We start from the raw sequence: 53,546 nt of genomic DNA, 5'->3' as shown, positions 1-53,546 counted from the left end.
CTGTGAGATTTGGATTGTATGATTGTAACATTTAATGCCCGGATTGCAAATCCTGCTTTATAATCAAAAGAGCCAGATGGTTTATCATTGAAATAGTTATAGATACTTAAAAGATGTAAATTGCACGGATGAATATCCGCGCCAATTGGTGAGTTTTGCAGTCTGTGTGAGCATCTAATTTTACAGAAGTTTTCAAACGTAGATAATATAAACAGTTATTGATATAATTGTGGGGGAAATGATCAGCATATTTCACTTGAAAGGCTAAATTCAATACCAGGAAGCATTATTCTGCTTCCTGAATTTTCTCTTTTAGATTGTTTGTTTTATTGATGTATTTTCTTTTCATCTTCACCCGTTTTATTTTACTATTTATATGATTAATAGCTTTTTCGTTGTAGGCCTCTAATCTTGCCTCTTTAAATAATAAAAGCGCATTTTCGTAATCGTGTTTTGATTCATAAATCAAGGCCTGAAAGCTAAGTGTTTTAGATAAGTCTACGCCTTTTAGTTTTTCTGCATAAGCTATTAATTTCTGAGCTTTTATGTATTCCTTAGTAATAATCAATAATAAAATGTATGCCATGCAAACATTCAAATCGTCAGGTTTACCCGCAAGTGCTTTTGAATAATAGTCTTCTGCCTTTTGATAATCATGCATATATTCCTGATGCAATTTACCCATGAGATAATTTGCTCCACAGTGTTCATTATTTTGACTTAATGCATAGCCCAAATTTTCAATTGCTTCCTCCAGGCTGTATGGATATTGATCAAGCGCCTTAATATAATATTGATCTGCTAGTGTACTCATAATTGTTATTTTATTCTTGGAGCTCCTTTCTAAGATTGTTTTTTAAGGAGTTTCTCTTTTGTTTATAATTTGTTTTTTCATTACGGACTTTGAAATCGCTGCCGTAAAAAGTTCTGATTGGATTGCCTCTTTGAATTTCAGAATGATTCTTCCACTCTGTTTGCATATTGCATTTTTGTTGGTCAATTTGCTCAAGTTTTATCAGTTCAAGGAGCCTTTGTTTTGCCAGTTTTTTATTTTGAAATTGCGATCTACTTTCCGATACCAAAACATGTAATCCTGTTGGGATGTGTTTTGCTCTGATAGCTGTACTTACCTTATTTACATGTTGACCTCCGGGACCACCAGAACGTATGGCCTGAAAGCTGATATCTTTATCACAGATTTCAAATTTGTCGTTTGAAAAAGTAATGCTGTTGATGCTAACAAACCAGTTTTTGCGTTTGTGAAATTTCCTAAACTCACTTTGTCCAATCCAAAGAATAGTTCCAATCCATTGTTTGGAAAAGGCCTCAACATTTTTGCCTTCGAATTTAATGCTCGCAGAAAAAAGAGTGCCATTTTCAACTCCCTTTTCCCGGTGCATTATATTGTAGCTTATATTGGCATTTTTAGCTTCTTTAATGATATATTTAAGAAGCTGGGCTACAACCCAGCAACATTCGGCAGGTCCTCGACCTGATGTTATTTGTAATATTATTGTATCCATTTAGTTTATTGTTTATCCATTCTTACTATTTGAGGGTAAAACTTTCCCTCAATATTGATAACATCTTTTTGTGCACCCATAACCTCTTCTAAATTTTTGTAAGCCATTGGAGCTTCTTCTGTTCCTCCTCCAATAAGTGTAATTTTATTCTGGTTGAGTAGCTTTTTAAGTTCACTGCCAGTATAACTGTCTTTAGCTTTTTTTCTGCTTAATCGCCTGCCAGCACCATGTGATGCAGAGTTAAGCGAAGCACCATCTCCTTTTCCTGATACGATGTAGCCGGGATCTATCATGTTTGCCGGTATAATTCCAAATTGACCTTTAGCTGCAGGAGTTGCACCTTTTCGGTGCACAATTAATTCCTGGCCATCAATTTGCTCTTTCCATGCAAAATTATGATGGTTTTCAATGTGCAAAACAGGTTTAAGTCCCAATGTCTTAGACAGGCGATAATGAATTGTATCATGACAGGCTTTGGCATAGTCTCCTGCCAAATTCATAGCCAGCCAATACTCCTGACCAGCTTCACTATCAAGATCAAGCCATGCCAAATGCTGAGCTCCATTAGGTAATAAGCACACTCTTTTTGCCACTTTTGTGTAGTAGTCAGCAATTGAAGCTCCCAGTCCTCTTGAACCCGAATGGGCCAGTATACCAACATACTTACCTTCTTTTAAATCGAATGCATTTTCAGGCCCTAGCTCAACAGTACCAAATTCAACAAAATGATTACCAGATCCAGAACTGCCCAATTGGTTTTGTGCTTTGCCTTTTAATTGTCTTAGTATTTCTATCTCATTGAACTCATTCCTTTCCAGAATTTCATGATCTAAATTGTGTTTTTCAATTTTGCCAATACCAAAGTGGGTTTGTTCTTTTAAGGCAGTTTTTATCTGATAGCTGTTTCGTTTAATAAATTCAGAAGGAACATCGTAAATACTTAAAGACATCCTGCAACCAATATCTAGTCCAACTCCATAGGGAAGCACTGCATTACGGGCTGCCAGTACACCACCAATTGGCAACCCATAACCAACATGTGCATCGGGCATCAAAGCACCATATTCTGAAATAGGTAATTGTATAGCTGTTGCCATTTGTCTTACTGTATCATGTGTAATATGCTTGTTACCATAGATAGCAAATGGCTTTTCTATGTTGTCTAAATGATATATTGTACCATGATTGGTTTTAATTTTACCGATTAGTTCTTCTGCTAATTTTACTAAAGAAACATGTTTTATATAATCTTTGGGATTGATAAGAACATCTTCAAGTAACGCTAATTTATCTTGTTTTGATAGATGCTTAAAGTCGCTGTTAATGATATTTATAGCCAGACTTTTAGCTCTATCTGATTTATAGTTTATCTTTTTAAGGTCTTTGCCTTTTATTTTCGACTTGCTCATATGTCAGAGTAAAAACCTGACTGAGTGGTAACCTGTTAGTACGGTGTACTTACCGGGCAGATCTTGATTAAGAATCAGGCACAGCCATATAAAACCATCTTAAACAGGTTCTTCAGTCAGATATAATATATTAAATGTAATTTGTTGAATAAGAAATCATCTTACTCAAACGATCAGAAAATAAGAAGTGTGATTAGTTCTAAACTAACCATTCTGATCTACTTGCGGATATGTGAATTAAGCTCTAACATAACAAATTCCCCTTCTTTAATAGTTATACATAGGGTGAAATGTGTTGCAAATATAAAATAGAATTTGTTAATATTCCAAATATGTTTCAATAATTATTGAAAACAGTTACGTTCGGAATGTCTTTGTGGTGATGTATTTAGTCTGTATTGGTGGTGTATAGTTTGTATGCTTTCTCAACGATTTTACCCATTTTTTTTCGAAGCAATGGGGGAGATAAAACTTCCAGAGATGAGCCAAAACCTAAGAGCAGTCTCTCTAGTTCAAAATTCGGAATTACTTTTATAGAGATAATAATGCCTTTGTCGGTTTTCTCAATAATTTTTTGTGACCAGTGTAGTGGTTTAGTAATTACGTATGGGGCATTGCTTCTATCAATAAATAACTTAACTACTCTTGGAAGCAGACCTTCATTAAGCGTTACTCCTATAATATTTTCATAATAATTATCAGGGTGAAAACTTTCAGTATCTATAAATTTAATATTTTTTTCCTGCTCAAATGATATAATGCGATCGAGTGCAAATGTAACAATATGGCTTCCTTTGTTTTTTCTACCAATTAAAAACCATCTGTTATTAAACTCTTTTAAAAGATAAGGATGAAAGTAAATTCTTTGAGAATTTCGTGCTTTAAATGATTGATAATCTATTTTTAAAACTTTTTTCTTTTGTATGGCATCATATAATCCATTCAAATGTTCTAAGCCTTTTAAATCTTCGTTTTTATCCATGTGGATAATGGGGCGATCCTGAGTCTGTTCAATATGTATTTTGTTTTCCAGCTTTTGAATAAGCCCTGTCATCTCTTTAAAGTGGCTAAAACTTTTGAACTGTTTTAGAATCTCTACTGCGTCACCTAATTTTTCCAGATCCTGTTCCGATAATGGTAGTTGGGTAATGGAGTACTCAGGATCTTCATAAGCATAGTACTTTTTGTCTGTAACAATAATTGGTGCATTATAACCCAATTTTTCACTACGCATATTCTGAATATCCATTTGGATTGTTCGTTTACTTACTCCTTTATCAATTCCTTCAAATTCATAAAGAGCGTTAGAACAAGCCTCAATCAGATCGTCTAATGTCCACTTGCGATACTTGTTTCGCAGGCATTTATCAATGGTAGTATATCGGATCAGGGCATTTCTGTTAACAGGCATATTGGATTTTTTTGATGAAAAGTAGAAAAAATATTTTACTACGCAAAAAGACTGCGCACTGGCTATTCATCTTTGTATCGTCAAGTATGACAAAACGTTCTTTGAATAAAAAATTCACATTTATGTGATACAAAATATTTCTTCTTTGAGTAAGAAGATAAAAGCATGATTAAAACAAACTGGCAAGGCTTGATGTAAGTTTCTGTATAGCTTTATAGTGTTGGCTTGGTAAAGTTCAATATACTACTTGTTTTTTTGTTTTTTCATACAACGATGTGTGTTGGAGGTTCGAGTCCTCCTTCTGGTAAAAGCCAGAATAGCTACAATAGGTAGAGCAACATCTCTATATGGTAAAGTCGTATGACTACAGGTTCGAATCCTGATTTGAGTTAACTACTCACCTTTAACAGTTACATAAAAGTAGAATGGCAAATGACCGGTTTTATCTTTCGGGATAAAACAATTCATAGTTAATCAGCGAGATGAAACAACCATTATCGATGATGATTAATTCATCTGAATATTGCAAATTAAAGAATAGCTTAATTCAATTTTTAGATAAACTAATTTATTGAAATTCTGGTCTTTCAGCTTCCATTGCTATGAATGGTTCTGCCAATCTATTTTTATTGATAATAAAAATTAAAAACATAAATATATCGCAATATGGAGCGAGCTAACTCTTATTATATAATGAGAAAACTGGCAGGTTCCATGAGGCAAAAGAAAACAAATTTTAGACATATGAAACGAGTAAGAATAAATAAAGGTAAAGTTGGTTTGGTATTTAGAAATGGCGATTATATTAAAGTATTAAAAGCCGGTAGCCATTGGGTATGGTTTTCTGATAAAGTAGGTATTTGTAATATGTCACAGCCATTTACATTTTCCATGGAATTAAACATCTTGTTGCAAGATGACGAATTGGCAAGTATGCTCGACGTTATAGAGGTGCAAGATCATGAGATGGTATTAAAATATGAAAACGGAGTATACCAGGAAGCACTTACCTCTGGTCGTTATGCTTACTGGAAGGGGGTAACTAATTTTACTTTTAAAAAAGTGGATTTAAGTAAGGTTGAGATTACAGAAGACATACCGGTAAATATTTTATATAAGCCAGATATATACCCTCAGGTTAGAATATATCGTGTTGAATCTTACGAAAGAGGGTTGTTATTTGTAGAAGATAAGTTTATTAAAGAGTTAAATCAAGGAGTATATTATTATTGGAAAAATAATACACCAGTACTTGTTATGAAGGCAGATTTGCGTCAAACACAGTTGGAAATTTCGGGACAGGAATTATTAACAAAGGATAAAGCAGCTATTCGAATCAGTTTTTTTGCAAGTTATATTGTAGTGGATGCTAAAAAAGCGTTGACCGAGAATCAGGATTATAAAAAGCAATTGCATGTAACACTTCAGTTGGCATTAAGAGAATATGTTGGTACATTAACTCTTGATGAGATTCTTGAGAGGAAAGAAGAAGTGGCTGAATTTGTAATGAGTTCAGCACGTAAAAAAGCTATGGAGTATGGTGTTGAATTGTCAGATGGTGGTATTAGAGATATTATTTTGCCTGGTGAGGTGAAAGAAATAATGAATCAGGTGTTGGTAGCCCAAAAGAAAGCTCAGGCCAATATAATCACTAGAAGAGAAGAAACCGCATCTACGCGAAGTTTGCTTAATACAGCTAAGTTGATGGAGGATAATCAAATGCTGTTTAAATTAAAAGAAATGGAGAATGTAGAAAAGATTGCTGATAAAATTAATACCATAACCTTATCCGGAGGAGGTAAGGTTGTAGATCAATTGAAAGAAATATTTTCTACAGACAGATAGTAGATGATATTTTGACCTTTATAAATAAATTTAATCTGGTAAAAAAGCCATGAGAATCATACTGCCAACAAAGTCAAAACACTATTTCATACGGTATTTAATGTGTTTTAGATGACTTCTATTTGGCAATTCAAAGAATTATTAAACATGAAACAAGTTATATCAACAGAGAAGCATCCCATAAAATTATGGGTAGATCAAATCGAAGATAGTGCTATAAATCAAGCTAAAAACTTAGCAAACCTGCCTTTTGTATATAAACATGTAGCCTTAATGCCCGATGCTCATACGGGATATGGAATGCCCATTGGAGGAGTTTTAGCAACTAAAGGTGTCATAATTCCTAATGCTGTAGGAGTAGATATTGGTTGCGGTATGTGTGCCATAAAAACAAATATTGAAGACATGGATACCACGGAACTGAAGCAATTAATGAGTCATATCAGAAAAACGATTCCTTTGGGTAAAAATAGTCATAAAGAAAAACAGGATGAATCATTAATGCCACAAAGAGGCGATGTTTCTAATGTTATGGAGCAATTGTATTCAAAAGCGTTATGTCAGTTGGGAACTTTAGGAGGAGGAAATCACTTTATTGAGATTCAAAGAGGTTCTGATGGTTATATTTGGGTAATGATCCATTCCGGGAGCAGAAATATTGGAAAACAGATTGCTGACTTTTATAATAAAAAGGCCAGACAATTGAACGAAAGATGGTATACTCAGGTGCCCATAAATGCAGATTTGGCCTTTTTGCCTATTGAAACAGAAGAAGCACATGCTTATATGAATGATATGCAATATTGTATTGATTTTGCATTTGCCAATAGAAAACAAATGATGGAAAAGGTTAAAGCTGGATTACTTGAAATAAATCAGGGAAATGTGGTTTTTGATGATATCATAAATATTGCGCACAATTATGCTGCCTGGGAAAATCATTACAACGAAAATGTTTTGGTTCATAGAAAAGGAGCCACGCGTGCTTATAAAGGTGAGATAGGTATAATACCAGGATCTCAGGGTACTAAATCATATATTGTTGAAGGCCTAGGTAATCCTGAAAGTTTTATGTCATGCTCTCATGGTGCAGGTAGGGTAATGGGACGTAAGCAAGCTCAACGTGAATTGGATTTAGAAACAGAAATCAGTCGCTTGAACGAAAAAGGCATTATCCATGCCATCCGAAATACAAAAGATTTGGATGAAGCTGCTGGTGCATATAAAGATATTGATGTGGTGATGGCAAATCAAAAAGACCTGGTAAAAATAAAAGTTGAGTTGAAGCCATTGGCAGTTGTCAAAGGGTAACATTAATTAAATATTATCAATGTAATTAGTTTATTTTTTAGAGAAACAGAAAATAGTGCTCATGCAACAATTTGTTGAAAGAGGTTTCAGAATCTAATGTGATAAAAGCAGTAAAGTGTTAGATATAGTGTACGAAAGTGTTTAACCATAAAACGCCAATGTTAAGGGTAAAAGTACCAACGTTGAGGTGTAAAGTGACAAAGTTTATTGAACAGACCCAAATGTTGGAGTAAAAAGTATCAAGCTTGTCAGTAAAACTGACAAGCTCCAATGAATTTTATTGAACGTTGTATGAAAATGTAGGAACGTTGCAGTAAAAAGTTAGAAAGTCAGGGAAAGAAACATGATATGTTGATACCAGCAATAGGAACGTTCAATGAAAAAGTGAGAATGCTGATTAAAAAAGCGAGAACTGCCGTGTTTTTTTTGAGAATCGCCGAGTAAATTTTTGAAAGCTTGTCAGTTTTTGTATCAACATTGATATAAAAACTGACAAGCTTTATACTTTAAACATCAACGTTGAGGGTAAAAGTATCAACGTTGATGTTTTTGCATTGATTTAATAATGCAGTAATGAATTTTATAAGATACAAAAGGATAACCTGTTAATCCTGTTAATCCTGTTAATCCTGTCAAAAAAAATTACAGTTATTGTGGCGGATTTAGAAGCGAAGCGCAATCCTTGCCATGAAAGTGCTGTAAATAATTACTGTGAGATTCGGATTGTATGATTGCAACATTTAGTGCCCGGATTGCAAATCCTGCTTTATTATCAAAAGAGCCAGATGGTTTATCATCGAAATAATTATTGATACTTACAAGAGTAAATTGCACGGATTAATATCCGTGCTAACTAGGGTAATTGAGAGTAGTTATCAGACAATCAAAAAACGAGTTATAGCCTATAAATCAATCCTGTTAAATCTGTAAATCTTGTCCAAAAATAAAAAGACAGGATTCACAGGATTTTCGGGATTAAATGTTTCATACTGAAACAGTATCTACACAATAAGAAATCGATCTTTTCAATTCTGTAATTCTTGTCAAAAAAGATACGGTTGTAGCTGTAGATTTAGAAGTGAAGCGTAATCCTTGCCATGAAAGAGCTGTAGATAATTACTGTGAGATTCGGATTGTATGATTGCAACATTTAAGAAAAAAGATAAGGAATTGTATTCCGGTTAAAAAGATTATTGATGCAAATTATCTATAAATGCCCGGATTGCAAATCCTGGCAACTAATCAAAAGAGCCAGATAGTTTATAATTATAATAGTTATAGATACTTACAAGATGTAAATTGCACGGATGAATATCCGCGCCAACTTGGTTTTTATTGAGAGTAGTTATCAGACAATCTATAAACGAATTATAGCATATAAATCAATGCTGTTAATCCTGATATTTAAATAAGAAACCTAATCATTATCGTTTTTATCCTTCAATTATTAGTTAAAAATTTACTATAGATATATTTCTTTAATAAAAAATTTATAAAAGTATGGTAGGATTGGTGATAAATTATATATTTGATTCGTTTGAAAAATACATCCTTAAATGTATGGTTCGGCATATTTCTAAAAAAGAACATATTATAAATTAAAATTCTTAATAAATGACGCCATTTCGTAGTTTTCTTATTTTGTTGATTCTGAGCTATAACTTCTGTGTTGCTCAAACAAATCAATCAAAAACATTTTATAAGCCATTGATCTTTCCCGAACCAGCATCACTACAATTAACTCAGGGGGAGTTTTTAATTACTCCATCTGTTACTATTGTAAAATCAACTGATCTTAATTCAGAAATTGAACAACTGGTAACAACTGCTTTAAAAAAATCAGGAGTGATTGCTATAAATACAGTAAAAAAGTTACCCAAGCATATCGACCATACATTTATTGTATTGGGCTTAATGGATGTTCAGATCGTTCAATCTGCCTTATTAAAAAGTAATGCTGAATTAGATTCTGATACATCATTCTGTGAGCATTCAAAAAAAGAATCATATACACTTTCCGGAGTTTCTATTGGTGATGGAGAGCTAATTACACTGGCCGGATATGATGAGAACGGTTTGTTTTATGCTGCGCAAACATTTTTGCAATTGTTAAGACAGGAATCGGTTTCGAATCTTATTATTCATGATTATCCAACAATGGCTATCAGAGGAACCATTGAAGGTTTTTATGGTAAACCCTGGTCAATGGAAAGTAGAAAATCGCATTTACAGTTTTTAGGAAGTGTAAAAGCAAATACCTATGTCTACAGTCCTAAAGACGATCCTTATGCAAGAGACCAATGGCGAGAAGATTATCCTGAAGAAACGATTGCAGAATTAGGTGAACTGGTTCAAATTGCGCAAAAGAACCATGTAAATTTTGTGTATGCTATTTCACCTGGTCCAACCATTTGCTTTTCAGATCCGGCAGATCTGGAGACATTAAAACGTAAATTCGAGAAATTATATGCCATTGGAGTGAAGGATTTTTATGTGGCCTTAGATGATATTGAATATACAAAATGGAATTGTGATGCAGATAAGGCTTATTATGGCGAATCCGGAACAAAATCTGCTGGAATTGCCCAATCAGAGCTATTAAATAAATTACAGGTTATTTTGGATGAACTGGATCCAAAAATGAATCCATTGATCATGGTGCCTACAGAATATTATGATGCAAAAGAGAGTGTATATAAAAATGCGTTGATTGAAAATTTAGATCCTCGAATTGTTATTCAATGGACGGGAACAGATGTTGTTCCTCCGCGAATTTCAATAAATGATGCAAAACAAGCTACAAAGGCTTTTGGAAGAAAAACACTTTTGTGGGATAACTATCCTGTAAATGATTATGGTCAAACAGCAGGACGTTTGTTACTTGCGCCTTATAAGTTTCGTGAGGCGGGATTATCTCAGGAGCTTTCCGGTATTTTATCAAACCCTATGAATCAGGAAATGCCAAGTAGAGTCGCAGTTACTGGTGTAGCTTCTTTTGGTTGGAATGATAAAGCTTATGATTCTGATTTGAACTGGTTTATTGCAGCTTATAATTTGGCTAATGGTGATAAAACAGCTACTGAAGCATTATTGAAATTGTTTGACACGCAACATTTAGCGCCTACTTTTGGTAGTCAGGCCTGGCAAGAACAAGCCCCAAATTTAAAAGCATTACTTGATAAAGTAAGAAAAGAAATGGCTTTTGGTGATGCTGATTCCAGAAAAATAGTAATCGCTGAGCTTAAAAAATATGCTAATGAACTTAGAAATGCACCTGGAATTATACGCGCGGTAGTGGATCCGGTTTTTATTGAAGAAACTGAACCCTGGTTGCAGGCTATGGAATTATGGGGCGCATCACTTGTGATAACTGCAGATGGTTTGTTGGCTGCAATAAATGGAGAAAGTACTGCTAATGCTTATTTTAAAAGGGCAGAGGAGTTAGCTAATAGTGCTTCTGAAATTGAAAGTATACCAGGAGCAACAAGAATAGGTGGAAAAATAAAAATTGCAGATGGTGTTCTTGATGTTTTTATTAAAGATGCTGCTGAAATCATTACAATGTAATAGTGGTTTTGGAATGATTGAATGTGTGATAATCAATATGATACATTTTATATTGTTCCCATAATTACTAAATACATATCTACTGTCTTTGCTCTGGAATAAATAAGAGTTTTGACTTTACAAAATAACTTGAAAAAGGAGAATAAATATTCTCCTTTTTTTATTTTTAGGTGTCTCAAAAATCGAAATTTATTAAGTAATAAATTAGATCATCATATTTCACTGTGAAATAATCTTATTAACCTTATTTATTACACGGAACCAATTTATCAGTAATCTCTACAATGTCTTTTTCATATTCTTTAGAAATGGGTAGAGGGGATTTTATTCCTGATACCGGTTCGTTAAATATGGTTTTATAAATTGAATAAGCAGCAATAACAGATCCTATTTCTAATGGGTGACTATGGTCGGAGCGCCATAATGATACATCGGGATGCATTTTGTGGAATGCTTTCCAGGCTAAACCTGCAGGAGCTACTTTTGCATTAATCTCTTTCCCTATTTTGTTATAGCTTGCAGCAAGTGAATCCTGAGCTGTATCAAAGGAATCAAATACATCATAATAGAATTTTCCGGGTAGCATTTTCGTCCCAATGCTATCGGCATATTCTCTGGCCCAGGTCATATACAAAACAGTTTGTCCTCCATTTTTTCGAATTTCTTTATCAAGCTTACGAATTGCAGGGTAAGTTTTTTCTTCAGCTGCGAAAAGGGGAGAAGTACTTTGTTCCTGCAGCACTACATAATTGAATTTGTACTTATTAATAGTTTCCAAAATAAAATCAGTGTTGGCATAAGTATCTAATAAACTACCACCTCTGGTTATTTGAGTTACCACAATTTTTTTGCCTTTTTGCAGGCCCATGTCTGAAACTATACTTGGAACGCCATTGTAATAGGTGTAACTATTTCCAAGAAATAATATATTAATTGTTTCGTTTGTTTGACCAATTACTGTTGTAGTATAAACAACGAGCATCATCAAAACTCCTATCAACTTCTTCATCTATTTGTTTTTATTTTTTATGGTTAGATGGAATCTGCTAAAAATAAGCATATTTGTATGCGAGCAACTAATTTTTTAGCCCATTTCATCATAAAAATTTATTCTGTTTATGATTTACTTATTGGCTATTAGAAGTTAGAAGAACGAAGTGATTTTTACAACCAGCTTCATTCTTCCATCTTCAACAAGATATTAATAACCGTCGTTTTGTTTCATCACTGCACCAGTATTGGCATCAATTACCTTTTGGGGAATTGGAAAATACTTTGGTGCCTGAGCTATTGTTGGGCCAGCAAAATCGTTATATTTTTGCACCCGTTCAACTAATTTATCTGTTCTGATTAGTGTATGTCGCCTGTTCTCTTCAGTTACTAATTCCCTTGATCGTTCATCCAAAATAAAGTCAATATCAATATCAGATCCTGAAATTGGCGTTGCATTGGAGCGTTCACGGACTTTGTTAATCCATATGGCAGCCTCATCATTTTTATTTTCTTTATATAAAGCTTCTGCCAATATTAAATAGGTTTCAGCTAAACGAATATACATCTGGCAATTAAATTGATCAGAGCTGGATGCGTTTGAAGTGTTGGGGTGAACATACTCCCATTTTCTGGTTGAAGGCCATTGGAAGTGATCCAAATCATATTTACCATCTGTAATGGTATGATTGGTGTTTGTTTCTAAAACAACTTCCATTTCGCCCTGATCATTTGGCATTACTAGCTTCCATTTTATGGCAAAATCAGATATACGATCATCCTGTTCTTCGTATAAATCAAAAGTTGGTGCTGTAATAGATGAACGACCAGCGCCTTTGCCACCATTGTTTGAATAAAAAACTTCAAGATCTAACTTTTTAATCGTATTATCCTTACTGTAATAAGTTTGCCACATGTTTTTCATGTAGTTATTATCTTCATTTCCATACGAAACAGCTTCAGGTTCGGTATTAAGTAAAGCCCATAAAACCTCTTTGTTACCTTGTGATGGTAAAGGGTTTGCAAATAAATCCATATAAGGTACTCCGGATACATTGGCATTGCTTCCAAAACGTTCTGTCATTAAGTGATACTCTGAGTCTTCACATAATTCTCTGGCAGTTGTTTCAGCCTCAGCGTTTCTTCCCATGGCTAAATACAATTCGGCCAAGTAATGAATGGCTACAGCTCCATTTACATTTCCGGGATTATCGTCGCGTAATGGTAAGTTTTCTTTGGCAAATACCAAATCTTTCTCCATTTGTATCTGAATGTCAGCCACCGGAGTTCTGGTCCAGTTGTTTTGGTAATTGGATCCATCAATTTCATCAAGACTCAATGGAACATCTCCCCAGCAGTAGGTTAAATGACGATAGGCCCAGGCCCTTATTAATCTTGCCTGCGCAATAATGTAGTTCTTTTTGTTCAGGTTTTCCTCATCATTGCTTCCCATCCAGTTAACATCTGATTTTTGAGCTCTGTTTATAATCATGTTGGTTGAATTGATGATGCGATATAACCAATCAAACATGTTTTCAAAAATAAACTGGTCGGTATAAATATGAGTAGGCCAGTTCAAAAATGTCATTCCCGAATGTCCGTTGTTCATAAAAGCATTGTCAACTCCAGTGTCCCAGCAAGTACATCTGGTAAGTGGAATATTATCAGCACGACTTCGTTCTTCACGTACCCAAGAATATACCGCATTCATGGAGTTTACAAAACCATCATAATCCTGAAACAGATTATTGGCATAAATATTATCTTCCGGCATTTCTTCCAGAAAACTGTCTTCATTACAGCTTATAAAAGCAAGTAATAACAAGACTGATAATGTATATATTATATTTTTCATTTTCATTTTTTATCTTTTAATGGTTACTTTTTCTCCGTTAGAGTTATACATTCTATTCTTAGTGAGAATATTCACCCATCAATGTGTAAGCTATTAAGGAGTAATTTATTAATACAATAGTTCGGTAATTTTTTATAACTACAAGAATTACATATGTTTAAGACTTGTAGTGTAAAATGTATAAATAAATGAATTTAGGCATCTTGTAAATCAGTCTATAATCTATTATCTAAAATCTAACAAACTATTGTAATGGTAACCTTGTCTTTTTATCATTAAAGATTTACTCTTACTCCAATTAGTACACTTTTAACCTGAGGTGTTGCATATTGATTGTTCCAGTCAGAGAACTCAGGATCCAAACCTTCCCACTTTGTCCAGGTTGCCATGTTTTTGAGGTTTAGATACAACTCAGCATTTTTAATGGTTAGTTTATCGCAAACTTTTTGAGGTAGCGCATAACTAAAAGTAACATCCTGTAAGCGAAGAAAACTGGCATCCTGATAAAAATTCATACTCATAGGGTTTACTTCTCTGTCAACGTTAGCAGGATATTCATTGGTTGGATTATCTACAGACCAGAAGTTTTTATTAAAGCTGTTTTGACGATAAGAGTTAACGCTGGTTTCATAAAGTCTGTTGGGCATCGTAACACCATAAACACTATTCAGGAAGAAACTAAATTTAAAGTTTTTATAGGCGAAGCTATTGGTGATGCCGGCAACAAAATCAGGAATCCTTGATCCGATGATTTTTTTATCATCAGGATTGATTTCACCATCGTCATTAACATCCTTGTACTTGATATCTCCAGGTTGTGCATCAGGTTGAGCACTGTTGGCTATGTCGTCATTTTCTTGCCAAATTCCATCAAATACATAGTCGTAGTTTACAGAAATAGGTTGATTAATAAACCATTGATTGGCTACATCATCAATATATTTGCCATCATCATCTGTTAATCCAACATTTACAATTGAAGTTTTATAAGATGCAATATTAAAATCCGTTGACCATGTAAAATCATTCTTAGCAATATTTACCGAAGAAAACTGGAATTCAATTCCCCGGTTTTTTGTTTGTCCAATATTTGATCTGATATTATCTACACCATTAATTGAAGAAATGGTTTTATCGAGTAACAAATCACTGGTTTTAGACCAATACAAATCCAATAACCCTCTTAAACGATTGCCAAATAACGTAAAGTCCAATCCTGTATTAAAAGATTCTGTGCTTTCCCATCCTAAAGAAGGATTTCCCAATTTGTTAGGATAAAATCCAAATGCAGAAGTAAGATCAGCTGTAAGATAATTTTTAGAAGCAAGACTAGGAAGGGTAGAATAAGCAGAAATGGCTTCATTACCATTTTTACCATAAGACAGCCTTAGTTTTAATATATCTACATTTTTAAATGATGAAGATTGCTTAAAGAATGCCTCATTCATCACATTCCATCCTAATGCAATAGAAGGAAATACTCCAAATTTTTTGTTGCTACCAAAGGCAGAATAACCATCTCTCCTTATTGTTGCTGTAAATAGATAACGTGAATCGTAGCTATAGTTTGCACGAAACATCTGCGAAATATGGTTTGTTTGGGTTAAACCTGCATATGCTTCAATAGAAGAGGCTTTATTCGGTTGATAATAGGTCATTACATCATTAGGGAAATTGGTGGCATAAATATTATTGTATTTATCTTGTTCCTGTTGTGCACTGTAAAGTCCTGTTAAAAAGATATTGTGTTTACCTAAGGATTTGTTATAACTGATGATGTTTTCAATAATCCAGTTTTCTTCATGGTTATTATCAGTATGTAAAACACCATTAGATAAATAACCGGTATAAGTATCTCTGCCATCATAACGTTGCGACAATTGATTACGAAATTCATAGCCGGTATTAATTTTATAGGATAAACCCTTTAAAAAAGGAAAGTCGAACTGAACATAGTTGCTTGTATTTACTCTTCGTGTTATTTCTTCACTTTTGGCATTAAGCGGATTAAGCGGGTTTTCAGCAAAGAAAGCATCTTCCCATGCTAACATAGCTATTGAACCATCTTCGTTATAAGGTTTACCTAATGGGTTCATTGCAAATGCCCAGAAAAAACTTGCCTTATACCCACTACGATCATAACGACCCAATAAGGTGTTGGTTCCAAATTTGATCCAGCTATTTAGCAGATGCTCCATATTTAAACGAATGGTTAGTCTTTTGAAAAGGTCGTTTTTAGCTACACCTTTAGCATCATTATACACCGTTGAAACAAAATATTGTGTTTTGTCATTTCCACCTCTTATGGATAAGTTATGCTGTTGCTTTTGTCCGGTTTGAGTGGCCACATCCATCCAGTCTGTAGATCGCCCCATAGCAATGCTTTCTTCCTCGGTAGTGGTAAATGTTTCTCCATATTCTGTTTTTCGCATAGCAAAAGTTTCTCCATCCATCATATCAGGTATATGTCCTAATCTATCAAAACTGATATAACCATCATATGAAACCTGCATTGTGCCTTTGCGACCCATTTTAGTGGAGATCAGTATTACTCCATTGGCACCTCTGGCCCCATATATTGCTGTTGAAGAAGCATCTTTTAAAACTTCAATAGAATTAATGTCGTTGGGATTTAATTCAGATAATCTACCGGAATAGGGAATCCCGTCCATGATGATAAGGGGACTATTGGAAGCTGTAATAGAGTTTTGTCCACGAATCATCATATTGGCCGAAGCACCTTCAGCATTCGAAGCATCAACAGATACCCTGAATCCTGCCATACTTCCTTGTAAGGATTGCAGAATATTAACCTGAGGGCGGTCTTCAATTTTATCAGTGCTAAATGAAACCACAGACCCGGTAACATCACTCTTTTTTTGAACACCATATCCCACAACCACTACTTCGTCAATTTCCTGCTGGTTTTCCTCCATTTTTACATCAATAGTGGTATTAGAACCAACAGCAACAGAGATTGGCTTATAACCAATAAAGCTGAATAGTAATGAATCTCCGGGAGAAGCTTTCATGGCATATTCTCCGTTGAAATCTGTAATTGTTCCGGAAATTGTTCCTTTAATTACAATACTGACACCAGGTAAAATGTCACCGGTTTTCTTGTCAGTTACTTTTCCATTAACCTGTGCATAACTGATTGCGGTAGTTAAAAGAAAAAACATTAGAATTTTGTATTTCATAATATTAAAAATTGGTAAATAGATTTTCATTTTAAGGCATAACTTCTCCATTCAGAAGATCATGTGATCTTCGGTTATTTGAAAAAGTACTTGAGTTTATATGGTTATTATTCGGTTTGGATTATATGATTATTTGCTCCTTCATTTTTATATTTCCTCTGGCCATTACATCAGTCAGGTTTAGTTCCGCATCAAAGAAACATAAATCGGCATCAGCTCCGGTTTTAATAATTCCTTTGTGACTGAGCGATAAATTTTTTGCAGGAGTGCTGGTAATTAATTTAAAAGCTTCTTCAATTTTAAGTCCTCCTGTTTGAATGAGCTTTTTAACTTGCTCAAGATTTAAATCAATAGGAGCCGGATAAAAACCAATAATGTTTCCCTCTTGATCTTTTTTTGCCATACCGGCATTTCCATCGCTGCTAAAAGTCATTTGATCCATTGGTACTCCATTTTCTAAGGCATATAAAACCATTTTGTATGGTTCATCATATATTGTTCCTCCTGTTGATATATCGATAATACCGCCCATTTTCGCAAAGCGAATGGCCTGATCAAATAATGGTTTGGTGCGCCCAACATGAGTAGGAGAGATGTACTTGATGGGATAATGATGTTTTTCAACCAGTTCAAACAATATATCCATCTTTGTATCCAGTGCCCCCAGATGTACATGTAAAATACCTCCTTTGCCTCCAATAGATCCACCTACATATACATCTTTTAAAAAGCGCAGAAGATCTGTAGCAGAAGGAAAAGATGAACGTTCATCACTAATTGCAATTTTGCATCCTATTACTGTATCGATAAATATCATGTCTTCCATCACATTATCCAGAATAGTCAGAGGAGGAATACCAAAGTAACTGGTTAACATATAAGCTGATATTCCCTCCTGATACAAGGCTTTTGTTTTGGCATATAACCCCTTTAAACTTTTTACAACACCATCCGTTCCCAGCATTCCCATTACAGTTGTTGTTCCGCAGCGAATTAATTCATCAACAGAAATTTCGGGTGTCATAGAATAGAAACCTTGCTTTCCACCTGCACCTGTAATATGAATATGCTGATCAATTAATCCGGGAGTGACGATCTTATCAGTGGCATCAATAATTTCCACTCCATCCATATTCATTTCAATATGATCCTGTATAGCCAGGATTTTTTCAGATCCAATTAAAATATCCTTTTTACCTAGGTTTATTGGCGCATATATATTGGCATTCTTTATAATCTTCATCATAGTATTAAAAAATATAGTGAACAACGATCATCATTACTGCAGTTACTGATAGTGGAATTAAATTTCTTTTTGCCAGGGCATAAGGTTTGATTCCGGCAATTTCGGAAGTAGCGATAATGACTCCGGCAATTGGCGAAATAGCCCGTCCAAGACTGGATGACAGTTGCATGGGAAGAATGATTCTGGCACCTTCAATACCCATTTTAGCTGCTATTTCGGGCACTAATGGACCAAAAGAGAAGAATGAGGCATTACCGCTTCCCATAAGTATGGAAGCCATGAAAATAAGTACACTCATTACAATACCAATGCCTACAGGTGAAAAGCCTAAGGACTGGGAGCCGGCAATAAGACCATCAACAAAGCCCAGGTTAATTAAACCCAGTGAAAATATTTCGGCAGATATTATAAGTGTGATTACCGAAGCAAACACTTTCCCCATTCCTTCCCAGAAGGTTTTGATAGAGTCAAATACTTCTTTTAAATTTCTTTTTCTAATTATTTCAAATACCATTGATACAAATAACGAGATGATCATTGCGGTTGTTGTATCAAGATGAATGGGGGTGGGAAACAGGTTGAAAAATGGAGAAAATATGATTAGCATTATCAAAGGTAACATGGGTAATATGCTGTAGATTTTGGGTGTGTTTATTTTCTTAAACGCATCAATTTCAAGCTGTGTTGGTTTATGATTTTCCTTTTTATCAAAGTATCGGTTTACAAAATAATAGCTAATCATCAATACCATGGTCATCGGAATTGTTAATGGCAATTGATCTTCCATAAAATATTGCACGTTGGTTTTACCAATTAATTCGGAAGCTCTTGCCGTATTCGCTGATGCAGGACCCATATCAAAAACTGTGCAGGCTGTAATGACCGAAACTGCAGATGTTTTGCTTATGCCCAAATTAACCAACACCGGAAATATAGAAGCTACGAGTAATAAGCCCAATCCAGTTGCTGAAGGTATGCACATAAATAAAACTTGTCCTATCGGAATAACGATGCTAGCAGCTAAATAGGGGTATTTTCTGAATATGGATAATGGTTTCATTGAAGCATAAACCAATGCTTCACTGGCACCAATTTTTTTCATATAGGCAACATATCCACCAATGGTCATAATCATTAAACCTACTTTTGCACCTTTATTACTTAATGAAACTTTAATCTGATTAAAAAGGTCAAAAAAATGCCATCCAGTGGGTTCCTTCATGGTTGACATGTCCATACCAAGTATTAAAGCTATGGCCATCATTAATAATCCACTAATTATTAATACCGACTGTGGATTGTATTTTTTGATTAATAGCTTAGCAACTACAACAACAATGAGTATGGATATAACAGAACCGATAATAAGCATGATATTTTGAGAATTTGAATTAATCAATATATTGTGAATCTATACAAAACCAGGTATATAAAAGCTTTGTATTGTTATGGTTAATATGTATTTTATGTTCTTTTATCCAATTAAACCAAAATATAGCACTGGGTTAAATCTGGTTGATAGCTTGTAGATAGATTCTTTTTCATACATCAATATTTTTATTTTAACTTATCTTATTGATGCAAAACTATAGTTATTGAATTATTGAAAAACATACCAGTTGTAATTACTGTTAGATACCAATTATGTTTTTTTAATACTCTGATCTATTTCTTATATGCTATTGATAATTTTAGCCATTTTTTCAACCTTTTCTTTAAGAACAGGAGCTGGAACAGGTGAATATCCAAATATAAGTCCAGCTTTTGAGTCTTTACTTACATAGCATTTTTTTAATGAGTGAACCACAATATTGTTTTGGCGTAATAAATTGATTACTTGTGATTCATCTAAGTTATTATCTAAAAATGCCGTAACATGTAAACTGCGAAAAGGCGTATGTTCAATGGTTAATTTACTGGTCTGCGACTCAAGTTTTGAGATAAATAAATCTCTTCTTTCCTGAGCCACCTCAATCATATGCTGCAAATGCTTTAACAGGTAGTTTCTTTCTATAAATTGATCCATTACCAATTGCACTGAAGGAGATACAAAGCGATGCGAGTGTTCCTGAAACGCTTTAATTGGTGATACTAAATATTCTGGTACGATCATATATCCCAACCTAATAGATGGATGCAGTAATCGATTAAAAGTACTCATGTAAATTGTCCGGTCTTCCTTGTCGATACTATAAATACTCGGAATAGATTCCTGATAGTTACCAACCGGACTTTCGTAGTCATTTTCAATGATCAAAGCTTTGCTCTCAGAAGCCCACTTTAATAACTCCAGTCTTCGGCTAAGACTCATTTTTACACAAAAAGGATACTGGTTAGAAGGCGTGGTATGCACCAGTTTGGGCGTTGCCAGATGATTGTTTGTAAGCTCCTTTACCTTAATTCCCTCATTATCTATATTAACAGGAAGAATATTGGCTAGCATACTTTTAAATATAGAGTGTACATTAGGAAAGGTAGGGTTTTCCATTGCTACACAATCACCCTTGTTTAATAAAACGTTCGATACCAGATATAAGGATTGTAACGAACCGGAAACAATAAATACCTGGTGTGGACTACACTTAATATTTCTGGTAATGTTTAAGTAGTTACAAATATTCTTTTTCAGCGAGTCAATACCTGATGAGGAGGAATAGGATAGAGATGAGGATTTTACATAGCGCCAGTAACTATTCGTTAATTTTTTCCATTGATTTACCGGAAATATATCCAAAGGAGGTAGGCCTGGTCTAAATGCCAGGTTTGCATCTGAATGCCGGTTAATGAGCGATATATTTTTTAAACATGCTTCACCTTTTTCTGATATCTGTGGATAAATTTCAGCATTATAGTTCTTACTGGTCTCGATTTTTGGATTTGATGTATTTTCAGGTGAATAACTCACTTTGTATCCGGAGCAGTTCTTTGATTCGATTAATTTTTCAATCAAGAGTAACTCATAAGCTTTAATAACAGTAGTTCTTGAGAGTTTCATTTCATCTGCCAAAATTCTGGTTGAAGGTAGATGCATACCTTCAGGAAGTTCCAAATTTATGATACAATTTTTAATCGCCTGATATAAGCTGGCGTATTTATGTAAGGAATCCTTAGTCATTTGTTTTTCTAAGGAAAGTCTGATGCGATTAATAATAACTGTGAGATTTGTATTCATCATTATGTCAAATTGGAACCTCAAAAGTAGTGAATAATAAAATCATCCCATGATCTTAATAAAAAACTTAGTTATTGACCTTCTTACAACTTTAAAACATAAGCAAAAATAAGGAACAATAGAATCACTTTTTTAATTGCCGTAGTATTTCTATATAGTTGAACTCATTCCTTTCTAAAATTTAATGATCTAAATTGTGTTTTTTAATTTTACCAATACCAAAACTATTAAAAATGCAAATGCTCTGGACAATGCTGTTAACAAGATCTATATCTATTAAATAATACTATATTTGGCAGTTCCTATAACAAATCAATCAACGTTCAAACCATTAATTTTTACAATGAGTAAAGCAACCATTGAGAAAAATATCTATCTAACAAATAGATCAAAGGCATATACCCACTGTTAAATGAAATGTTATACATTTGTTAATGATTGATTTTAAACAGATTAATTTTTAAAAAAAAGAAATGATTAGAATGAAAAAGGTATTAATACTTGCTATGCTGTTGCCTTTATTGGCAGGATGTTTAAAAGATGATGAAAATATTGATTATGCAGTGCTTGATGAAGAAATCATTAGCGAATATCTGGCTACGAATAATATTGTGGCAGAAAGGCACTCATCCGGATTGTATTATAAGGTTATTGAACAGGGCGAGGGCGCCTCTATTAATATAGATACCGATGACAAGGTTACCTTTTCGTTCAGTAGCGAAACCATTACAGGGGCATCGTTTTACGACGAAGATAAGAATCACACAGCCAATCTAAGTGCATTACCTTATGCCTTTCAGATTGGTATGTCACAGATAAACAAAGAAGGTGAGATCATTCTTTATTCGCCCTCACAGCTTTGTCGTAATGCCTACGGTTATATATATGGAGAAGAAAATACTGTTATGGTTTACCATATTAAAATTGACAGAGACCAGTCTGAAATTGATGAAGAAATTATTTCGGCTTACCTGGCAGATAATGGCATAGAGGCTGAACGCCACGAATCGGGTCTTTATTACAAAATACTGACTGAAGGCGAAGGGGATAATGTTACATCCACTTCATTAGTTGATGCCAGCTATAAGGGCAGCTTACTCAATGGTGAAGTATTTGATGAAGGCACCTTGAGTAGAACCTCTTTGACAGGTTTAATAGAGGCCTGGCAGGTTGGTGTTCCTTTACTAAAAAAAGGTAGTAAGGCACGGTTTTATTGTCCTTCACAAATGTGCTATGGCAGCACAGCTCGCTACGACAGCAATGGTAATGTCACCATTCCTGACAACAGTATTTTAATATTTGAAATTGAAGTGGTTAATTTCTATTAACCTTCTACCATAAAACATTTTTAGGCCCTGTTTCCTTTGCGAATCAGGGCTTTCTTGCATTTAAACCAATTATTATAAGCAAGCTTGTTTATAGTATAAAGTATTACGCCAATCAATTACTCGCAGTCGTGGCACGACTTACTTTAATTATGAAGTGTTTAAGTTTTGAAAATTAAAGGGATATAGGTGTTGAGTTGTAAAAATACGGTAAAGAATATATACCTCTCAACTGTTGCGAAACTGCTGGATCTATTTGGCTTTCCAACCGTTTTTATGTATTTGAAGAACTTTTATATTTCTCTAAAAAATAGTGTCTTTAATACTCAAATATCGCAAAAGTAATAGTCTATATTTTTAGTATATCAGGTCAAGCGATGGAAGGTAGCATTTTATTAAAAAATAGTATCTTTGTTTTTAAGATGATACATTATGAATACTGAAGCTGCTAAAATAAGACCAAATGTTTCGAGAAGAGCATTCTGGGATATCGATTATAATACCATCGATTGGGAAAATAATAGTCAGTATTTAATAATAAAGGTTATAGAAAGAGGCAAGCTGCAAGATCTTTTTGAGTTAATAAAGTACTATGGAAAAGAAAAGATTAAGAAGGAATTGATAGGTGCTCAGAAACTACCACAAAGAACCTTTGATTTCGCCAGAACTTATTTTGCTGTTAATAAAGAAGACTTTCAATGCTCCATTTCGAGACTATAATTCCGGAAACCAGATTCATATTAGAAGATCTAATGAGACGGGAAGAGTTGAAAGATTACCGTTTGGTAGGAGGAACCGCTCTATCTCTTTACAAAGGACATCGTGTTAGTGATGATATTGACTTGTTTTTGAATCCTGAAAAAGAATTCGATAAACAAAAAATAAAGAGGGTTTTAATATCATTGGCGGATAGGCCTGAAGACATAGAAATTTCAGATATGACCTTCGGCTTTTCTTCTTATCTGACCTATAATGTAAGGGGGGATGAACTAAAAATAGACTTAATGCACTTTGAAAGTGATCCATTCATTGATGAACCAAATATTATTAATGACATAAGGTTAGCTTCTACTCGTGATATTTCTGCAATGAAATTGAATGCCATTACAAGTCGCTCTGAGAAGAAGGATTTTATTGATATTCATGAATTATTATTAGAATACTCAATAAAGGATATGTTAGAACACTATAAAAAGAAATACCCATACAATGATCCCAAAGATGTAATCTTCGCTTTTGCTGCAATAGATAACGCAGATAGTTCATATATGCCTAAAATGTTTATAGACTGGAGTTGGGATCAGATTAAGGAAAACCTAAAACAACAATTCAGAAAGTATTTGGATCAGGAAGCAGGAGTATAAATATACAATCCTGCTATTGCAAATTAAAATCTTCACATAAATCAATTATTCGCTGTCGTCGCTCGGCTTACTATTTGATGTGCTATTAATGCGGTGAATATTAGTATTTTAAATCACTTCTTCTATGCAAAAACTTCTAAATATTGATAATGAGGGTGTTGATTTTATAAAGACTTACTTTTACTAATACCTATTCTCAGTTTATAATGTTAAGGCAAAGTTTACAACACAAAAATACTCTAATTAATTATGAAAATTAATTCTCTTTAAAGTTGTTTTAAAAGAACCTGTCCGAGGAGAAATACGTTGTATTTACTGTAGAAATTTTTACCCCATCAAATCCCTTTTCGATTTTCTCTATAAGTCGACTTGAAGACTCAGATGTATGATGTGGTGTTTTAATGAAAAATAAATTTTCAAAGTAATAATTAGAGATCTTGATTATTGTTTGATTTTCAATGTTGCCACTAAAAAGTAAACCTAATTCTGCAACTTTGAATATTGTAGCAATTGATATATGATTTTTCTTTTTAACTGCTCCTTGTTCCCACTTTCTTCTTACAATAGCTGAAATCAGGGCTATAGTCAACACTTCAAATTTTAGTTCTTCTAGAGTAACATTATCTGAACCAAAGAGATTATTGGTAAAACGATATACTACCTGTCTTTCAATTTCTTTTATTGGAATGAATAAAATTTCACTCATTTCCTCCATTATATAAAACAAATTACTTCAAAATACATAACCTATTGCTAATCTTAAACCAAAGGCAATATCTGATTCTATGTTTTTATATGTTTTGTTCTTATGTGTTATCAAATTATAATAATTATACTTTTCAAAAGTCCACTCACGTCCAATTCCTGCTGCAAATTCAAAATTAAAGTTATTTCCAATACTACGTCTTACACCATACATTGGTATTATGTGAATTGAGGAAAATACATTTTCAAGACTATTTGATTTAAATATTGCTAAATCTACAGCTTTGTAACCAAAATTTATTGATAAATAGTTTGCACTATTATTGTTAGTTCTCTTACCTAAATTATTTCTATGCTTTAAATTATAATAAAACCTTGGTTCCAAATTTATTTCTGGAATTATTGCCCATTGAGATGAACTACTATATCCATATAAGCTTGATGTTGACTCATATAAATAAGAAAAACCAATTTCGCTTCTCAATGCAATCTCTTTAAAAAGTCTACATTCATTATAAAATGAAATGGGATACATACCCAGTTGTACTCCAAAAATATTTCTTTCAACTTGAGATTCTTGTGCATAAGGTTTTATAAAAGATAGTAATAGTAAAAGGGATATAATTGTACGTTTCATCGTTTTTGATTATGTGGTTTAGTTTATTTTAATTTATATGTTACTAACATAATGTAAAATATAATATATTAAACATTATTATGTAGCAAATATAACTTTTTAAAATAATATCCAATGTTAAATAGTGAACATTAATTAAGTCGCATCAAACCAGGATTTATATAATAATTTTAGGAAGCTAAATATTAAACTAAATGACACTTACTGAATTTAATTAATTCCCAAAGGATTCTTGGGAAATAATATTTTATATGCAAATACATATAAATACAGTAAAAAGTAGATGATTATATGAGAAAGCATATAATTTTAGCTATATTTGAGTAATTATATTTAAATGCATATAATGAAGAGTCTAGCAGAATTTGTTAAAGAAAGAAGAAAAGAGGTGAATCTTACTCAAGAGGAATTTGCAGATAGGGCAGGAGTAGCTTTAACTGTTATAAGGAAAATTGAACAAGGAAAAAGTAATTTAAATCTCGATAAGGTTAACCAAGTGCTCGCTATGTTTGGTCATGTGTTAGCTCCTGTTAGTTCAAAAGAGGTTAATAATATTTCTAATCAATGAGAAAAGCTAAAGTTTTATATAATGATAAATTGGCAGGTATTCTCATTGAGAATAATGATGGAGATTATATTTTTACTTATGATAAGGATTATGTAATAAATTATCCGGATCACTTTTTGACCTTTACAATGCCGGTTAGGGGCCAGGAATATAAATCCAACAGGCTTTTTCCTTTTTTTGAGGGACTAATTCCAGAAGGATGGTTGTTAGAAATAGCTTCAAATAGCTGGAAGATCAATAAAAATGATCGGATGGGATTATTATTAGCTTGTTGTCAAAATTGTATTGGCGCAGTGAGTGTTGTTCCTTTAAAAGAAGAAGATGAGTAAAAAATGCTTGTATTGTTATAAGAATATTGATGGAGAAGGTGAGTATCATGAATCTTGCAGCCAACGCTTCTTTGGTACAGTCAGGGCACCCATCATTCCCTATGGTCTGGATAATATGTCAGAGTTAGCAAAAAATGTTGTTGAACGCAGTGTGACAGTTCCAGGTGTACAACCAAAGCTTTCAATGAGTGTAGTTGAAGACTCCAGGGATAAAACAGATAATAGACTGACTGTAGTTGGTGCATTAGGTGGTAATTATATATTTAAACCTGCTTCTGAAGACTATCCGGAAATGCCAGCCAACGAACATTTAACAATGCGAATTGCAGAAAGTTTTGGAATTAATGTAGTCCCATCGAGTTTAATCAGGTTACAATCAGGTGAGCTTTCTTATATTACCAAACGAATTGACCGAACAGAACAAGGAGATAAGATGCATATGCTGGATATGTTTCAAATAACCGAAGCCTTTGATAAATATAAAGGTTCAATGGAAAAAATTGGAAAGGCGCTCAGTGAATATTCTGCTAATCCTTTATTGGATAAATTATTTCTTTTTGAACTGACCCTCTTTTGTTTTTTGACAGGCAATAATGATATGCATCTTAAAAATTTCTCAATGATTTTATCTAATGGGAAATGGATATTAGCACCTGCATATGATTTATTAAATGTGTCCATTGTTCTTCCTGAAGATACAGAGGAATTAGCTTTAACATTAGGGGGGAAGAAGAAAAAACTAAACAGGAAATCATTCAATAATTTTGGTGAGGATTTGGGATTAAATGAAAAGCAGATTAATGGTGTATATAAACGTTATTTAAAAAATAGACCCAAAGCTATAAAGTGGATAAGTGAATCATTTCTTTCAATGGAAATGCAAAATAGTTATCTGGAAATAATTGATTATAGATATTCAATTATTTATGATAAAACTTCATAGTAAAATTTGAATATTTAATAATTCCACAGGTAATTTATCCAAATGAATAATGAACAAAACTTTTGGGTATGGTAATATAACCAACTTGTAAATTAATATTTCGCAGCTTTCGCACGGCCTACTTTCCGATACAGAAATTTTTAAAGATATTACCTAATACTTCGTCTGTTTGTATTTCTCCACCTGTGATCTCACCTAAAAAGTATAATACTTCTCTAATATCCTGAGCAAGGAAGTCACCTGATATGCCTGCATGTAATCCATCAACAACTCTGGATATAGACTCATGAGAACGCTTTAAAGCTTCGTAATGACGAGCATTAGTAACAATCACTTCATCGTTGTCAACCGCTTTAAGGTTGATGGTTTTAATCAATTCTTCTGATAATAATTCAATTCCTATTTGTTTTTTAGCAGAAAGAGGAACGATGGCATCAGATCCTGAAAGTTCTTTGAATTTATTTTGATCAAAACGTTGTGCAATTTCATCTTCGGTCAGCAGATCAATTTTGTTTATAGCAACAATTAACTGCTGAGCCTCATTCATCTTATTTTTAACATCAGCAATGGCCTCGTGTATCTTTTCATTAGGATCATTGATATCCAACATTAAAACAACAATAGATGCTGATTCAATTTTGCTAAATGTACGATCAATACCTATGGTTTCAATGGCATCGGTAGTTTTTCTTATTCCTGCAGTATCAATAAAACGGAAAGTAATTCCTTCTATGTTAATCGTATCTTCAATTACATCACGTGTTGTTCCGTGAATGTCAGAAACTATTGCTCTGTCTTCTTGCAAAATAGTATTCAGAAGTGTTGATTTACCGGCATTTGTATGGCCAACAATAGCTACAGGAATACCATTTTTAATTGCATTTCCTAATGAAAAAGAGTTGATTAATTTAGACAGTAGATGCTCAATTTCATTTACCAGATCAACCAATTGAGAGCGATCAGCGAACTCCACATCCTCTTCACTAAAATCAAGTTCCAATTCAATTAATGAAATAAAGTTTAGCAAGCGTTCTCTTAGGTGAATTAATTCATTCGAAAAACCACCTTTCATTTGTTGTAAGGCTACCCTGCGAGCCGCTTCACTACGTGATGCAATTAAATCAGCTACAGCTTCAGCCTGCGATAAATCCATCTTTCCATTTAAAAAGGCTCTTTGAGTAAATTCGCCCGGTGCAGCTAGATTGGCACCATTTTTAATGAAAAGCTCCAGTACTTTTTGTTGAATATAGGGAGCTCCATGACAAGAAACTTCAACTGTATTTTCTCCGGTAAAAGAGTTTGGAGCCTTAAAGATACTGATCAGTACTTCATCTAATTCTTTATCTTCATCGATTAAAGAACCAAAATGTACAGTGTTGGCAGATTGATCAACTAATTTTTTCCCGGATTTAACCGATTTAAAAACTTTATCACAAATAATTATGCTATCCGGACCTGTTAATCGAATAACAGCAATAGCACCAGCGCCTTGAGCTGTAGAAACAGCTACAATAGTATCTTCAAGATTTATCATTTCAATGCTTTAATTTGACGCAAAAATACATAAAGCAGATTTTATAATCTATGATAAACACAAAAAAAGCAGAAATCAACTGATTTCTGCTTTTACAATATGGGTTTTATAAAATCTATTTAACGGATTCAAATTGTTTGCTTTTGACGTTTTGTACATGAGAAGGAACAATCTCCGGAATATTTAGATCATGTAATTTTTGATTTATTTCATTAAGCGGTTGGTGTCTTTGCTTTTTTTTTACTTTCTTATTTTTTTTCTTCTCTTTGATTATAATATTTCCATCAACGGAGAAAAATTCTAACATTTTTTGCATCTCTTTTGATTCATTCTTTAAAATATCAGATTCTTCCGACATGCTTTCAGCCATTATAGCTATACGTTGGGTGTGCTCATTAAATTCAGTTACAGCTGAAGTTATTTGTGAGACTTCACTTTTTTGTTCTACAGAGTAGTTTGTAATTTTATCAATGTATGTTGTTGTTTTTTGGCTTTCCGAAAGTATTCGTTTTAAACTATTTCCTGCTAAGCCTGAGAATTCTTTTCCTTCAGCAGAAATAGCATTAATATCTGCAGAAATATCTTGTGCTCTTTCTGCCAATTCTCTAATTCCTTTGGCAACAACACCAAAACCACGACCGTGATTTCCTGCTTTGGCAGCCTCAATACTTGCGTTTAAGGCCAAAATATTTGTTTGTAAAGCAATCTCCTTAATAATTTGAGCGCGATCGATCAACTTATCCATTACTCTCATGGCATGTTGTGTTTGATCCATTTCACTGTCTATTGTTTCCGTTGATTCCTTATTAATGATAGCAATTTGTTGTGCATCATTTGCATTTTGATTGATGAGTGAAGCCATTTCTTCCATTGCAGCAGATAGTTCCTCAGAAGAAGATGCTTGTGAAGAAGAAAACTCATTAAGTCTAACCGCCTTTGAGTTAAAGCTCTCGCTCATTTCTTTAATTTTTTTTGAAGCTTCATTTAATCGAATTACCATTTCTTTTATAATGGTATTACTGCTTCGGATGCTTGTTGCAAGCTGACCAATTTCATCTTTTTGGTCTAGCTCAAAATCTTTATTGAGTTGACCTTTAGCTTGTTGTTTGGCAAATTCAACCAGTTGATAAACAGGTTTGGTTAAGGATTTTGTTAAGTATCGTGATGCTATTAAACTGATAACGGTGAGTATTAATAATCCACCAATCAAGATCAGACTCGAATTTGAAGCTAATATGATATTATTATTAACTGCCATTTCTGTTTGGCGAAATAAAGTGCTTGATAATAGTTGTGTAAGAAGAATTCCATTATCCATGGAGTCATCGATAAGCGATAAATTCTCCTGGCCGGAATCCATAGCTGCCTGAGCCTCTTTTACAAGAGTTGTAAAGGAGTTTAACTCGGTCTCTAAAACTTTTAGTTGATTGTTTAAGGATGGATTATGCTTTAATAAAGTTTTTACTTCCTCGAGTAGGTTTTGAGTAAATTGAAGGTGAGTTAAACCATCATACAAAAATTCTTTATTATGGCTGTAACCATAACTTCTTAGGTAAAAAATAGCCTGTTGCCAATTTCGCTCCAATTCAGCAACCTTTTTAACGGTAGGTAGTTGATGTTCTGAAACCATATTAGCCGAACTTTTAATAGTATTCATCCTTAATATAGCCATAGCACCAAAAAGAATAAATATTGAAAGAAGTACAGCAAAACTAAAGGTTAGTTTTTGTGCAATTTTAAGATTCTTCCACTTCATCATAATGTTAAGTAAGAAAGTTAAAAAAATGATTAAATAATCCCCGTGTGTTGTACTAACAAATATATTTCAGCTAACTGGTATAAGTGTTAATCTAATATTAAGGCGTAATTATATATCTATTAATGAATAGTAACGTTTTGATATAGTATTGATTATATTTATTGGTTGCAAATGATGAATCCATTAAAAGGTTAAATAAATATTAACAAAAGGTTACGAAATTAGAAATTGAAAGAGGTGTGTTAGATTTCTTTGAATTGGATTATCTCAAAAAAATTAATCATTTGAGTTTTTAAGTTGGAAAATTTATTGTGATATTTATTATTATTTAAAAAATGTTAAACAAAATTTATAGTCAGTGGTTATTTAATTGAAAAGCAATTGGGAGAATAAAAAAAATATTATAATTTACATACCCTAAGTATTTAGATAAATATATATGTTATGAGTGTATTGTTATCAGATAAATCAAAAGTAATTGTCCAGGGTTTTACTGGAAGTGAAGGTTCTTTTCACGCTTCGCAAATGATAGAATATGGAACAAATGTGGTAGGAGGGGTTACTCCTGGAAAAGGAGGAACAACTCATCTAGACCTGCCTGTTTTTAATACAGTAAAAGATGCTGTAGATGAAGTAGGGGCAGATGTTTCTGTCATTTTTGTACCTCCGGCTTTTGCAGCAGATGCCATAATGGAAGCAGCAGATGCAGGAATTAATGTTGCAATAACCATAACTGAAGGCATACCTACTGCTGATATGGTAAAGGTAAAAGATTACTTGAAGGATAAGAATACACGATTAGTTGGCCCTAACTGTCCGGGAGTTATTTCTCCAGGCCTAGCAAAGGCAGGGATTATGCCAGGCTTTATTCATACTAAAGGTAAAATTGGTGTAGTTTCCAGATCTGGTACATTAACTTACGAGGCTGTTGATCAGTTAACAAAACAAGGTTTAGGTCAGAGTACTTGTATTGGTATAGGTGGTGATCCTATTATTGGAACAACAACTAAAGATGCCGTGGAATTATTAATGAATGATTCGGATACGGAGGGAATTATTATGATTGGCGAAATAGGTGGAAGTATGGAAACAGAAGCTGCCTTGTGGATTAAAGAAAATGGTACTAAACCTGTTGTTGGTTTTATTGCCGGTCAAACAGCTCCCAAAGGTCGTAGGATGGGGCATGCAGGAGCAATTATTGGTGGAGCAGCAGATACTGCAGCAGCCAAGATGGAAGTGATGAAGGAATGTGGAATTCATGTAGTAGAATCTCCTGCGGATTTAGGAGTTACCATGAAGAATGCATTGCGATAAGATATTTTGAAACGTGTAACCATTAATGAATTAACCCTTTGGATTTTTCCAAGGGGTTTTTTCTTGTTGGTAATGTACTAACCTTCAGATTCTGTTCTTTTTACCTTTTTCTTTTCTGTCATTGTTTTGTATGCAACAAAGCCCAAACTTTTATATGTACCTAGTGCATTAGGGTGATCGAGATCACAAGTGTTCAATTGAATCCATTGAGGATTAAAACTCCATGCTTTTTCAATGGTTTTTGAAAGTAAGTATTTACCAAATCCTTTACCAATAAATTGCTGGGCAAGACCAAAGTATAAAATCTCCACATATTTCTCTTCTAAAATCAATTCGCAATAACCTGCAAATTCTTCATGAATTGAAAATGTAAAGATCTGTGTTCTGGGAGAGTTGATTTTATCAATTAATATGGATTTATCCATAAATAAACGATCCAGCCAATTGTAATTTTCTCCAACTGTAGTGTAAAGTTTTAAATAGCTTTCTGCAGTAATTGGAGTATCCTGCTTAATTAGTTTTATGTGTTTATTTTCTATTAAGCAGTAGTCTATTCTCTGCTCAAGTTTTAAGAAGGTAATTTTTGAATCAACCGTTTTATATGGCATTTTTTTTATTACAAATAAAATGGAATTATTCATAAAATAAAATCCCCCACTGTATTGATTACAATGGGGGAAACCTACTTACCATTCTATTGTTAAAACCTATGCGTAAACATTAGGCAGTATTATGATAAAATCATATGCTCTATATCAGTTTTTACTTCTGTAATTCCACCGATATTAAAAGTGTCAATTAAAATTTTTGCCACGTTTGGTGATAAGAAAGCCGGAAGTGTTGGTCCCAGGTTAATATTTTTAACTCCAAGGCTTAACAATGCAAGTAATACAATTACAGCTTTTTGCTCGTACCACGCAATGTTATAAACGATTGGTAAATCATTAATATCTTCTAATTCAAAAACTTCTTTAAGTTTTAAAGCTGTAACCGCTAAAGAATAAGAGTCATTACACTGACCTGCATCTAATACTCTTGGAATACCGCCTATATCACCTAAAGGAAGTTTATTATATCGGTATTTGGCACATCCCGCAGTTAGAATTACTGTATCTTCTGGAAGTTCACTAGCAAATTCAGAGTAGTAGCTTCTGCTGTTCATTCTACCATCGCAACCTGCCATTACAACAAACTTTTTAATGGCTCCACCTTTTACGGCATCAACCACTTTATCTGCAAGTTGCATTACCTGGTTATGGGCAAATCCACCAACAATTTCGCCTGTTTCAATTTCTGTTGGAGAAGCACATTTTTTAGCATGTTCAATGATTATACTAAAATCTTTAGGTTGTCCATCTTTTCTGTCTGCAATATGAGTACATCCTTCAAAACCACTTGCGCCAGTTGTATAAATTCGGTCTTTATAACTTTCGTTAGGAGGCACAATACAGTTTGTGGTAAATAAAACAGGACCATTAAAAGATTCAAACTCTTCTTTTTGTTTCCACCAGGCATTACCATAATTTCCCACGAAATGCTCATACTTTTTAAATGCAGGATAATAATTTGCAGGAAGCATTTCACTGTGTGTGTAAACATCAACACCAGTTCCTTCTGTTTGCTTCAGCAATTCTTCCATATCTTTTAAATCATGGCCAGAGATTAAGATAGCGGGATTGTTACGTACTCCTAAATTAACTGAGGTTATTTCAGGATTTCCAAAGCTTTCTGTATTTGCTTTATCTAATAAAGCCATCACATCAACACCATATTTACCACATTCAAGCACTAAACCAACTAACTCGTCTGCAGTTAAAGAGCTGTTTGTAGTAGCAACCAGTGCTTTTTGAATAAACAGGCTGATTTCATCACTTTCATACCCTAGATTAATAGCATGTTCTGCATAAGCAGCCATACCTTTAACTCCGTATGTTAGTAATTCTTTTAAAGAGCGGATATCTTCATTCTCAATTGAAAGTATTCCTATTGCAGGAGCAACTTTTAGAAAATCATCTTTAGAAGAACCACTGTAATTTACAGAATGTTCATTTGCTTGAATTTCAACTCCTTTTGCCATTAAGACATTTTTTAATTCATCACGAAGTTGAATTCCTTCATTTATTTTAGAAACAATTTTGTTACTGTCAAAATTGGCATTGGTTATTGTAATAAACAAAGCATCAATCATGTATTTAAATGCGTTGCTGTTTTCTATATTGTTTTGTAGGGCAATTGTATTAACGTGAGCTAATCCTTTGGATACAAATAGTAATACATCCTGAAGAGCAGCAACTTCATCTGTTTTTCCGCAAACTCCTTTAACTGTACAACCAGTTCCTTTGGCTGCTTCCTGACATTGGTAACAAAACATACTCATGATATCTGTTTTAAGTGTTTTAATTTTTAATATTTAAATGCAATGATTGCATTTGCTGTGATTTATTGTGAGTTAAAATAATACAAGCTTTTATTTTACTATTATCGACTTGTAACTTTTAACTTTCGCCTCATTTTTAAACCCATTCTTCTGAAAGAACTTCTCCTTCAATTGAGATAATAGCTCTTTTAATAGGAATTTTTCTACTCGCCTTGTTAAGAGCCTGCTGAGCTAAATTCATTAATCCTCCACAACAAGGAACTTGCATGATAACTACAGTTAAAGAGTTGATTCTGGCATCATCAATTAAAGAAACCAGCTTGTTCAAGTAAATTTCCATACCATCATCCAACTTTGGACAAGCATTGGCTAATACTTTATTTTTAAGGAATTTTTGATGGAAATTACCCATTGCAAAAGGAACACAGTCTGCAGCTAAAACCATATCAGCCTCTTTAAAAAAGCTTGCTGCAGGATTAATTAAATGCATTTGAACAGGCCATTGACGTAGCTCCGAAGGTTGTTCTGTTGCATTCGATTCTGTAGCAAGAGAAAATCCACCTCGTTTAATTTCCTGACTCTGAGAACCTGGACATCCACCTCCATGGTGTCCCATAGGTTTTACTTCAACTTTATTATGCATCACGTTAATTATTTCTTGTAAATCAAAATCGTATTTATCCTGATTAGCCTTTAAGTAACCCATGGCTTCTTTTAAGAAACCGATTTCATTATGGTCTTTAAGGTGTTTTAAATGTGCAATTACGGTGTTTTTACCCTTAGCCACCATTTGAGCCATAACTTTTACCTCGTCATAAGCTTCGGCTTCTCGCCTTTCTATTTCCATTGCACCCTGAGGACAGTGGCCAAGGCAGGCACCAAGGCCATCACACATTAAATCGCTAATCAACCTTGCTTTACCATCAATAATTTGTAAAGCTCCTTCATGACAGCCCGGAACGCATTGTCCACAGCCATTACATAAATCTTCGTTTATTTTAATAATATCTCTTTCCATTGTTTTCCGTTTTTATTTCTATTACAAAGATGCAGTACTGCAGCTCATTTTTCTGTAACATATGTTACAAAGGCCAAAAAAAATGTATATTTCAGATATTTTTTTTTCTAACCGTCTATATTTTTATCCCAATATGATACACGATTATCCATTTTTAGAAAAAAGTCCTCTTTTTAGAGGATTAACAATTGAAGAAATAAATTCTGCATTTTCAGATGTTCATTATCAGGTTAAAAAATACAGTAAGGGACAAATGGTGGTAAGTGCCGGTGATAAAGTGGATCGATTGCTGATTGTCTTATCAGGAAGTGTTAAGGGTGAAATGATTGACTTTTCAGGAAAAACGATTAAGATTGAGGATATCAATCCTCCAATGCCGTTGGCTGTAGCTTTTCTTTTTGGTAAGTCAAATACTTTCCCTGTAAATATTATTACCAATGAAGATTCTGAGCTATTGGTTATTCCTAAAGAATCGATATTAAAGCTTTTTCAGGAAAATAAGATGATGCTGTTAAATTTCCTAAATGCCATCTCCAACCGATCTCAGTTTCTGTCTCAAAAAATTAAATTTTTAAATTTTACTACCATAAAAGGAAAAATAGCTAATTATCTATTACAATATGCATCGCAGGGTATGTTGGAAGTAGTTTTGGATAAATCACAGAATGAATTGGCCGAGTTATTTGGAGTAACACGACCATCGGTTGGCCGAGGAATTAGAGATTTACATAATGAAGGTTTAATTGAGGCAAATGGAAAGAAAATAAAGCTCATTGATATTCAGGGATTAAAGGAATGTTTGAAATAAAATCGTAAAAAAGACAAACTGGCCACGCAACTTTTGATAAATTCTTCAGTCATATAGTAAGAGAACAAAAAGAAAAATTAATTAAAATTTAAGTATATGAAGAAGTTGAGATTTATTTTACCGTTGTTATTCGGACTGTTGATTTTTGTGTCGTGCGATGATGATGATGACACAGATGGTTATAATAATTGGTGGCTTACAACAGGAACTGTGGTTTTAACAGATAACAGTTTTTATATTGTAACTGATGATGGATTAAATTTTGGACAGGAAGAAGATGAGGTTAGTGCTTCGAATTTTGAGGATGGCATGCGTCTTTTGTTTTATTACGAAGTAGAAGGGGAAGCGACAGATTCAGAATTGTTGGATTATTATATTGAGCTAAAGGATTATGATGAAATTCTTACTAAACCAATATTTAATTTTACTGAAACTACTAACGAAGAAGTAATTGATTCTATTGGAGATGATCCAATTCATATTGTTGATACCTGGTTTACCGGTGATTACCTGAATGTTGAATTTAAGTATTATGGAAATAACTTATTACACTATGTAAACTTGGTGCATGATAGTTCTAATCCGGAAACTGAGAACGGAGAGATTCTATTAGAGCTTAAACATAATGATAATGGTGATGCCTGGAATTATATTAGTTGGGGAGTTGCATCATTTGACATTAGTGAATTGCAGCAAGAAGGAGAGGAGTCAGTTGATATTTTTGTTCGTAGTATGGGATATTATAACGAATATGAATACAACAAAGTACTAACCTATGAATATTCCTCCACACCTGTAGAAGCGCAAAGCCAGAATGTTTCGCGAAAATTTAGTGAGTTCCCAAGTCCGATGATTAAATAAGACATTTAGAATAAAAAAAGGAACAAAATTTTGTTCCTTTTTTTTATTCGTATAATCTATTGATATAGTTTTTGTTAAATTGAATATATTAATTAGCATAGAGACTGAAATCATATTTTTTACTTTTTTGATTTGGAATCTTAAAATTAAATTCCCTATATTTGCAGCGCTTTTGAGGGAACACTATCTCAAAACAATGTCAAAAATGGATCTGTAGCATAACTGGATAGTGCACTGCGTTACGGCCGCAGAGGTTAGGGGTTCGAATCCCTTCAGATTCACAACAAAAATTAATGGACCTGTAGCATAACTGGATAGTGCACTGCGTTACGGCCGCAGAGGTTAGGGGTTCGAATCCCTTCAGGTTCACAAAAGGCTTGTAAGTTTAATACTTACAAGCCTTTTTTTTGTTATAATGCTCCTGACAAATATTTGTATTCTGAAGGTGGTGTGAATCGGGATGATGGTATTGCTGAACCAGGTTTAAAATCTACAAATATCTCGTTATTTTCTATGCCCATAATTTTAGCAGTTGTTTTTATTGCAATACCTTTGTAAAGCCAACTTTTGGCTCCCATTACACTAAATACATCACATTTAAAGCCATTTATGGTTTCTGTTCCTTGTTTTTGTCCTCCTAAACTTTCTAATACATTATTGGTAAAATCTTCCCTTTCTTCTTCTGTCATAGATTCAGCAAACTGTTGGGCAGCATCATAAATTTCAATTTCCCCCTTAAAGGCAGTGTTATTAATATAATCTACTGTCCAATATGTGTCGCCAACATTAATTGTAAGCATATGTGTTTTGTCAATATGTTTCATACCAAACATGTTAATTGTTGTTTCTGATTTTTCAATCTCACATGTTTTTTCGCCGTAATCATCCCACCATAATTCCCTGGTTCCGGTTGTACTACCTGATAATTCAAGTTTTAAATAGCCTGACTTTAATGCATAACGATTAACTTCTTGGGTGTTTTGTGCGTTGATTGATACCGAGATAATAGTTATCATTAGCATCGAAAATAATAATCTTCTCATAACGTTGTTTGTTTAAATTCCTTAGTCCAGATTCTTGTATTTAAATTCATCTCTTTAATAAGAGTTTCTATCAAACCAAATAGCATATACATTTCCTCAATATCCTCATATTGAATTCCATTTTTCCCTATTTTAGGTTCAAACAAGTTTTTATTAAATGGAATTGCACAATACACTGAATCCGCTTTAAAAGAAAAGTACATTTTAAGCTTATAATGATTGTATAAGTTAACAATTGCCTCCATCATAACAGGTGTAATTACATAACGAGCTTCTTGCTGACTCGAACCATAGACAGAAAACAGTTGTTCAAACACTGGATTTTCAAGTTTAACCATCTCCCCGTAATACTTACTTTTACTTTTTTCTTTACCCAGTAGATTTGTAACTTTTTTATCACTCTGAGGCAGTATAAAAGTTGAGTTTTCTATATTCTTATTAAACTCTGCATAAAAGAATATTCCTCTGAATAGAGTACTCCATTCAGTTGTTTTATTTCCATCACTATCACGAGTCTCTTTTTTTTGCTCTATCTTAAGTTCTGAAAATTTGAAAGGAACATTTTCAATGCTCCCGGTAATCATATCATCACCCGTACATCTGTCAAATTTATGAGGAAATAATCCTGACCTAGTAAAAGTAAATGAATCAATATGCGCAGTAGGTTTATAAGAATATTCCGGATTGATTAATTGTATCACTTTTCTAACTACTTCTTCCTTAAATTCTGCTCTGTACTTTGTATATCTTATTAATGCTTTTATAGCACAGAAAATTGCAGCTATTAGAAATATAATACCTATTGCAATATTACTCCAATAAGTAAGATATTTAAATCCCCCATAAGCCATTACTGCAGCGACAATAGCTAAATTACGCCAACGTTTAATATACTTTCGCATGTTCTCCATACTTTCAAGCTGTGGCTTCAACTCGTTTTCGTATAATTGCTTTAATTCTACGCTCGTTTTCATTTTTAGATTCCTTTAAAACAAACTTTTTACATCTACGTTAACCCGTTCTATTTCAGGAATAACAAAAACTTCCTTATGGTGAAGATTCATCATACCGGCAATAATGTTTCCAGGAAAGGTCTCTATACCATTATTATACTCGGTAATTACTGCATTGTAGGTTCTTCTTGCAGCCGAAATCTGTGACTCTACTTCATTTAAAGTTCTTTGCAGATGAATAAAATTATCACTGGCTTTTATATCTGGGTAATTCTCAACAGCCACCATAATGCTTTTCATACTTGCGGAGATCTCATTATCCAACTTTACTTTATCATCTGGTGATAAATTTCCCTGAGTTACTTTTGCTCTCAACTCTGTAACTTTTGTAAGCAATTCTTTTTCATGAGATGCATATTGTTTGACTGTTGCCACAAGGTTAGGTATCAAATCATATCTTTTTTTTAACTGTACATCCATCCCTCCAAAAGCATTGTCTACCTCATTACGTCTTTTTATTAATCCGTTGTACATTGATACTATAACTAATACTAATACTATAACTAGTACTAATGTTGCTGTTATTATTAATGTATTCATGATGTTTGAATTTTTTTTTAGATATTATTTTTCTACGTGTCTAAGCACATCATTTTTTACATAACTTAAGTCGTTAACTGTTCTTTTTACTTTTTTATAAAACAAGTGAATGCCCATAAAGAATATAAAAATCATTAATCCAACTACTACAATAGGGAAAGCTATAGAGAACCATAGGGGAGGCTCTATAACATTACCAGGTTTTTCAATGGGTTCTTTATAATTGCCTTCAGGCTTCATGTTTCCAATTGCTTCGTTGCGCATAGCCATGATGCTATCTATCTTTTTTTGAGATACGTTTGACTTTTGATTATTAAAATCAAGGTTTCCTCCGTTTTTTAAAGTGGTAAGTTCTTCATCAGATAAACCAAGTTCTTCGGTATTAATCTCACCAATTTTATCTTCAAGACTGTTGACGCAATTTATTAAAGCCATTGATTGTGACTCACTAAGATCTTGACTTAATTGATCTACTTGATTATGATACTTTTCTATTTTATTCTGACTTAACATGATTTTACCTGTTATCATGGCAATTTTAAGTCCTTGAGTGATACTTAAGGAATCATTGCCACTTTTCATTTGTTTAATCGCTAATTTGGTAGCTTTTTGCATGTAGTTTCTACAATCGTTAACAGCATTAGTCATATCTTCTATTATAGCTTCTGCTTTTTTATTTCCATGCAGTTCCTTAGGAATTTCAAGGGGAATTTTCTCGATGTTAGAAGTGCATGCAATAAGAATTGTCATGGTGGCAATAATCAATACTGGCTTTAAAAAGTTTGTTTTTCTCATAATTAACTGGATTAAAGGATATTTATGTATATAATCAGTTGTTTAGTTATTTGGTTTTAATGATTTTTTGTATTGTTTCTTTTGAAGAGGTTTGTATTCTTAAAATATAAACACCATTAATTAGTTCCGAAATATTTATTTGGTCAACAGATTGAACCTGTTTTAAAAATTGTCCATTTGTACTGTAAATACTTATGTTTAATATAGTCTGGTCTGTTAAAATATGAACAATGTCTATAACAGGATTCGGAAAGACTGTAATACCATAATTATTTGATGCCTCTACTTTTGTTGGAGTATTAGTAATCCATGGATTAAATATTACTTCTCCATAGCTGGAATATTCATTGTCGTCGTAAATTTTAGCATCAATTTCAGCAGCAACGTTACTGTCCCAAATGTTTTTTATGGCCTTAATTTTGGCATTAGTTCTATTTTCAACGTGATAAGTGTTGTTGTTACTAAATGTATTGTTGCCAATACTATCTGTTTCATTTTGTCCTAACGACAAGAGCTTACTATAGTTTTTTACCCCAGTATTATTATTAGAAAAGATTGAATAGGTAATATAGGCACCGTTTCCAGTATAACATCCAATATCGTTATTGTAAAAGTCACAGGCTTTTATTCTGGTAATTGAATCATTATTAGATCCTTCTAATAATATTCCTCTTGAAGAATTTGTAAAACTACTGTTTAAAATCGTGGCCATTCCCCTGTATATTTTTGCACCAGATGATGCGCTGTAATCAAAAGAGCAACTATTGATATCTGCATTGTACAAATTTGAAATATCGAGCATTGATCCGGTGGATCCATATCCTCCATAGGCAAATACACAATTTTTAAATACAGCTGTGTCTTTACTGCAGCTAATGCTTGCCCAATCTCCTGCTACAGGCACTATGTCATCTCCATCTTCACGTGTGTCGTTAATATAACTATCATCATTTATAGAAGTAAAAATGATAGGATCATTAATTGTTCCTGCAGCAATAATCCCTCGATCTTCGAATCCGGAATTTCCAGTGTAAATATTTGCTCTATACCCAATGTTTGAGTATGATTCTGTGGTATAAAACTTACAAACGGTTCCTGGTTTAATAGTTAGTAGGGGATAGGTTACCATAGAATTTTCAATGACATAAGGTAATGTTAGCGGGTTGTAAAAAGTACTGGCTTTTCTTGTGGAAATACTATTTATTGTAATTGCATTTATATAATTTCCAGTTGCTGTGTTGTTGGTCCATGGTTTATCTATTAGTGTAGAATTAGCATAGATAGCACTATATGCATTATTATTAATTGTATTATTCTTAATTAGAGGAGCAGAATGGTAGTTTGCAGATATTCCGTTTCCGCCATTATCATTAATAATGTTATCTGATATAGTTGCCTTGCAGGCTTCAGAAGTAACAGTTATTCCATCCTTTGTATTATCCGATATTTCGGAATCAGAAATTATAATAGTTGAATTCGACGCAATACCTACATTGTTTGATTTCGTAATTATAGAGTATTTTACCCATCCACTTGCTCCATTTTTAAATTCTAAAGCAGGATAAGTTGCACCAGCATACCTTATTATTGTATGATTAAACTCTGCGTGTCCATTCAATATACTTATATACCCCCAGTCTCCCCTTGATGCTTCTGTAGCGTCTTCATCATTATTAGTATCACCTCCTATTGTGTCATCATAAATTGAGGTGAAAATAACAGGATTTTCTTTAGTTCCATGTGTAATGATTGACCCATATTCACCTCCGCCTTTAGCTCCAGTATACAAATGAGCTTTATATCCAATGTTGCCAAAGCTTTCTGTGGTAGAAAATTTTAAGATGGTACCTTCATAAATATTCAAAGGAAAATATGTTACCTGATTATCTTCAAGTACATATGGTATCCCGTCGTTATCATACAAACTACATGGGTCATTGGTTGAAAAGCAATCGTTACCGCGAATAACAAAACCGTTAGTGCCATTATTGGTCATTGTATTTCCGGTAAAATTGCTGGTTATGTGAACGGTTCTCATAAATACTGCGTGCGAAGTATTATCAGTAAAAGTATTATTTGTGATGTATGGATGGCCTCCGGATACAAATACTCCATAGAAAGCATTATCAATAAAAGAACAGTGATCAACACTAATCTCAGAGCCATTAATTTCGAGTCCAGATGAAGCAGAATGCTTAAAAGAACAATTGCTTACTGTACCTCTTGCTCCTTGTATGAAATTAAGCATAGCATCTTCTCCAATGTTGCGGTTTCCACCACCGTATTGAAAAATACAATTCGAAAAAGAGGATTCCGGTCCTGATCCCCATAATGCATTTTGATAAATACAATCCCAATCACCAGGTTGAGGATCAGCAGATGAAGAGGTAAATATTATTGGCATTTCCGCAGTTCCGTTTGCCAGTAATTTACCATGTAGTGTAAATTTTGTATCAGGACTAAAAGTTACTACAGTTCCAGGGGTAATAGTAATTGTGCTATCCTTTGCCAGAGTTACATCTTTGGTAATATATACCACGCCACTCCAAACGGCTTGGTGCAAATAGCCTTCAAGTGCATAGGTCTTTATTGAGATACAGATAAATACTATTGCAATTAAAATTTTATACTTTCTCATAGTTTTAGTTTCTTAAATATGTATTTCTAAAGATTAGATTTTAACAAATTCCACTCTTCTGTTATTGGCTTTTCCTTCAGCAGTTGTATTATTATCAATAGGTTTACTTTCGCCGTAACCTTTTGAGGATAACCTTTCTGAAGCAATTCCCATTCCTATTAATGTATTCATTACAGCTTTAGCTCTTTGTTCTGATAGCGTTTGATTTTTAGTATCGTCACCATCACTGTCCGTATGGCCTTCAACGCTAAACTTTAAATCCGGCTGTTTTTGCATTAACTCGAAGATTTTATTGATAGGCCCCATGCTTTCGGGCTTGAGTGTTGCCTTATTTACATCAAAGCGAATACCGTTGCAAATAATCTTCCCTTCGCTTAATACTCTGTCGTAATATTTTACACCTCCTTTTGCAATGCGAACATTTTTTACAAAAAATGCCTGATCTTTAGAAGCATTTGCGAAGTAGGGGTAGATTGTAAATCCTGAAGGATTATGGTTATAATGAGGTATGTTAATTAATCTGGTATCATCAAGATATACTTTTAGTTTACCTTTGGTATAAGCTAATGAAACGTGAGTCCAACATCCATTTTCATAATATGTATAATCTCGTTCAGGATGATTTACATAATTTCCATCCGGAGTATTTATGCGGATAGGAGTAACTTCAAATTCCTGTTCTTCGGAAACTCGTTGATTTTTTTGATCAGTAAGGTAAAACGACAATCTATTGCCATCTTTGGGAGTATAATAGTCAAATTCTATTGTAAACACATCTGGTAAGTAATCTTCATTTGAATTTTTTAAATACGGAATAATCTTACCACCGTCAAGAAACATCATTACAGATTCGTCATTAACATTTGCAATTTCAACTTGTCCGCTTATTAGATCCCAACGAGAAGGAAATTCTCCGTTTTCTTCCATTAGATCAGGACCATCTTCAAAGATTACTTTATCTCCAGGAACAAAGTCAAAGCGACTCCATTTAATGTTCATTTTTGTTGGAGCAGTGTTAGTGTTATTTTCAGTAGGAGTATTTTTGTTGGTGGTGTTTTGTGCCTTTTTACTCGATTTATCTCTATTTGTCGTTTCGTCAATGCGGTCTTCCGCTTTGTCAAATGTTTTGTCTATTTCATTATTAATTCGGCGTTCAGTTCTTTCTTCAGCTTCATTTTCAATTTTCTTTTTAGCTTTCTTAGCCATTTTTTCAAGAAATTGAGCCTCTGTGCTTTCTATAGTTGCAAAGCAAAACAGGCAGACAATTAGTATTTGAATGGTTTTCATTGAAGAATTAAGATTATTTGGAGTTAATTATTGGATATATAAGCTTTATTAATCGTTTCAATCGTACTAATCTGAAGTGCTATAATAAATTTTATTCTGAGATGGAGTTGTTTGAGAAAATATAATTGTATTAGCTTATGCGCCTTTATCTTTAATAAACAGCACTGTATTAGTGAAGCCTGTAATTCTCATAATTATAGTTTTTGTGTTTAGTCTATTGTATTGTTACTAAGCAAAAGTACGATAGTAGCTACATTTATATTGAGGGGAATTTGAATTCGCAGAAGTTGGATTTGAATGTGTAGGCGTTTGAGCTAAAGATAATAGATGTTCAATTTTTGGGAAGGGGTGATGTTGAAGAATGTGTTATTAAATGGTGATGAATAATAGCCACTAATTATTTATCTATACCGCAATTAAAGTATAAAGAATTAGTTTAGAAGGTGCATAGAACCGACTTTAGTCGTCTTTGGTTAATTATGAATAAGTAAGGGTTTTACTGTAAATTGTATTGTTATCAGATGTTATAATCCAAAATTGAAAACGCAAACATAGGATTCGTTTTGGGTAAATGAAAAATTTGTTGGATTTGTGATTAATACAAATTAGTTAATTATACTTATAGGCTATCCAGTTTATCAATGACCATTTGCTTGCGACGTGATGAAATTGGTATTTCTTTCTTGTTTTTCATAACCATAAAGCCACCATCTGTTTTGTCTATTTTTGTTACATGGCTAAGGTTAACTAAAAATGACTGATGAGGACGAATAAAGTCATGTTCGCTTAGCATTTCTTCATACTCTTTAATACTTCTAGATACAATTATCTTCTGACCATCATTAAGAAAAAATGTAGTGTAACTATTATCGCTTCTACAAAAAATAATTTCTTTAATATCAACAAGGTGAAGAGAGTCAGCGGTGCGTAATAGTAATTTTTTACTCTTTGCTTCGTTGTTGTATTGTTGTTCAAAATTGAATGTTTGCAGTTTTATTTCATCTTCATTAATTGATGTAATAGCAGTGTTAATGGCATTACAAAACTCAAATTCGTTAACAGGTTTTAGAATATAATCAATAGCACTAAACTTAATGGCCTTAATTGCATAATGGTTATAGGCAGTAATAAAAACAGGTTTAAAAGTATATGGACGACATTGGTTTAGTACTTGAAAGCAATTACCATCAGCTAATTCAATATCGAGTAGTACAAGTTGAGGTTGTTGTTCTTGTATGGTATTAATAGCTTTGCTTACAGTATCTGCTTCACCAACTATTTTAATGTTCGGAAAGTTCTGTTTAAGCATCAATCTGTTGGTTTCCATCAATTGTGGCTCGTCTTCAATTAATACTGCTTTTATCATAGTTTAATGGGTATTTGTATTTTAACTTTGGTGCCTGTTTTTTGGGGATTAAGATCTTGTTGGTTTTCAATCGAAAAATAGATATTCTTTTTCAATTGACGCGATAAAATTTTTTGTCTTTTATTGAAAATTTGCATAGACATGGATCGGTGGCCTTTTTGCGTGTTGGAATTTTGTTGTATACCATGCCCATTGTCAGTAACATAAACAAATAATGCATCGTTTTCTTCTTCAAAAGAAATATGCAGCAGTCCTTGATATTTTAAATTTCTAAGTCCATGCTTAATGGCATTTTCAACAAAAGGTTGTATTAGCATAGGTGGTATTTCAATAAATTCAATATCTGAATCTTCTGAGTAAATAATTTGGTAATCGAAACTATGATTGGTACGCATTTGTTCTAAAATGATATAATTACGAAGCGATTTAATTTCATCTTCAAGAGAAATATACTCTTGTGTTGTATGTTCAAGTATAGCTCGAGTAAGAGATGCAAAATTGTTAAGGTAACCGGCTGCTTTTTTAGTTTCGTTGCGATACATATAGTTTTGTATACTACCTAATGCATTAAACAAAAAGTGTGGATTCATTTGCATTCGTAGAAGTTGTTGCTTGAGCATTAGTTGTTGTTCTGAATTGCGTTTTTTTCGCCTGAAGAAATCTAATATTCCACCAATAATAGCAAGTACCAGAACAATTGATATAATAATAAATAACATCATTCGCTGGCTTCTAATTTTGTTTTCAGCTGTTAGCAATTCTATTTGTTGCTCTTTTCGTTCGGTTTGATATTTAAACTCCATATCATTTAAAGCACTTACACTTTCAATGTTAAAAAGGCTATCTTTCCAGGCATTAACCATAGCAAGCTCTTCGCAGGCCAATTTATATTTTCCTGTGCTAAAATAAATGTTGTAAAGAGCTTCGTAAGCCATTATAATATCCTCTAGGGAGTTGAGTTCAATTGAAAGAGGTTTTCCTTCCAATAGCATTTCTTCACCCTCTTTAAATTTTCCAATCTTTTCGCACAAGTTTCCTAAATGTATTAAGGCATAACTTAAATATCGTTTATCATTTTCAATGCGTTGTAGATCTAAGGCTTTTGAATAATATTTGTATGCTTCGTTAAATAATCCTTGTTGTTCTTTTACTTCTCCTAATAATTGGTAACAAATACCCTCTGCAATTGTACTTTTTCTTTTACTCGCAAGTTGAAGCGATTTCCAGAGATAGAATTCAGCAGAATCAGGAACATTTAGTTTCAGATAAGCGTCACCAATGGTTCCATAATTGACTTCAAGGTGATAGTTATTGTTATTTTCAAGACCATACTTAATTGATTCCTTATAATAAAACAATGCTTTATTATATTCTTTCAGCCCCATATAAATATTTCCGATACCATTTTCTGCAATAGCTTTACCATATTGATTCCCGGAGTATTTTGTTGTTGCAATAGACTTTAAGTAATAATGAATGGATTCACGGTTGTGGTAGGTTTTTCGATATAACGTTCCAAGTCCATTATAAATTCTTCCTAACATGTAGTAATCTTCATCTTGTTCAGCTTGCTTTAAGGCTTGTTTAAAATAAAATTGGGCTGAATCATAATTGTGATTATTACGATTCTTAAGGGCGGTTTCGTAGTATTTAGAAGTGGCATTTTTAATGTGATTGTTGTATGATGGATTTTGAGCAAAACAAGTAATGGTTGAAACAAGCATTAATATGGCCAATGATAATATTTTATGAATTTTTTTAAGAAGCATTTTTATACAGAAGGTAATCAGTTGTTGGAGTTTATGAGGATTGGAATCTTATTGAAGTTTGGTATAGTAAACATTATGTATCTAACTTTAACGTTGGTAGAAATTCTACAATGATTAAAAATTTTTTGAATATAGAATTTGTATTTTGCATAGTCTAAATTTGGGTTAAATATTTTTCTTACAACTTTATTTGTCTGATGGGTTTCTATTTTATGTTTGGCTTCAATTTATTGTATGCTACTGTATCAATAGTAAATATGAAGTGCTAAATGCAAATATATTTAATCTTTTTTTATGTTAAAATAAAAAGAAATCTTCATGTATTTAATGAGGTTTATTTCATTTAGGTAATGGTTTATATTTACTTAGCAGAGTGTCTGCTTTGTATAGTGTTAATAGGAGGAGCTTCAACAAATTTTAATAATAAAATGCAAAAGTACTTTTTTATACATTAAATGATCGTATTTACTAGGATTTCTAAAATATTATCCCTTATTTTGCACCGCATTTGAGAAAAGCATTATCTCAAAACACGGTAAACGGACCGGTAGCTTAATTGGATAGAGTCCCTGGTTACGGCCCAGGAGGTTGGGGGTTCGAATCCCTCCCGGTTCACATAAAGACTTGTAAGTATAATCTTACAGGTCTTTTTTGTTTTATATATATCTTTTATTTTTCTTTCCTCTTGTTGTAAGAACAAGAACTTTGATATATCTCCTTATATTTGGTCTTCAAAATAAACAAGCATTATAAAATGAATATTTTAATTACAGGTGCCACTTCGGGAATTGGAAAGGCTATTGCTGAATATTTATCAGGTAAAGGTCATCAGGTTGTCGGATTTGGAAGGAGAGTAGAGGATGAATTAAATAAATCAGCTATTAGCTGGATAAAAATGGATGTTACAAATCAATTATCTGTTGATGATGCCATTGATAAGGCGGTTGATTTTGCAGGTAACATTGATGTTTTAATTCAATGTGCAGGAAGAGGCGCTATTGGGCCAATTGAGACATTTAAACCAGAAGATATTGATGAGGTAATGCAATTGAATGTTTATGGCATTCAGAGGGTAAATAGTGCTGTTTTACCGATAATGCGCAAGCAGGGTAATGGGCGACTAATATTTATTAGTTCTTTGGCGGCAGAAGCGGGCTTACCTTACAATGGTATTTACTCGGCAAGTAAAGCAGCTTTGGATGTAATGACAGAGTCTTTGTGTATGGAAGTAAAGCAATTTGGTATTGAAGCTTGTGTTCTTCAGCCCGGGGATTTTAAAACTGATGTTGCCTATAATAAAAAGCAAAGCATTGTTGATGCTAATTCACCATATAAAGAGCAGTTTGACAGAATTAGTAAAACAACTGTTGAGAATGTTGAAAATGCCGGAGATCCTATTAGAGTAGCTCAAAAAGTAGAAAAGATCCTATCTAAAAAACATTTAAAACCAAAATATAGAATTGGTGCACCTATAGAATTGATTATGCCCAAAGTGAAAAATATATTGCCTTCACGATGGTTTCAAAAACTAATGTTAGTGTACTTTAAGTTGTAGTATCTTTTAATTAATTTAAGATTGATGAATGATATTATTGCATATATAGTTGTTGTTGTGTGTATGGTTCCGTTGTATCTTTTTAGGAAGAAGATAAGTTTTTTATTTTGTCCTAATGATGTAATTGGTAAGTATATTAAACGGAAATATTTTGCTTTTTATAGCCTGATTCCTTCATTTGTAATAGTTGCATATGTAACTGCTCGTTTAAGATTGTTAGTTGAGCAAAGTGAATTACTGCACTCTTATGAGAATTATGTTTTAATTATTGCCTTGATTCTTCTTTTTAGTTTGTTGTATTTGTTTGGGGTGGTAACAGATTGGTTTTTGTATCATTCAAACGATAGGTATAAGAATTGGAGGAATAATGAAAGCAATAAATAATAAGTGATTATTTGTAATATTCCTGGTATTGGCAGTTTTTGCACTATTTATTCCCGGCATCGCAAGTTTATCGCAAAGTGTACGCAAATCTAGCCCATTTTATCGCAAATTTATCGCAACGGCATCGCAAAGGGGACTAGACAGCTACGCAACGGCATCGCAAATGGTCGCAACCGCAACGCAACCTGTACACAACCTGTACGCCATAGATTTGCGAATATTGCACGATAAGATGATGATGAGTGTGTGGTAAACTGCTAGCTTGTATAGTAAATGTGTTAAAGCAGGGCTATAAAGGACAAGACTGGAATTAAATACCTCGTGTATTATAATGTTCCACTTTCCTATTCAATCTAAAAAAATCAATTAAAGATTAATCTATGGGTTAATGCTATTCAGGATTGCTTTTTAACGCTTTTAAATGTAATAATCAAGGTGAGAAGTACTCTCTTTACTATCTTATTTATTGGAATATCCCCTGTATATTTTGTTAATCTTGTATGATCTCTCTTTATGATTAATCAGAGTCGCAAGTTATTCCTGATTTTCTGCTATTGTTTGGTATTGAAATTACCTTGTAATTGAGTAGAAATAAAAAGAGCCATTTGATTATTATCAAATGGCTCTTGTAGAGCGGAAGACGGGATTCAAACCCGCGACCCTTAGCTTGGAAGGCTAATGCTCTATCAGCTGAGCTACTTCCGCAAATAAAATTAAATGAGCCAATAGAGGGACTCGAACCCACGACCTGCTGATTACAAATCAGCTGCTCTAGCCAACTGAGCTATATTGGCAAACTTTATTTTTATTCTAATTAACCTTTGTTAATTAGCTTGTGGGGAGAGCAGGATTCGAACCTACGAAGACGAAAGTCAGCGGAGTTACAGTCCGCCCCAGTTGGCCACTTTGGTATCTCCCCGAAAGCGGATGCAAATATAGAATTATTTTTTTAAACTCCAACCCATGTTCACCATTTTTATTGCAGTAACAGCAGCTTCATCACCTTTGTTTCCATGAATACCACCTGCTCTGTCCTTGGCTTGCTGCATGTTAAGTGTTGTAATCAAACCAAAAATAAATGGAATAGAATAGTCTAAATTTAATTGAGTCACACCTTGAGTTACGCCATCACATACAAAATCAAAGTGAGGAGTGTCTCCTTTAATAACACAACCTAAACAAATCACAGCATCAACATCAGTGTAATCAGCCATGTATTTGCCTCCTTTTGTTAATTCAAAGCTACCAGGAACATATTTTTTAATGATATTCTCAGGGTTAGCTCCATTTTCAACTAAAGTATTATATGCGCCTTCGTATAAAGCTTCAGTAATTTCTTCGTTCCATTCAGAAACAACAATACCAAACTTCATATTTGCTGCAGAAGGCATTTTTGTTTTATCGTAATCTGATAAGTTTTTTAAACTAGTTGCCATAAGTATTTTATATATTTATTTATGATGCAAAAATAAAAGAGGTTGCCATAAATGACAACCTCTTTCATTATAAATTTTCAAATAAGTTTATTTTTTAGCAAGAAGCTGAGCTCTGGTAATATATTTATCAATATTACGGCTCTCTGTACTTTTGCTATAATCATCCTTAATTTTTGTGTAAGCTTCTACAGCATCTTCATATTTCTTTTGGTTTTCGTATACTAAACCAAGTTTAAAGAAGTATGTAGGAGCAACAACGCTGTTGTCTACAGAAGCTGCCGACTTATAATTACTGATCGCAGCATCAACATCTCCTTTTTCAAGGTATGCATCACCTAAAGCTCCTTTAGCTGTAGCGTTTAATAATTCATCATCGCTAGAAAAACTTCCTAAATATTCAATAGCATTATCAAACTCACCTAAGTGTAAATATGAAACACCAGCATAATATTTAGCTAGTTTTCCTGGTTTTGTCATTCCGTAGCTTTCAGCTATTTCAACAAAGCCCATATTCATACCGTCACCATTTACAGCAAGATTAAAGCTGTCTTTTTCAAAATAATTTTGAGCAAAGAACATAGATTCCTGAGCTTCGTTTGCCTTTGGTAAAAAGTAAAGCTTTTTGGCACCCCAGTAACCTCCAACAATAATTATAATGGCGAACATTATGATAGTTAGGGTTTTTTGGTTGTCTTCTATAAATTGCTCTGTTTTACTTAACGCATGTTCAACGTTTTCCATGCTATTTTCCGTAGCATATTCTTTTTCCTTTTTCGACATGGATAATTATTTTTTATTGCTACGCAAATGTAGTTCTTTTGTCAAAAAATCAAAATATGTGATTAGAAATTCTTTAACATTTTTAATCTTTTTGATTTGGACTATTATTAAAATTTTAATCATGGATTAATTACATTTGTGAGCTGAAAATATTTTATATGCATCTGAATAAGTTACATCTGATTAATTTTAAAAATATAGAATCTGCACAATTGGTTTTAAGTGAGGGTATTAATTGTTTTGTAGGAAACAATGGCGCCGGAAAAACCAACTTGTTAGATGCGGTATATTATATGTCGTTTTGTAAAAGTTTTTTTAATCCTATAGATAGTCAAAGTATTAAACATGATAATGATTTCTTTGTGATTCAGGGAGGTTATGAGTTGGATGGACAAGAGGAACAAATTTATTGTGGACTAAAAAAGGGACAAAAAAAACAGTTTAAGCGAAACAAAAAGGAATATGAAAAACTTTCTAACCATATTGGTTTATTGCCATTGGTGATGATTTCGCCTCAGGATGAGAGTTTAATTGTTGAAGGAAGTGAATTAAGACGAAAATATATTGATAGTGTTATCTCACAGTATGATAAAAGCTATCTTGAATATTTGATTTCCTATAATAAAGTACTGGCACAGCGTAATGCATATTTAAAGGGAATAAATGCTTTAAATGCTGAAGTAAATAATATGCTCGACATTTGGGATATGCAGATTATTTCTTTAGGAAGTAAGATTGCCCGGGCCAGACAGGTGTTTTTATCCGAACTTAAGGAGGTTTTTCACGAGGTGTATAATTATATTTCAGGAAGTAATGAAGAAGTGGCTTTTGAATATAAATCACATCTGCTTAAAGAGGATTTTGAGAATGTTTTAAGAGAAGCCCGCCAAAAGGATGTTATTTTGGGATATAGTACCAAGGGAATTCACAGAGATGATGTAGAGTTCAAAATCAATGGATATCCCATTAAAAAAATAGGATCGCAAGGCCAAAAAAAGACATTTTTAATAGCCCTGAAATTAGGGCAGTTTAAGTTTTTGGTTCAGCATAAAAATACAACACCAATATTAATGCTCGATGATATTTTTGATAAATTAGATTCGGAAAGGGGAGATCGTTTAATTGAATTGGTTGGAGGAGATGCTTTTAATCAGATTTTTATTACAGATACACAGCTAAATAGGATTTTACCTATTTTAAAACGTATAGAAAAGGATAGTGTGGTGTATGCTGTAAATAATGGGGAGTTTACTTTATATAACGAGGGTGAAGCGTAATGGAAAAGAAAGATGCAGTTAAAATAAAAGAGATTATTTCAGAGATTTTAAAACGAGATCATTTAGATCATAAAATGCTCGAAAACAGGGTGGTTCGTTCCTGGGAAAAAGTAATAGGAAGAAATGTAGCCAGAGCCACAACTCAAATATTTATGCATAATGGAACTTTGTATGTAAGTATTAACTCCAGTGTAATGCGCAATGAACTATTGATGCTTAAGGATAGGATAATGTTGGCTTTGAACAATGAAGTAGGGCATCAGATTGTTACTGCTATCGTAATTAGATAAAGAGTTGGCTCAAGACTTTTGAGAGTTGGTTATAAGCTTAGTAACTATTATATCTGGGTTAATAAAGTCAATTAAATATTAAAAATCACATCTGTCCTAAATAAAAATAATATTTCAATTCTTTAGTAGGTTCTACATCGGCCTCAGCCAGTGAACCAAAAAACAAGATTAGTTTGACGATTAAAAATCGTTTTTGTTTGAGCAACGCGAGTTTAAACGATTTCAGTCAAATAATCGTAGTTTTTTGAGAGAAGTGGGTGCAGCCTAGCCTTTTTTTGCTTCTGTTTTTTGTGGCATGACAA

43 protein-coding genes and 6 tRNA genes are annotated in these 53,546 nt (G+C 33.3%); 19 read left to right on the top strand and 30 right to left on the bottom strand.

Features of this window, described 5'->3' with window-relative positions:
* Window positions 1-286: 286 nt before the first annotated feature.
* The 4 genes from OM075_RS17005 to OM075_RS16990 all read right to left on the bottom strand — a co-directional run bounded on the left by OM075_RS17005 (window position 287) and on the right by OM075_RS16990 (window position 4,343).
* Window positions 287-814: a hypothetical protein gene (locus tag OM075_RS17005; protein ID WP_301191737.1), complete on the bottom strand. Its 528-nt coding sequence runs from the start codon at window positions 812-814 to the stop codon at window positions 287-289.
* Between the two features lie 10 nt (window positions 815-824).
* Window positions 825-1,523 (bottom strand): peptide chain release factor H, encoded by a 699-nt coding sequence (prfH, locus tag OM075_RS17000; protein WP_301191736.1) that lies wholly within the window; start codon window positions 1,521-1,523, stop codon window positions 825-827.
* Between the two features lie 5 nt (window positions 1,524-1,528).
* On the bottom strand, window positions 1,529-2,932 hold the full coding sequence (locus OM075_RS16995) for an RtcB family protein (protein WP_301191735.1): 1,404 nt from the start codon (window positions 2,930-2,932) through the stop codon (window positions 1,529-1,531).
* A gap of 388 nt (window positions 2,933-3,320) precedes the next feature.
* The gene (locus OM075_RS16990; protein ID WP_301191734.1) at window positions 3,321-4,343 is read right to left on the bottom strand and encodes a helix-turn-helix transcriptional regulator; all 1,023 of its coding nucleotides are present in this window, start codon (window positions 4,341-4,343) and stop codon (window positions 3,321-3,323) included.
* Window positions 4,344-5,087: 744 nt separating this feature from the next.
* On the opposite strand from OM075_RS16990, the gene OM075_RS16985 reads away from it, so the two are divergent.
* From OM075_RS16985 to OM075_RS16975, 3 genes are all read left to right on the top strand, one after another.
* Window positions 5,088-6,188 (top strand): slipin family protein, encoded by a 1,101-nt coding sequence (locus OM075_RS16985; protein WP_301191733.1) that lies wholly within the window; start codon window positions 5,088-5,090, stop codon window positions 6,186-6,188.
* A gap of 147 nt (window positions 6,189-6,335) precedes the next feature.
* Complete coding sequence (locus OM075_RS16980; protein WP_301191732.1) at window positions 6,336-7,499, top strand: RtcB family protein; 1,164 nt, start codon at window positions 6,336-6,338, stop codon at window positions 7,497-7,499.
* A gap of 1,614 nt (window positions 7,500-9,113) precedes the next feature.
* Entirely contained in the window at window positions 9,114-11,066 is a 1,953-nt protein-coding gene (locus OM075_RS16975) for a glycoside hydrolase family 84 protein (RefSeq protein WP_301191731.1), read from the top strand.
* Between the two features lie 244 nt (window positions 11,067-11,310).
* On the opposite strand, the gene OM075_RS16970 is transcribed toward OM075_RS16975, so the two are convergent.
* From OM075_RS16970 to pdxR, 6 genes are all read right to left on the bottom strand, one after another.
* Window positions 11,311-12,075, bottom strand: a complete 765-nt coding sequence (locus OM075_RS16970; RefSeq protein WP_301191730.1) for an SGNH/GDSL hydrolase family protein — start codon at window positions 12,073-12,075, stop codon at window positions 11,311-11,313.
* A gap of 192 nt (window positions 12,076-12,267) precedes the next feature.
* Window positions 12,268-13,911 (bottom strand): RagB/SusD family nutrient uptake outer membrane protein, encoded by a 1,644-nt coding sequence (locus OM075_RS16965; RefSeq protein ID WP_301191729.1) that lies wholly within the window; start codon window positions 13,909-13,911, stop codon window positions 12,268-12,270.
* A 275-nt stretch (window positions 13,912-14,186) separates the two neighbouring features.
* Window positions 14,187-17,111, bottom strand: a complete 2,925-nt coding sequence (locus OM075_RS16960) for a SusC/RagA family TonB-linked outer membrane protein (protein ID WP_301191728.1) — start codon at window positions 17,109-17,111, stop codon at window positions 14,187-14,189.
* A 121-nt stretch (window positions 17,112-17,232) separates the two neighbouring features.
* The gene (gene iadA / locus OM075_RS16955) at window positions 17,233-18,357 is read right to left on the bottom strand and encodes a beta-aspartyl-peptidase (protein ID WP_301191727.1); all 1,125 of its coding nucleotides are present in this window, start codon (window positions 18,355-18,357) and stop codon (window positions 17,233-17,235) included.
* A 4-nt stretch (window positions 18,358-18,361) separates the two neighbouring features.
* Window positions 18,362-19,729, bottom strand: a complete 1,368-nt coding sequence (gene dcuC, locus OM075_RS16950; protein WP_301191726.1) for a C4-dicarboxylate transporter DcuC — start codon at window positions 19,727-19,729, stop codon at window positions 18,362-18,364.
* A 300-nt stretch (window positions 19,730-20,029) separates the two neighbouring features.
* Window positions 20,030-21,532, bottom strand: coding sequence for a MocR-like pyridoxine biosynthesis transcription factor PdxR (gene pdxR / locus OM075_RS16945; protein ID WP_301191725.1), 1,503 nt, complete (start codon window positions 21,530-21,532; stop codon window positions 20,030-20,032).
* Between the two features lie 479 nt (window positions 21,533-22,011).
* Here pdxR and OM075_RS16940 point away from each other — a divergent pair, with 479 nt between their 5' ends.
* The 3 genes from OM075_RS16940 to OM075_RS16930 all read left to right on the top strand — a co-directional run bounded on the left by OM075_RS16940 (window position 22,012) and on the right by OM075_RS16930 (window position 24,218).
* The gene (locus OM075_RS16940) at window positions 22,012-22,857 is read left to right on the top strand and encodes an FKBP-type peptidyl-prolyl cis-trans isomerase (RefSeq protein ID WP_301191724.1); all 846 of its coding nucleotides are present in this window, start codon (window positions 22,012-22,014) and stop codon (window positions 22,855-22,857) included.
* Between the two features lie 429 nt (window positions 22,858-23,286).
* Window positions 23,287-23,574, top strand: a complete 288-nt coding sequence (locus OM075_RS16935; protein WP_301191723.1) for a DUF6922 domain-containing protein — start codon at window positions 23,287-23,289, stop codon at window positions 23,572-23,574.
* Entirely contained in the window at window positions 23,553-24,218 is a 666-nt protein-coding gene (locus OM075_RS16930; protein WP_301191722.1) for a nucleotidyl transferase AbiEii/AbiGii toxin family protein, read from the top strand. Before OM075_RS16935 ends, OM075_RS16930 begins: the two co-directional genes overlap by 22 nt.
* A gap of 277 nt (window positions 24,219-24,495) precedes the next feature.
* Here the strand turns inward: OM075_RS16930 and OM075_RS16925 are convergent, their stop codons facing one another.
* Together OM075_RS16925 and OM075_RS16920 are read right to left on the bottom strand one after the other, a co-directional pair.
* Entirely contained in the window at window positions 24,496-24,924 is a 429-nt protein-coding gene (locus OM075_RS16925) for a hypothetical protein (protein WP_301191721.1), read from the bottom strand.
* 27 nt (window positions 24,925-24,951) lie between these two features.
* Window positions 24,952-25,560, bottom strand: coding sequence for a hypothetical protein (locus OM075_RS16920; RefSeq protein WP_301191720.1), 609 nt, complete (start codon window positions 25,558-25,560; stop codon window positions 24,952-24,954).
* Window positions 25,561-25,906: 346 nt separating this feature from the next.
* On the opposite strand from OM075_RS16920, the gene OM075_RS16915 reads away from it, so the two are divergent.
* Genes OM075_RS16915 through OM075_RS16905 form a run of 3 tightly spaced genes read left to right on the top strand, consistent with a single transcriptional unit; the run spans window position 25,907 to window position 27,400 of the window.
* The gene (locus tag OM075_RS16915; RefSeq protein WP_301191719.1) at window positions 25,907-26,128 is read left to right on the top strand and encodes a type II toxin-antitoxin system Y4mF family antitoxin; all 222 of its coding nucleotides are present in this window, start codon (window positions 25,907-25,909) and stop codon (window positions 26,126-26,128) included.
* Window positions 26,125-26,457, top strand: a complete 333-nt coding sequence (locus OM075_RS16910; protein WP_301191718.1) for a HipA N-terminal domain-containing protein — start codon at window positions 26,125-26,127, stop codon at window positions 26,455-26,457. The genes OM075_RS16915 and OM075_RS16910 overlap by 4 nt, the downstream gene beginning before the upstream one ends.
* Window positions 26,450-27,400 carry a HipA domain-containing protein gene (locus tag OM075_RS16905; protein ID WP_301191717.1) on the top strand — a complete coding sequence of 317 codons (951 nt, stop codon included), beginning with the start codon at window positions 26,450-26,452 and terminating at the stop codon, window positions 27,398-27,400. The genes OM075_RS16910 and OM075_RS16905 overlap by 8 nt, the downstream gene beginning before the upstream one ends.
* A 118-nt stretch (window positions 27,401-27,518) precedes the next feature.
* Here the strand turns inward: OM075_RS16905 and mnmE are convergent, their stop codons facing one another.
* Together mnmE and OM075_RS16895 are read right to left on the bottom strand one after the other, a co-directional pair.
* Window positions 27,519-28,934 carry a tRNA uridine-5-carboxymethylaminomethyl(34) synthesis GTPase MnmE gene (mnmE, locus tag OM075_RS16900; protein ID WP_301191716.1) on the bottom strand — a complete coding sequence of 472 codons (1,416 nt, stop codon included), beginning with the start codon at window positions 28,932-28,934 and terminating at the stop codon, window positions 27,519-27,521.
* Window positions 28,935-29,049: 115 nt separating this feature from the next.
* Window positions 29,050-30,693, bottom strand: coding sequence for a methyl-accepting chemotaxis protein (locus OM075_RS16895; RefSeq protein WP_301191715.1), 1,644 nt, complete (start codon window positions 30,691-30,693; stop codon window positions 29,050-29,052).
* Window positions 30,694-31,137: 444 nt separating this feature from the next.
* Here OM075_RS16895 and sucD point away from each other — a divergent pair, with 444 nt between their 5' ends.
* Window positions 31,138-32,007, top strand: a complete 870-nt coding sequence (sucD, locus tag OM075_RS16890; protein ID WP_301191714.1) for a succinate--CoA ligase subunit alpha — start codon at window positions 31,138-31,140, stop codon at window positions 32,005-32,007.
* Window positions 32,008-32,084: 77 nt separating this feature from the next.
* Here sucD and OM075_RS16885 read toward each other — a convergent pair whose 3' ends face one another.
* The 3 genes from OM075_RS16885 to OM075_RS16875 form a co-directional block, all read right to left on the bottom strand.
* Window positions 32,085-32,615, bottom strand: coding sequence for a GNAT family N-acetyltransferase (locus tag OM075_RS16885; protein ID WP_301191713.1), 531 nt, complete (start codon window positions 32,613-32,615; stop codon window positions 32,085-32,087).
* Window positions 32,616-32,737: 122 nt separating this feature from the next.
* Window positions 32,738-34,384 carry a hydroxylamine reductase gene (gene hcp / locus OM075_RS16880; protein WP_301191712.1) on the bottom strand — a complete coding sequence of 549 codons (1,647 nt, stop codon included), beginning with the start codon at window positions 34,382-34,384 and terminating at the stop codon, window positions 32,738-32,740.
* A 136-nt stretch (window positions 34,385-34,520) separates the two neighbouring features.
* Window positions 34,521-35,402: an ATP-binding protein gene (locus tag OM075_RS16875; protein ID WP_301191711.1), complete on the bottom strand. Its 882-nt coding sequence runs from the start codon at window positions 35,400-35,402 to the stop codon at window positions 34,521-34,523.
* A 133-nt stretch (window positions 35,403-35,535) separates the two neighbouring features.
* Here OM075_RS16875 and OM075_RS16870 point away from each other — a divergent pair, with 133 nt between their 5' ends.
* From OM075_RS16870 to OM075_RS16855, 4 genes are all read left to right on the top strand, one after another.
* A complete protein-coding gene (locus tag OM075_RS16870; protein ID WP_301191710.1) occupies window positions 35,536-36,210 on the top strand; it encodes a Crp/Fnr family transcriptional regulator in 675 nt (224 codons plus the stop codon).
* Window positions 36,211-36,306: 96 nt separating this feature from the next.
* Window positions 36,307-37,071, top strand: coding sequence for a NigD1/NigD2 family lipoprotein (locus OM075_RS16865; protein ID WP_301191709.1), 765 nt, complete (start codon window positions 36,307-36,309; stop codon window positions 37,069-37,071).
* 207 nt (window positions 37,072-37,278) lie between these two features.
* Window positions 37,279-37,352, top strand: a tRNA-Arg gene (locus OM075_RS16860).
* A gap of 14 nt (window positions 37,353-37,366) precedes the next feature.
* Window positions 37,367-37,440: transfer RNA gene (locus tag OM075_RS16855), tRNA-Arg, on the top strand.
* Window positions 37,441-37,481: 41 nt separating this feature from the next.
* Here OM075_RS16855 and OM075_RS16850 read toward each other — a convergent pair.
* The 8 genes from OM075_RS16850 to OM075_RS16815 form a co-directional block, all read right to left on the bottom strand.
* Window positions 37,482-38,114, bottom strand: coding sequence for a hypothetical protein (locus OM075_RS16850; protein ID WP_301191708.1), 633 nt, complete (start codon window positions 38,112-38,114; stop codon window positions 37,482-37,484).
* A complete protein-coding gene (locus OM075_RS16845; RefSeq protein ID WP_301191707.1) occupies window positions 38,111-39,088 on the bottom strand; it encodes a DUF3137 domain-containing protein in 978 nt (325 codons plus the stop codon). Before OM075_RS16845 ends, OM075_RS16850 begins: the two co-directional genes overlap by 4 nt.
* Window positions 39,089-39,100: 12 nt before the next feature.
* Window positions 39,101-39,667, bottom strand: a complete 567-nt coding sequence (locus OM075_RS16840; RefSeq protein WP_301191706.1) for a LemA family protein — start codon at window positions 39,665-39,667, stop codon at window positions 39,101-39,103.
* A 24-nt stretch (window positions 39,668-39,691) separates the two neighbouring features.
* The gene (locus OM075_RS16835; protein ID WP_301191705.1) at window positions 39,692-40,462 is read right to left on the bottom strand and encodes a hypothetical protein; all 771 of its coding nucleotides are present in this window, start codon (window positions 40,460-40,462) and stop codon (window positions 39,692-39,694) included.
* A gap of 46 nt (window positions 40,463-40,508) precedes the next feature.
* Window positions 40,509-43,100: a right-handed parallel beta-helix repeat-containing protein gene (locus tag OM075_RS16830; RefSeq protein WP_301191704.1), complete on the bottom strand. Its 2,592-nt coding sequence runs from the start codon at window positions 43,098-43,100 to the stop codon at window positions 40,509-40,511.
* Between the two features lie 33 nt (window positions 43,101-43,133).
* A complete protein-coding gene (locus OM075_RS16825) occupies window positions 43,134-44,306 on the bottom strand; it encodes an OmpA family protein (protein ID WP_301191703.1) in 1,173 nt (390 codons plus the stop codon).
* Between the two features lie 700 nt (window positions 44,307-45,006).
* A complete protein-coding gene (locus OM075_RS16820) occupies window positions 45,007-45,753 on the bottom strand; it encodes a LytR/AlgR family response regulator transcription factor (RefSeq protein WP_301191702.1) in 747 nt (248 codons plus the stop codon).
* Window positions 45,750-47,522, bottom strand: coding sequence for a histidine kinase (locus tag OM075_RS16815; protein WP_301191701.1), 1,773 nt, complete (start codon window positions 47,520-47,522; stop codon window positions 45,750-45,752). The genes OM075_RS16820 and OM075_RS16815 overlap by 4 nt, the downstream gene beginning before the upstream one ends.
* Window positions 47,523-48,063: 541 nt before the next feature.
* Between OM075_RS16815 and OM075_RS16810 the strand changes: the two genes are divergently transcribed.
* The 3 genes from OM075_RS16810 to OM075_RS16800 all read left to right on the top strand — a co-directional run bounded on the left by OM075_RS16810 (window position 48,064) and on the right by OM075_RS16800 (window position 49,461).
* Window positions 48,064-48,137 (top strand) — tRNA-Arg (locus OM075_RS16810).
* A 139-nt stretch (window positions 48,138-48,276) separates the two neighbouring features.
* Window positions 48,277-49,077: an SDR family oxidoreductase gene (locus tag OM075_RS16805; RefSeq protein ID WP_301191700.1), complete on the top strand. Its 801-nt coding sequence runs from the start codon at window positions 48,277-48,279 to the stop codon at window positions 49,075-49,077.
* Window positions 49,078-49,101: 24 nt separating this feature from the next.
* Window positions 49,102-49,461, top strand: coding sequence for a hypothetical protein (locus OM075_RS16800; RefSeq protein ID WP_301191699.1), 360 nt, complete (start codon window positions 49,102-49,104; stop codon window positions 49,459-49,461).
* Between the two features lie 632 nt (window positions 49,462-50,093).
* On the opposite strand, the gene OM075_RS16795 is transcribed toward OM075_RS16800, so the two are convergent.
* The 5 genes from OM075_RS16795 to OM075_RS16775 form a co-directional block, all read right to left on the bottom strand.
* Window positions 50,094-50,166, bottom strand: a tRNA-Gly gene (locus OM075_RS16795).
* Window positions 50,167-50,181: 15 nt separating this feature from the next.
* A tRNA-Thr gene (locus tag OM075_RS16790) sits at window positions 50,182-50,255 on the bottom strand.
* A 42-nt stretch (window positions 50,256-50,297) separates the two neighbouring features.
* Window positions 50,298-50,380: transfer RNA gene (locus tag OM075_RS16785), tRNA-Tyr, on the bottom strand.
* Between the two features lie 22 nt (window positions 50,381-50,402).
* A complete protein-coding gene (gene ribH / locus OM075_RS16780) occupies window positions 50,403-50,897 on the bottom strand; it encodes a 6,7-dimethyl-8-ribityllumazine synthase (RefSeq protein WP_301191698.1) in 495 nt (164 codons plus the stop codon).
* An 87-nt stretch (window positions 50,898-50,984) separates the two neighbouring features.
* A complete protein-coding gene (locus OM075_RS16775) occupies window positions 50,985-51,677 on the bottom strand; it encodes a tetratricopeptide repeat protein (protein WP_301191697.1) in 693 nt (230 codons plus the stop codon).
* 158 nt (window positions 51,678-51,835) lie between these two features.
* On the opposite strand from OM075_RS16775, the gene recF reads away from it, so the two are divergent.
* Both recF and OM075_RS16765 read left to right on the top strand, forming a co-directional pair.
* Window positions 51,836-52,954 (top strand): DNA replication/repair protein RecF, encoded by a 1,119-nt coding sequence (gene recF / locus OM075_RS16770; protein WP_301191696.1) that lies wholly within the window; start codon window positions 51,836-51,838, stop codon window positions 52,952-52,954.
* On the top strand, window positions 52,954-53,244 hold the full coding sequence (locus OM075_RS16765; protein WP_301191695.1) for a DciA family protein: 291 nt from the start codon (window positions 52,954-52,956) through the stop codon (window positions 53,242-53,244). The genes recF and OM075_RS16765 overlap by 1 nt, the downstream gene beginning before the upstream one ends.
* Window positions 53,245-53,546 lie beyond the last annotated feature (302 nt).

The organism is Plebeiibacterium sediminum, assembly GCF_026013605.1.
GTDB lineage: Bacteria > Bacteroidota > Bacteroidia > Bacteroidales > Marinilabiliaceae > Saccharicrinis > Saccharicrinis sediminus.
The sequence above is the reverse complement of the archived record's forward strand: the minus strand, read 5'-3'. Positions and strand labels throughout refer to the sequence as shown.

Bases quoted from the DNA above. Each gene is read 5' to 3' on its own strand.
- OM075_RS17005 (WP_301191737.1), bottom strand. From the start codon at position 814: ATGAGTACACTAGCAGATCAATATTATATTAAGGCGCTTGATCAATAT.
- prfH (WP_301191736.1), bottom strand. From the start codon at position 1,523: ATGGATACAATAATATTACAAATAACATCAGGTCGAGGACCTGCCGAA.
- OM075_RS16995 (WP_301191735.1), bottom strand. From the start codon at position 2,932: ATGAGCAAGTCGAAAATAAAAGGCAAAGACCTTAAAAAGATAAACTAT.
- OM075_RS16990 (WP_301191734.1), bottom strand. From the start codon at position 4,343: ATGCCTGTTAACAGAAATGCCCTGATCCGATATACTACCATTGATAAA.
- OM075_RS16985 (WP_301191733.1), top strand. From the start codon at position 5,088: ATGAAACGAGTAAGAATAAATAAAGGTAAAGTTGGTTTGGTATTTAGA.
- OM075_RS16980 (WP_301191732.1), top strand. From the start codon at position 6,336: ATGAAACAAGTTATATCAACAGAGAAGCATCCCATAAAATTATGGGTA.
- OM075_RS16975 (WP_301191731.1), top strand. From the start codon at position 9,114: ATGACGCCATTTCGTAGTTTTCTTATTTTGTTGATTCTGAGCTATAAC.
- OM075_RS16970 (WP_301191730.1), bottom strand. From the start codon at position 12,075: ATGAAGAAGTTGATAGGAGTTTTGATGATGCTCGTTGTTTATACTACA.
- OM075_RS16965 (WP_301191729.1), bottom strand. From the start codon at position 13,911: ATGAAAAATATAATATATACATTATCAGTCTTGTTATTACTTGCTTTT.
- OM075_RS16960 (WP_301191728.1), bottom strand. From the start codon at position 17,111: ATGAAATACAAAATTCTAATGTTTTTTCTTTTAACTACCGCAATCAGT.
- iadA (WP_301191727.1), bottom strand. From the start codon at position 18,357: ATGATGAAGATTATAAAGAATGCCAATATATATGCGCCAATAAACCTA.
- dcuC (WP_301191726.1), bottom strand. From the start codon at position 19,729: ATGCTTATTATCGGTTCTGTTATATCCATACTCATTGTTGTTGTAGTT.
- pdxR (WP_301191725.1), bottom strand. From the start codon at position 21,532: ATGATGAATACAAATCTCACAGTTATTATTAATCGCATCAGACTTTCC.
- OM075_RS16940 (WP_301191724.1), top strand. From the start codon at position 22,012: ATGAAAAAGGTATTAATACTTGCTATGCTGTTGCCTTTATTGGCAGGA.
- OM075_RS16935 (WP_301191723.1), top strand. From the start codon at position 23,287: ATGAATACTGAAGCTGCTAAAATAAGACCAAATGTTTCGAGAAGAGCA.
- OM075_RS16930 (WP_301191722.1), top strand. From the start codon at position 23,553: ATGCTCCATTTCGAGACTATAATTCCGGAAACCAGATTCATATTAGAA.
- OM075_RS16925 (WP_301191721.1), bottom strand. From the start codon at position 24,924: ATGAGTGAAATTTTATTCATTCCAATAAAAGAAATTGAAAGACAGGTA.
- OM075_RS16920 (WP_301191720.1), bottom strand. From the start codon at position 25,560: ATGAAACGTACAATTATATCCCTTTTACTATTACTATCTTTTATAAAA.
- OM075_RS16915 (WP_301191719.1), top strand. From the start codon at position 25,907: ATGAAGAGTCTAGCAGAATTTGTTAAAGAAAGAAGAAAAGAGGTGAAT.
- OM075_RS16910 (WP_301191718.1), top strand. From the start codon at position 26,125: ATGAGAAAAGCTAAAGTTTTATATAATGATAAATTGGCAGGTATTCTC.
- OM075_RS16905 (WP_301191717.1), top strand. From the start codon at position 26,450: ATGAGTAAAAAATGCTTGTATTGTTATAAGAATATTGATGGAGAAGGT.
- mnmE (WP_301191716.1), bottom strand. From the start codon at position 28,934: ATGATAAATCTTGAAGATACTATTGTAGCTGTTTCTACAGCTCAAGGC.
- OM075_RS16895 (WP_301191715.1), bottom strand. From the start codon at position 30,693: ATGATGAAGTGGAAGAATCTTAAAATTGCACAAAAACTAACCTTTAGT.
- sucD (WP_301191714.1), top strand. From the start codon at position 31,138: ATGAGTGTATTGTTATCAGATAAATCAAAAGTAATTGTCCAGGGTTTT.
- OM075_RS16885 (WP_301191713.1), bottom strand. From the start codon at position 32,615: ATGCCATATAAAACGGTTGATTCAAAAATTACCTTCTTAAAACTTGAG.
- hcp (WP_301191712.1), bottom strand. From the start codon at position 34,384: ATGAGTATGTTTTGTTACCAATGTCAGGAAGCAGCCAAAGGAACTGGT.
- OM075_RS16875 (WP_301191711.1), bottom strand. From the start codon at position 35,402: ATGGAAAGAGATATTATTAAAATAAACGAAGATTTATGTAATGGCTGT.
- OM075_RS16870 (WP_301191710.1), top strand. From the start codon at position 35,536: ATGATACACGATTATCCATTTTTAGAAAAAAGTCCTCTTTTTAGAGGA.
- OM075_RS16865 (WP_301191709.1), top strand. From the start codon at position 36,307: ATGAAGAAGTTGAGATTTATTTTACCGTTGTTATTCGGACTGTTGATT.
- OM075_RS16850 (WP_301191708.1), bottom strand. From the start codon at position 38,114: ATGAGAAGATTATTATTTTCGATGCTAATGATAACTATTATCTCGGTA.
- OM075_RS16845 (WP_301191707.1), bottom strand. From the start codon at position 39,088: ATGAAAACGAGCGTAGAATTAAAGCAATTATACGAAAACGAGTTGAAG.
- OM075_RS16840 (WP_301191706.1), bottom strand. From the start codon at position 39,667: ATGAATACATTAATAATAACAGCAACATTAGTACTAGTTATAGTATTA.
- OM075_RS16835 (WP_301191705.1), bottom strand. From the start codon at position 40,462: ATGAGAAAAACAAACTTTTTAAAGCCAGTATTGATTATTGCCACCATG.
- OM075_RS16830 (WP_301191704.1), bottom strand. From the start codon at position 43,100: ATGAGAAAGTATAAAATTTTAATTGCAATAGTATTTATCTGTATCTCA.
- OM075_RS16825 (WP_301191703.1), bottom strand. From the start codon at position 44,306: ATGGCTAAGAAAGCTAAAAAGAAAATTGAAAATGAAGCTGAAGAAAGA.
- OM075_RS16820 (WP_301191702.1), bottom strand. From the start codon at position 45,753: ATGATAAAAGCAGTATTAATTGAAGACGAGCCACAATTGATGGAAACC.
- OM075_RS16815 (WP_301191701.1), bottom strand. From the start codon at position 47,522: ATGCTTCTTAAAAAAATTCATAAAATATTATCATTGGCCATATTAATG.
- OM075_RS16805 (WP_301191700.1), top strand. From the start codon at position 48,277: ATGAATATTTTAATTACAGGTGCCACTTCGGGAATTGGAAAGGCTATT.
- OM075_RS16800 (WP_301191699.1), top strand. From the start codon at position 49,102: ATGAATGATATTATTGCATATATAGTTGTTGTTGTGTGTATGGTTCCG.
- ribH (WP_301191698.1), bottom strand. From the start codon at position 50,897: ATGGCAACTAGTTTAAAAAACTTATCAGATTACGATAAAACAAAAATG.
- OM075_RS16775 (WP_301191697.1), bottom strand. From the start codon at position 51,677: ATGTCGAAAAAGGAAAAAGAATATGCTACGGAAAATAGCATGGAAAAC.
- recF (WP_301191696.1), top strand. From the start codon at position 51,836: ATGCATCTGAATAAGTTACATCTGATTAATTTTAAAAATATAGAATCT.
- OM075_RS16765 (WP_301191695.1), top strand. From the start codon at position 52,954: ATGGAAAAGAAAGATGCAGTTAAAATAAAAGAGATTATTTCAGAGATT.